The sequence below is a fragment of the Furfurilactobacillus sp. W61-4 genome (assembly GCF_057545565.1).
Genome location: NZ_BAAJNZ010000004.1, coordinates 230,005 through 287,675 on the forward strand (window position 1 = coordinate 230,005; position 57,671 = coordinate 287,675).

Annotated in this window: 52 protein-coding genes, 2 pseudogenes and 1 riboswitch (2 of these 55 only partly in view); of the genes and pseudogenes, 5 read left to right on the top strand and 49 right to left on the bottom strand. The window is 45.0% G+C overall.

Annotated elements, in window-relative coordinates; genetic code table 11:
* The 30 genes and pseudogenes from whiA to AC27FN_RS06960 form a co-directional block, all read right to left on the bottom strand.
* Positions 1-104, bottom strand: partial view of a DNA-binding protein WhiA gene (gene whiA / locus AC27FN_RS06815; protein ID WP_487167256.1) — the start only. Its footprint begins 841 nt before the window's first position; the window shows 104 of its 945 coding nt (coding positions 1-104); the start codon lies at positions 102-104; its stop codon lies off the left edge, out of view.
* Positions 105-126: 22 nt separating this feature from the next.
* Positions 127-1,128 (bottom strand): gluconeogenesis factor YvcK family protein, encoded by a 1,002-nt coding sequence (locus tag AC27FN_RS06820; RefSeq protein ID WP_487167257.1) that lies wholly within the window; start codon positions 1,126-1,128, stop codon positions 127-129.
* Positions 1,125-2,015 (bottom strand): RNase adapter RapZ, encoded by an 891-nt coding sequence (rapZ, locus tag AC27FN_RS06825; RefSeq protein ID WP_487167258.1) that lies wholly within the window; start codon positions 2,013-2,015, stop codon positions 1,125-1,127. The genes AC27FN_RS06820 and rapZ overlap by 4 nt, the downstream gene beginning before the upstream one ends.
* A 50-nt stretch (positions 2,016-2,065) precedes the next feature.
* Complete coding sequence (locus AC27FN_RS06830; protein WP_487167259.1) at positions 2,066-2,869, bottom strand: YibE/F family protein; 804 nt, start codon at positions 2,867-2,869, stop codon at positions 2,066-2,068.
* Complete coding sequence (locus AC27FN_RS06835) at positions 2,856-3,572, bottom strand: YibE/F family protein (RefSeq protein ID WP_487167310.1); 717 nt, start codon at positions 3,570-3,572, stop codon at positions 2,856-2,858. Before AC27FN_RS06835 ends, AC27FN_RS06830 begins: the two co-directional genes overlap by 14 nt.
* Positions 3,573-4,306: 734 nt before the next feature.
* Positions 4,307-5,647, bottom strand: coding sequence for an APC family permease (locus tag AC27FN_RS06840; protein WP_487167260.1), 1,341 nt, complete (start codon positions 5,645-5,647; stop codon positions 4,307-4,309).
* A 331-nt stretch (positions 5,648-5,978) separates the two neighbouring features.
* Entirely contained in the window at positions 5,979-8,846 is a 2,868-nt protein-coding gene (gene uvrA, locus AC27FN_RS06845) for an excinuclease ABC subunit UvrA (RefSeq protein WP_487167261.1), read from the bottom strand.
* 43 nt (positions 8,847-8,889) lie between these two features.
* Positions 8,890-10,890, bottom strand: coding sequence for an excinuclease ABC subunit UvrB (gene uvrB / locus AC27FN_RS06850; protein ID WP_487167262.1), 2,001 nt, complete (start codon positions 10,888-10,890; stop codon positions 8,890-8,892).
* 217 nt (positions 10,891-11,107) lie between these two features.
* On the bottom strand, positions 11,108-12,835 hold the full coding sequence (locus tag AC27FN_RS06855; protein WP_487167311.1) for a phospho-sugar mutase: 1,728 nt from the start codon (positions 12,833-12,835) through the stop codon (positions 11,108-11,110).
* 441 nt (positions 12,836-13,276) lie between these two features.
* The gene (trxB, locus tag AC27FN_RS06860) at positions 13,277-14,218 is read right to left on the bottom strand and encodes a thioredoxin-disulfide reductase (RefSeq protein WP_487167263.1); all 942 of its coding nucleotides are present in this window, start codon (positions 14,216-14,218) and stop codon (positions 13,277-13,279) included.
* A gap of 391 nt (positions 14,219-14,609) precedes the next feature.
* Positions 14,610-15,497 (bottom strand): UTP--glucose-1-phosphate uridylyltransferase GalU, encoded by an 888-nt coding sequence (gene galU, locus AC27FN_RS06865; RefSeq protein ID WP_487167264.1) that lies wholly within the window; start codon positions 15,495-15,497, stop codon positions 14,610-14,612.
* Positions 15,498-15,553: 56 nt separating this feature from the next.
* Positions 15,554-16,570, bottom strand: coding sequence for an NAD(P)H-dependent glycerol-3-phosphate dehydrogenase (locus tag AC27FN_RS06870; RefSeq protein WP_487167265.1), 1,017 nt, complete (start codon positions 16,568-16,570; stop codon positions 15,554-15,556).
* Between the two features lie 48 nt (positions 16,571-16,618).
* The gene (lgt, locus tag AC27FN_RS06875; protein ID WP_487167266.1) at positions 16,619-17,449 is read right to left on the bottom strand and encodes a prolipoprotein diacylglyceryl transferase; all 831 of its coding nucleotides are present in this window, start codon (positions 17,447-17,449) and stop codon (positions 16,619-16,621) included.
* Positions 17,450-17,451: 2 nt separating this feature from the next.
* Entirely contained in the window at positions 17,452-18,456 is a 1,005-nt protein-coding gene (hprK, locus tag AC27FN_RS06880) for an HPr(Ser) kinase/phosphatase (protein WP_487167267.1), read from the bottom strand.
* A gap of 14 nt (positions 18,457-18,470) precedes the next feature.
* On the bottom strand, positions 18,471-18,821 hold the full coding sequence (locus tag AC27FN_RS06885; protein ID WP_407883937.1) for a phage holin family protein: 351 nt from the start codon (positions 18,819-18,821) through the stop codon (positions 18,471-18,473).
* A gap of 7 nt (positions 18,822-18,828) precedes the next feature.
* A complete protein-coding gene (locus AC27FN_RS06890; protein ID WP_487167268.1) occupies positions 18,829-19,176 on the bottom strand; it encodes a PspC domain-containing protein in 348 nt (115 codons plus the stop codon).
* 309 nt (positions 19,177-19,485) lie between these two features.
* On the bottom strand, positions 19,486-20,172 hold the full coding sequence (phoU, locus tag AC27FN_RS06895) for a phosphate signaling complex protein PhoU (RefSeq protein ID WP_487167269.1): 687 nt from the start codon (positions 20,170-20,172) through the stop codon (positions 19,486-19,488).
* Positions 20,173-20,207: 35 nt separating this feature from the next.
* Entirely contained in the window at positions 20,208-20,966 is a 759-nt protein-coding gene (gene pstB / locus AC27FN_RS06900; RefSeq protein ID WP_487167270.1) for a phosphate ABC transporter ATP-binding protein PstB, read from the bottom strand.
* A 49-nt stretch (positions 20,967-21,015) separates the two neighbouring features.
* On the bottom strand, positions 21,016-21,834 hold the full coding sequence (gene pstB, locus AC27FN_RS06905; protein ID WP_487167312.1) for a phosphate ABC transporter ATP-binding protein PstB: 819 nt from the start codon (positions 21,832-21,834) through the stop codon (positions 21,016-21,018).
* A 21-nt stretch (positions 21,835-21,855) separates the two neighbouring features.
* On the bottom strand, positions 21,856-22,743 hold the full coding sequence (pstA, locus tag AC27FN_RS06910) for a phosphate ABC transporter permease PstA (RefSeq protein ID WP_487167271.1): 888 nt from the start codon (positions 22,741-22,743) through the stop codon (positions 21,856-21,858).
* On the bottom strand, positions 22,743-23,660 hold the full coding sequence (gene pstC, locus AC27FN_RS06915; RefSeq protein ID WP_487167272.1) for a phosphate ABC transporter permease subunit PstC: 918 nt from the start codon (positions 23,658-23,660) through the stop codon (positions 22,743-22,745). Before pstC ends, pstA begins: the two co-directional genes overlap by 1 nt.
* Positions 23,661-23,683: 23 nt before the next feature.
* Positions 23,684-24,559, bottom strand: a complete 876-nt coding sequence (locus tag AC27FN_RS06920; RefSeq protein WP_487167273.1) for a phosphate ABC transporter substrate-binding protein PstS family protein — start codon at positions 24,557-24,559, stop codon at positions 23,684-23,686.
* A gap of 203 nt (positions 24,560-24,762) precedes the next feature.
* Entirely contained in the window at positions 24,763-26,142 is a 1,380-nt protein-coding gene (locus AC27FN_RS06925; RefSeq protein ID WP_487167274.1) for a sensor histidine kinase, read from the bottom strand.
* 3 nt (positions 26,143-26,145) lie between these two features.
* Positions 26,146-26,838, bottom strand: coding sequence for a response regulator transcription factor (locus tag AC27FN_RS06930; RefSeq protein ID WP_487167275.1), 693 nt, complete (start codon positions 26,836-26,838; stop codon positions 26,146-26,148).
* Positions 26,839-27,361: 523 nt separating this feature from the next.
* Positions 27,362-28,478 (bottom strand): peptide chain release factor 2 gene (gene prfB, locus AC27FN_RS06935; RefSeq protein ID WP_487167276.1). Its coding sequence is split into 2 segments (ribosomal slippage): positions 27,362-28,405 and positions 28,407-28,478, totalling 1,116 coding nucleotides; the frame shifts between segments, so codons are not numbered across the junction.
* Between the two features lie 96 nt (positions 28,479-28,574).
* Entirely contained in the window at positions 28,575-30,938 is a 2,364-nt protein-coding gene (gene secA, locus AC27FN_RS06940; protein ID WP_487167277.1) for a preprotein translocase subunit SecA, read from the bottom strand.
* Positions 30,939-31,141: 203 nt separating this feature from the next.
* Positions 31,142-31,702: a ribosome hibernation-promoting factor, HPF/YfiA family gene (hpf, locus tag AC27FN_RS06945; protein WP_487167278.1), complete on the bottom strand. Its 561-nt coding sequence runs from the start codon at positions 31,700-31,702 to the stop codon at positions 31,142-31,144.
* Positions 31,703-32,135: 433 nt separating this feature from the next.
* Positions 32,136-32,606: a ComF family protein gene (locus AC27FN_RS06950; protein WP_487167313.1), complete on the bottom strand. Its 471-nt coding sequence runs from the start codon at positions 32,604-32,606 to the stop codon at positions 32,136-32,138.
* A gap of 39 nt (positions 32,607-32,645) precedes the next feature.
* Positions 32,646-32,828 (bottom strand): annotated as a pseudogene (locus tag AC27FN_RS06955) (double zinc ribbon domain-containing protein); the annotation flags it as partial.
* Positions 32,825-34,147, bottom strand: coding sequence for an ATP-dependent helicase ComFA (locus AC27FN_RS06960; protein WP_487167279.1), 1,323 nt, complete (start codon positions 34,145-34,147; stop codon positions 32,825-32,827). The gene AC27FN_RS06960 and the pseudogene AC27FN_RS06955, both read right to left, overlap by 4 nt.
* Before the next feature lie 82 nt (positions 34,148-34,229).
* Here AC27FN_RS06960 and AC27FN_RS06965 point away from each other — a divergent pair, with 82 nt between their 5' ends.
* Positions 34,230-34,865 carry a YigZ family protein gene (locus AC27FN_RS06965; RefSeq protein ID WP_487167280.1) on the top strand — a complete coding sequence of 212 codons (636 nt, stop codon included), beginning with the start codon at positions 34,230-34,232 and terminating at the stop codon, positions 34,863-34,865.
* A gap of 64 nt (positions 34,866-34,929) precedes the next feature.
* On the opposite strand, the gene AC27FN_RS06970 is transcribed toward AC27FN_RS06965, so the two are convergent.
* From AC27FN_RS06970 to AC27FN_RS06990, 5 genes are all read right to left on the bottom strand, one after another.
* Positions 34,930-35,820, bottom strand: a complete 891-nt coding sequence (locus tag AC27FN_RS06970; protein WP_487167281.1) for a phosphate ABC transporter substrate-binding protein PstS family protein — start codon at positions 35,818-35,820, stop codon at positions 34,930-34,932.
* 305 nt (positions 35,821-36,125) lie between these two features.
* Positions 36,126-37,961 (bottom strand): APC family permease, encoded by a 1,836-nt coding sequence (locus AC27FN_RS06975; RefSeq protein WP_487167282.1) that lies wholly within the window; start codon positions 37,959-37,961, stop codon positions 36,126-36,128.
* A gap of 396 nt (positions 37,962-38,357) precedes the next feature.
* The gene (gene groL, locus AC27FN_RS06980; RefSeq protein ID WP_487167283.1) at positions 38,358-39,989 is read right to left on the bottom strand and encodes a chaperonin GroEL; all 1,632 of its coding nucleotides are present in this window, start codon (positions 39,987-39,989) and stop codon (positions 38,358-38,360) included.
* 59 nt (positions 39,990-40,048) lie between these two features.
* Positions 40,049-40,333, bottom strand: a complete 285-nt coding sequence (groES, locus tag AC27FN_RS06985; protein ID WP_487167284.1) for a co-chaperone GroES — start codon at positions 40,331-40,333, stop codon at positions 40,049-40,051.
* 265 nt (positions 40,334-40,598) lie between these two features.
* Positions 40,599-41,258 carry a redox-sensing transcriptional repressor Rex gene (locus AC27FN_RS06990; protein WP_487167285.1) on the bottom strand — a complete coding sequence of 220 codons (660 nt, stop codon included), beginning with the start codon at positions 41,256-41,258 and terminating at the stop codon, positions 40,599-40,601.
* 464 nt (positions 41,259-41,722) lie between these two features.
* Here AC27FN_RS06990 and AC27FN_RS06995 point away from each other — a divergent pair.
* Both AC27FN_RS06995 and AC27FN_RS07000 read left to right on the top strand, forming a co-directional pair.
* Positions 41,723-42,163 (top strand): annotated as a pseudogene (locus tag AC27FN_RS06995) (ATP-binding cassette domain-containing protein); the annotation flags it as partial.
* Positions 42,164-42,343: 180 nt separating this feature from the next.
* On the top strand, positions 42,344-43,579 hold the full coding sequence (locus AC27FN_RS07000; RefSeq protein ID WP_487167314.1) for an ABC-F family ATP-binding cassette domain-containing protein: 1,236 nt from the start codon (positions 42,344-42,346) through the stop codon (positions 43,577-43,579).
* Positions 43,580-43,719: 140 nt separating this feature from the next.
* Here the strand turns inward: AC27FN_RS07000 and tsaD are convergent, their stop codons facing one another.
* From tsaD to tmk, 11 genes are all read right to left on the bottom strand, one after another.
* Entirely contained in the window at positions 43,720-44,766 is a 1,047-nt protein-coding gene (gene tsaD / locus AC27FN_RS07005) for a tRNA (adenosine(37)-N6)-threonylcarbamoyltransferase complex transferase subunit TsaD (protein WP_487167286.1), read from the bottom strand.
* Positions 44,750-45,235, bottom strand: a complete 486-nt coding sequence (gene rimI, locus AC27FN_RS07010) for a ribosomal protein S18-alanine N-acetyltransferase (protein ID WP_487167287.1) — start codon at positions 45,233-45,235, stop codon at positions 44,750-44,752. The genes tsaD and rimI (AC27FN_RS07010) overlap by 17 nt, the downstream gene beginning before the upstream one ends.
* A complete protein-coding gene (rimI, locus tag AC27FN_RS07015) occupies positions 45,222-45,827 on the bottom strand; it encodes a ribosomal protein S18-alanine N-acetyltransferase (RefSeq protein ID WP_487167288.1) in 606 nt (201 codons plus the stop codon). The genes rimI (AC27FN_RS07010) and rimI (AC27FN_RS07015) overlap by 14 nt, the downstream gene beginning before the upstream one ends.
* Positions 45,811-46,533: a tRNA (adenosine(37)-N6)-threonylcarbamoyltransferase complex dimerization subunit type 1 TsaB gene (gene tsaB, locus AC27FN_RS07020; protein ID WP_487167289.1), complete on the bottom strand. Its 723-nt coding sequence runs from the start codon at positions 46,531-46,533 to the stop codon at positions 45,811-45,813. Before tsaB ends, rimI (AC27FN_RS07015) begins: the two co-directional genes overlap by 17 nt.
* Before the next feature lie 258 nt (positions 46,534-46,791).
* A complete protein-coding gene (galE, locus tag AC27FN_RS07025; RefSeq protein WP_487167290.1) occupies positions 46,792-47,784 on the bottom strand; it encodes a UDP-glucose 4-epimerase GalE in 993 nt (330 codons plus the stop codon).
* A gap of 70 nt (positions 47,785-47,854) precedes the next feature.
* A complete protein-coding gene (locus tag AC27FN_RS07030; protein WP_487167291.1) occupies positions 47,855-48,643 on the bottom strand; it encodes an acyl-[acyl-carrier-protein] thioesterase in 789 nt (262 codons plus the stop codon).
* Positions 48,643-49,533 carry a 16S rRNA (cytidine(1402)-2'-O)-methyltransferase gene (gene rsmI, locus AC27FN_RS07035; protein ID WP_487167292.1) on the bottom strand — a complete coding sequence of 297 codons (891 nt, stop codon included), beginning with the start codon at positions 49,531-49,533 and terminating at the stop codon, positions 48,643-48,645. The genes AC27FN_RS07030 and rsmI overlap by 1 nt, the downstream gene beginning before the upstream one ends.
* A 15-nt stretch (positions 49,534-49,548) precedes the next feature.
* Positions 49,549-49,899 (bottom strand): DNA replication initiation control protein YabA, encoded by a 351-nt coding sequence (locus tag AC27FN_RS07040; RefSeq protein WP_407883988.1) that lies wholly within the window; start codon positions 49,897-49,899, stop codon positions 49,549-49,551.
* Between the two features lie 30 nt (positions 49,900-49,929).
* On the bottom strand, positions 49,930-50,952 hold the full coding sequence (holB, locus tag AC27FN_RS07045; RefSeq protein ID WP_487167293.1) for a DNA polymerase III subunit delta': 1,023 nt from the start codon (positions 50,950-50,952) through the stop codon (positions 49,930-49,932).
* A gap of 32 nt (positions 50,953-50,984) precedes the next feature.
* A complete protein-coding gene (locus AC27FN_RS07050) occupies positions 50,985-51,314 on the bottom strand; it encodes a cyclic-di-AMP receptor (RefSeq protein WP_407883992.1) in 330 nt (109 codons plus the stop codon).
* A gap of 35 nt (positions 51,315-51,349) precedes the next feature.
* Positions 51,350-51,994, bottom strand: a complete 645-nt coding sequence (gene tmk / locus AC27FN_RS07055; RefSeq protein WP_487167294.1) for a dTMP kinase — start codon at positions 51,992-51,994, stop codon at positions 51,350-51,352.
* Positions 51,995-52,250: 256 nt separating this feature from the next.
* On the opposite strand from tmk, the gene AC27FN_RS07060 reads away from it, so the two are divergent.
* Complete coding sequence (locus AC27FN_RS07060) at positions 52,251-53,834, top strand: hypothetical protein (RefSeq protein WP_487167295.1); 1,584 nt, start codon at positions 52,251-52,253, stop codon at positions 53,832-53,834.
* 473 nt (positions 53,835-54,307) lie between these two features.
* Here AC27FN_RS07060 and AC27FN_RS07065 read toward each other — a convergent pair whose 3' ends face one another.
* Together AC27FN_RS07065 and AC27FN_RS07070 are read right to left on the bottom strand one after the other, a co-directional pair.
* Positions 54,308-54,907: an ECF transporter S component gene (locus AC27FN_RS07065; RefSeq protein WP_487167296.1), complete on the bottom strand. Its 600-nt coding sequence runs from the start codon at positions 54,905-54,907 to the stop codon at positions 54,308-54,310.
* Between the two features lie 117 nt (positions 54,908-55,024).
* Positions 55,025-55,143: riboswitch (FMN riboswitch) on the bottom strand.
* 75 nt (positions 55,144-55,218) lie between these two features.
* Positions 55,219-56,247, bottom strand: coding sequence for a hypothetical protein (locus AC27FN_RS07070; RefSeq protein WP_487167297.1), 1,029 nt, complete (start codon positions 56,245-56,247; stop codon positions 55,219-55,221).
* 173 nt (positions 56,248-56,420) lie between these two features.
* Between AC27FN_RS07070 and msrA the strand changes: the two genes are divergently transcribed.
* Positions 56,421-57,242, top strand: coding sequence for a peptide-methionine (S)-S-oxide reductase MsrA (gene msrA / locus AC27FN_RS07075; protein WP_487167298.1), 822 nt, complete (start codon positions 56,421-56,423; stop codon positions 57,240-57,242).
* An 86-nt stretch (positions 57,243-57,328) separates the two neighbouring features.
* Here the strand turns inward: msrA and AC27FN_RS07080 are convergent, their stop codons facing one another.
* On the bottom strand, positions 57,329-57,671 hold the 3' end of the coding sequence (locus AC27FN_RS07080; protein WP_487167299.1) for an FAD-dependent oxidoreductase. The gene runs 1,274 nt beyond the window's last position; the window shows 343 of its 1,617 coding nt (coding positions 1,275-1,617); its start codon lies off the right edge, out of view; the stop codon is at positions 57,329-57,331.

Sequence of the window (57,671 nt, forward strand, 5' to 3'; positions counted from 1 at the left end):
ACGGCACCGTTCACGCGAATTAACGCCATTAACTCCGCCTTGCCATTAGCCGCATGCACGGTTAATCCAGTCAATTCCTTTTTGACGTCACTTGCGTACGACATTTGGTCACCACCGCTCCTAAATTTAACTCAGATCTTTATGATTCAATAATTTCATTAATTCAGCCACAACTTTGGCACCGTCGTGAAAAGCTCCCGCATCACGCAGCTTCAACAGGTTAGCTCGAATCGCTTTGGTTCCCATCTTTTCAAGTGCCTCCGGATCAGACGTTACTTGCGTTGAAACCTCGTTCCATCGTTTCCAATCCATGTAATCTTCCGGCACCTTAGCCGTGTTCACCAATACTGTATCCACAAAATTGGCGCCGACGTGTTCATTTAACACCCGCACATGATCAGCGTCGGTAAAGTGATCCGTTTCACCCTTTTGGGTCATGATATTACAAATATAGACAACTTCCGCCGACGTCGTTTTAATCGCTTGACCAACATTACTGACCATCAAATTCGGCAATATACTCGTAAACAAACTACCCGGTCCTAGGACAATTAAATCCGCCGCCAGAATGGCATCAACGACTGCTGGCATTGCTGTTGCCACACTCGTCCCAGCTTCAGGCTGTGGTGTCACCCAGACCCGTTTAATTTGACGATGTGCCGCCGTAATTTCCGCCTCACCAGCAACCGTCGTCCCATCGGCAAACTCAGCATGCAGTACTAATGGCTCATTGGCGACTGGATAAACGTGGCCATCCACGGCCATCATCTGTGACAACTCTTGAACTGCCCCAAATACCCCGTGCTCCATTTCTGTTAGTGCCGCAATGATTAAGTTGCCAATCGCGTGGCCAGAGAAAAAGTTATCGTTAGCTTCAAAACGATACTGAAAAACCCGCAAAGCTAATGGAGATAGACTCGACAAGGAAACCATCACATTACGAATGTCACCAGGTGGCACAACGTTGATATAATTACGGATTATTCCTGAAGAACCCCCGTCATCGGCGACCGTCACCACCGCCGTTACATCAACATCTTGCTTGTGTAAGGAATCCAGCACCACCGGTAAACCCGTACCGCCACCAATGACAACGACGCGCGGTCGGCGTTGATTAGCTTGCGTCATGAGCGATTCACCGTTTCCTTTCGTTTATTAATATCTCGATGACTGACGTGAACACGATAGTCAGCCGCCAAGTCTTTACCGAGCCGAGTGGCAATCGCGACCGATCGATGTTGGCCTCCCGTACATCCGATTGCAATGGTTAAACTCGTCTTACCTTCCCGTTGGTAGTCCGGCATGACCAGCTGTAACAAACTTAACCATTGCTGGTAAAACGGCGTGGTCGCTGGTTGAGCCATTACATAATCATAGACTGGCTGATCTAAGCCAGTTAGTGGCTTCAATGCATCCACATAATACGGATTCGGCAAAAAACGAACATCCATGACAATATCGGCGTCGATTGGTAACCCATACTTATAACCAAAAGACAGAATTTCGATATGAAATTCATTGGCGGGGCCCTGTTCATCAGCGTATTGACTAAAAATCTCTTCGCGTAGTTGCCGAGGGGTCAGGTCATCGGTATTGATTACCAGATCAGCACGTTCCTTTAATTCTGACAATAGTGCCCGTTCTTGACGAATACCATCGAGCACACGACCTTCCATCGCCAGTGGATGTGCGCGCCGAGTTTCTTTATATCGGGCCACTAATTCGCCATCGGATGCGTCCAGAAATAAAACTGAAGTCCGCACCGAACCGGTGCTGGCTGAAATCGCTAACATTTCTTGTAGGTCATCAAAGAATTCACGCGAACGTAAATCAACAACTAATGCGACTTTGTTAACTTTGCCAGATTGCCGCACTAATTCCCAAAATTTTGGCAACAATTTCGGTGGCATATTATCCATTACAAAGTAATCTAAATCTTCAAAGCTTTGCATGGCAACCGTTTTACCAGCACCACTCATTCCTGTAATAATCACTAAGTCTAGCTGTTGGGCCATGCGACATCCTTCCTTTTTCAGGTTTCTAATATTATAACATACCGGGTGTGTCATTTTTCTTTTTCTTGATTAGGCTGGCCATCAGAAGCTGGCTTTACCGCCGGGCGGCGATGCTCCCAGCGCCACCCCGCAACCGCGGCAGTCACGGGAACAGTCGCCAATACACCAACAAACGACAATAAGATTGTTGATAGTTGAGCAACGAACACTTTATCATTAAGCATCATGCCCCACGAATAGTGCAGACCAGCAAACCAGATGAACAGTGCTAGAAAGCCGCCAAAAAAACCAAAGAATAACGTGTTGAAGGTTGTGCCAATGATTTGCTTACCCACGTTAATGCCGTCATTGAATAGACGCCGACCCGTAATCGTCGGTTGTTGCTCTTCAATTTCTGATAGCCCAGATGAAATCGCCATTGCAGCTTCAGCAATGGCTCCTAGTGTACTGAGAATCACGGTGGCAATGCTGACTTTGACGAACGAAATCCCAATCAACAAGGACATTCCCTCTAAATCATCACTATCTTCTTCGCCAAAACCAGCCACGCTGGCCCAGTGCTCAACTGGAATAATGAGTAGCATCAGTAATACCATCACCACCACGGCAGCATAAAAGGCAGTTGTTGTGCTGTAATCATCTTCATTACCAAAGAAAATCGTAACCGCTAAAATAATCACCCCCATCACGAGCGTAACTGGCAATGGCGGCAGATGAAATTGGATGAGCACGATGGTCATAAATAGCAACGCAAAGTTGAAGCCTAAACTGATAAATGCTAAAAATCCTTGTTTACCGCCCACCAGCCACATCGCTAAGAGTAAGATCAAAGCTAATCCACTAAACGTTGTCATCATGCGTCCCCCTGTCTTTAACCGGCGTTGTCCGAGACATTAATCGGCTGGCCACCAAGCTCGCCACCGGAATCGCTAAGACAATCCCTAAACCACTGATCAGGGTTTGAATAACACCTAATGACATATTCATCATGTACGTATAGCCCCAATTATTACCATTCTTTAAAAACAATAAAGTCATGGGAAATGTTTCGGCGACAAAAATCAGTAACAAGACGTTAATCAGCGGACCCATGATTGATCGACCAACATTACGACCTGAAATAAATAACTGTCGTGCAGAAATATTAGGGCGCTCACGACGTAATTCAAAGAGGGTCGCGACAATATCAGTTGATTCATCCATCACTGCCCCTAACGAACCTAGCAAGGTCTCCGCTAAGAACAGGGGCCTTGGTAGCGTCGTCACATACTGTAACCCTTCGTAATGCATACCACGCTCATGAGTCAAAGCAAAAACAATCAGGCTAATCAACATGGCTAACGCGGTGCCTGAACAGGTTGCAACAAAGGTAATCAACATTTGTCGGCGCCACCCCAAGACTAACCACAAGGTCAAAAAGGCAAAAGCGATAGCAACAAAACTAAAGATCACAAAGACATTACCATTCTTTAAAGTTAAATCCAGCTCAATTGCCCCAAAAAATAATCCGGCATTCAATAAGACAGACAGCACTGCCAACCCGCCAGCGCGGGGCATAAAGATCAATAACAAGCTGAAGATGATCCAAACTAAGAATGCCACCGTCGTATCGCGTTTAATTCCTTTAATCACACTCGGATTATGGTGAGTGGGTAAGGTTACAAAGACCTGATTACCAACATGATAGGCTTGATCCATCGCCGCTGATTGGCTGAATGTATTGGTTATGTGTAATTTTTGACCACGATGTCGCGTATTAATCAGCACCGCAGTTAATTGCTGATTAGTTTGACGATCCTGATTTTCAAATTCATCGGTTTGTTTAACCGGCCGATGATTCGTCACCTGTGTAATTCGCGCCAAGGGTTGCTGATATAGTGACGCATCAAAATGCACCGCAATCACGCCAATGCCACCAATTAGGATCACTAGGCCGACCAGCCACCAACGCCGCCAATTAAAATGAACCTGCTCTTCTTTCATTATTCCGGCCTCACCTCGCTTAAGATGGCTCCCATTCTACCACCAACGTAAACGACGATTATCCATGCGACCGCTTTTGTTACCAAAATTAAAAGCCTTCAGCAAACAATCAATTGGTCAGTGTAAATTTTAAAATCCCGCCGTTACCCAAAACAAAACCAGCTGTGACATAACTCTGTTTTGTCAACGAGGACCACCGAAAATAGCACTGTTTCCCGAACTTTGGGAAGCAATGCTATTTATGTTGGATGAAAATGGCAGGAGTTTGGCGCGTTATTGAGGCAATGTTCGTCTCACATAGACTTATGTCACAAGGTTGAATCAAACGTTTTCCCTTGATAATGACGTTTCAGCCAATAGTATAGTGGTATACCCAAAGCGATAAAACCCATCGAGGTCACGGTACCGACGATATCAAAAACCAGTTCGCTGATCACGACAAAACCGGTCCCAATAATCGCTAGGACTGGCACCACTGGATACCAAGGGACACTGAATCCAGTTGGCCGGCCACCTTGCCGATGCCGCAACACAAAGACCCCTATAAAGGCAGCAATATAGAAACTATACATCACAAAAATGCAGAGTTCTGATAATCGATCCGTATCGACCAATAGAATCATTGCGCTAGTCATCACCCATAATGTTGCCGTCGCAAACACCGGTGTCTGGGTGGCTCGATTCAAATGGCTAAGTTGTTTAGCAAATGGTAATTGCCGTTTGTTTGCCATCGCATAGTAAATCCGAGGAAAGGACATCATCTTACCATTCAGAGCACCAATAATAGAGATCATAATGCCAATATTGACCAAGCGCCCGCCAAGTGAACCAAAGGCATTTAAAGCAAAATACGCGGTCGCGTTTTGTCCCAATGCATTAATCTTATTGGCTGCCAATGAGGAAAAAATCCCCCAGGTAACGCCTAAGTAAAGTACTATGATCATTAAAATTCCCAAAATAATGGCTAACGGCAGTAGCTTTTCAGGTCGTTTAAGCTCCCCGCCCAGATTAGTGATCAAAATCCACCCGTCATAGGCGAAAATTGTCCCTAAAACCGCCACACCAAAATTACCAACGCTATGGTGGATTCCGGTCACCGTGGCGCCGAAAGCTTGTTCATGACCAAAAAACAGTCCAAAAATGATAATCGCAATGATGGGGAGTAGCTTACAGATGGTGGTCACGATAGCAAAGGTGGCCCCATAACGATTAGCTAACATATTTAAGGCTGCAATCAAAGCAATCGTGCCAATCGCAATTGGCGCTTTCCAGCCGGCGGATAAACCAAAAAAGTTTACGGCCAACAGTCCCAGATAACCAGCAATTGAGCCAACGATGGCCGGCGCGTACACAATTACTTGCATCCATCCGGACAGGAAACCCCAAAACTCCCCATAAATGTGGGTCATATATTGATACAAGCCACCGGTCGTTGGAATCTGTGAACCGATTTCAGACAACGTTAACCCATCTGCTAGTGTGATTAATCCGCCCAATAGCCAAGCTAACATAGCTAAATTAGTCGAACCCGTTAGTTGCAATACCGAGGCTTGTTTGAAAAAAATTCCAGATCCGATGACGGTGCCGATAACCAGTGCCAGGGCCGACCAAAGCCCCAACGAGCGTCGTAGTTGTGTAGATGATTGCATTTTATTAGTATTCTCTCCCCAAACGCTTATATAAACTTAATCAAAGTCAGTTTATCAGAGACCAAACGTCTGATGCAAGCACGCTAGCAAACCGGGTAAAGATAAAATCTAGCAATCGAGTCAATCAAAATCAGCGCGCAAGCCATCGCAGGTGAAGGTGCGCACGTTTCAAAGTGGGCGCCACGCACATGACAAACAACCCAAAAGAGCGAACTCCAGACGATGATCGGATCATCACCATTCAAAGTTCGCTCTTATTAGCTTCATCATTATCGATCGTTGCCAACGCCCTAATACCGCTTTTAGTTTAAATAACGCGATTAAGCGCCTACTAGTTTTTGGTTTTAGCCATGGCCGCACGCGTTCGTTCCAAATCACGCGTCAAGACTGGTTTTAAATACTGTCCAGTATAACTATTTGAAACCTCAGCCAATTCTTCTGGCGTCCCCGTAGCAATCACTGATCCACCACCAGCACCACCTTCTGGGCCTAAATCAATCAAGTGATCCGCTGTTTTAATCACATCCAAATTATGTTCAATGATTAAGACGGTGTTGCCATTATCAACTAGTCGATGAAGCACGCCTAATAAGCGTTTGATGTCGTCGGTGTGTAAACCAGTCGTCGGTTCGTCAAGAATATAAAAATTACGACCATTCGCCTTCTTGTGTAACTCTGACGCCAACTTCATCCGTTGTGCTTCACCACCAGATAATGTGGTTGCTGATTGACCAAGGTGAACGTAGCCTAAACCGACATCGACAATTGTTTGTAGCTTCCGGGTGATCTTAGGAATGGCTCCGAAAAAGGCCAATGCTTCGGAGACCGTCATGTTCAACACATCCGCAATATTTTTACCTTTATAAGTCACTTCAAGTGTTTCCGAGTTATAACGCGATCCATGACAAACTTCACATGGCACATAAACGTCAGGTAGGAAGTTCATTTCAATTTTCAAAATGCCGTCCCCGTGACACGCCTCACACCGACCACCTTTCGTATTAAACGAAAAACGCCCTTTCTGATACCCGCGAAGCTTGGCCTCGTTTGTCTGAGCAAATAAATCGCGAATATCGTCGAAGACCCCGGTATACGTAGCCGGATTAGATCGTGGTGTCCGTCCAATCGGTGACTGATCAATGTCGACAATTTTTTCAATATTGTTCACACCGGCGATACTCTTGTACTTCCCAGGCTTAGCCGAGTTATGATTCAACTTTTGCGCCAATACTTTTTCTAAAATAGAATTAACCAATGTCGATTTACCTGAACCAGAGACCCCAGTCACGACGGTTAATTCACCCAACGGAAAACGCACGTCAATATCGCGCAAATTATTCTCAGCCGCGCCTTTCAGGACAATTGCCTTCCCATTACCGGATCGACGCTTTAACGGAACAGGAATAAAGTCTTTGCCGGATAAGTATTTACCGGTTAAGGACTTACGACTGCGTTCAACCTGCTTGGGTGTCCCTGCGGCCATCACCTGACCACCATTCTCACCGGCGCCAGGACCAATATCAATCAAATAATCGGCGGCGCGCATCGTATCTTCGTCATGTTCAACGACGATTAGCGTGTTACCTAAATCGCGCATCTTCTTTAATGAGCTGATTAAGCGATCATTATCCCGTTGATGTAACCCGATCGACGGTTCATCAAGGATATACAAGACACCCGATAAATTAGATCCGATCTGGGTCGCTAAACGAATTCGCTGCGCTTCGCCCCCTGATAGCGTCCGTGCTGAGCGACTCATTGTTAGATAATCCAAACCGACATTTTCCAAAAATGATAAGCGATCACTGATCTCTTTGACAATCGGTTCAGCGATGACGCGATTCTGCTCGCTTAACTCAAGTTGTTTAAAAAATGGCACTTCGTCACCGATTGCCATGGCAGACACTTCGCCAATGTGTTGACCATTGACCTTAACTGACAAGGCTTGCCGGTTGAGCCGATAGCCATGACAGGTCTGACAAGTCAACTCCGTCATGTACTGGCGCATTTGGTCGCGGGTGAAATCAGAATTGGTTTCACGGTAACGCCGCGAAATATTGTTGATCACGCCTTCAAATTCTGCGTCCACATCGCGGACTCCACCGAAATCATTCTCATAGTGAAAATGAAAGGACTTTTTAGAACCGTAGAGCACTAAATCACGCTGCTTTTTAGGCAAATCCGCAAAAGGCGTTTCCATGTCAATCTGATTTTGTTCAGCAAACTGAGCCAGCATACTGGGATAATACATGGAACTAATTGGATTCCACGGTTCAATCGCCCCTTCTGCCAATGTCTTTGTTTTATCTGGGACAACTAAGTCCTCATCAACCTCAAGTTTCACCCCTAGCCCTTCACAATCAGGGCATGCGCCAACTGGAGCGTTAAATGAAAACAACCGTGGCTCTAATTCACCAACCGTGAAACCACAGACAGGACAAGAATAGTGTTCAGAAAATTGCAGCGGTTGACCATCAATGATGTCGGCCGTCGCATAGCCATCGCTTAGTCGCAAGGCCGCTTCGAATGAATCAAATAACCGACTGCGACTGTCACTATCAGGATGAACAATCACCCGATCGATCACAATATTGATATTGTGATACTTATTTTTATCTAACTCTGGTACCTCGTCAACGTCATAGGTTTCACCATCTACTTGAACACGAACAAAACCCTCACGTTTAATTTTTTCAAAGATTTTAGCGTGTTGCCCCTTTTTACGTCGTACCACCGGCGACAAAATTTGAAGCCGGGTTCGTTCAGGCAACGCCAACACTTGATCAACCATCTGTTCAACCGATTGACTAGTAATAATCGTCCCATCATTTGGACATACTGGTGTCCCAACTCGAGCCCATAACAAACGTAAATAATCGTTGATTTCGGTGACTGTACCAACCGTTGAGCGAGGGTTCTTACTCGTTGTTTTTTGGTCAATCGAAATTGCCGGACTCAATCCATCGATCGAATCAACATCAGGCTTGTCCATTTGACCTAAAAATTGCCGCGCATATGCAGATAAACTTTCAACGTACCGTCGTTGACCTTCCGCATATAACGTATCAAACGCTAATGAGCTCTTTCCCGATCCAGATAACCCGGTGATTACCACTAATTTGTCACGAGGAATAGTCACGTCAATATTTTTTAAGTTATGAGCTCGCGCTCCGTGAATCACAATTTTGTCATTTGCCATGTATTCGTGTCCTGCCTCGTTAAAAATTCGCTGTTGCTTACCACTATTGTTTAGCTTTCAGTTCCATGATGGTATCACGCAATGTCGCTGCTTCTTCAAAATCAAGCTTCTTAGCGGCTTCTTGCATCTGTTTATTTAACCCTGCCAACATTGCATTTTGATCAGCCTTACTCATGTTGTCAAAATCGTCTTCACTGAGTGAACTTTCCTTTTGCCCATCTCCACTTGGCGTAACAACTGTAATGTTATCACGGATGGCTTTCACAATCGTCGTTGGCGTGATGTGGTGTTCTTCGTTATAACGCTCTTGAATCGTTCGCCGCCGTTTGGTCTCGTCAATAGCCGCTTGCATCGATCCGGTAATCGAATCAGCATACATAATGACGCTACCATGAGCATTCCGGGCCGCCCGGCCAATTGTTTGGATCAACGACCGTTCATTGCGAAGAAAGCCTTCCTTGTCCGCGTCTAAGATTGCAACCAGCGAGACTTCAGGCACATCAATCCCTTCTCGCAACAAGTTGATCCCAACGAGCACATCAAATTTACCTAATCGCAAATCGCGAATAATCTGTGTCCGTTCAAGGGTTTTTACATCACTGTGAAGGTATCGTACCCGAATGCCGAGGTCTTTTAGATAATCGGTCAAATCTTCGGCCATTTTCTTGGTCATCGTGGTCACAAACGTCCGCTCATGTTGTTCGATCCGTTTGTTAATTTCGCCGACTAAATCGTCAATTTGACCCATAATCGGCCGAACTTCAATCGTTGGATCCAGCAACCCAGTTGGTCGAATAATTTGTTGAACAACTGTATCTGTTTGTTCATGTTCATAATCCCCTGGGGTGGCAGACATGTAGACAACTTGATTCACGTGTTGTTCAAATTCATCAATTTTAAGGGGTCGGTTATCCAAGGCGCTAGGCAGACGAAAACCATAATCGACTAACATTTGTTTCCGCGAGCGATCACCTTTATACATACCGCGCACTTGGGGCATGGTTACATGACTTTCATCAACGACTAATAAAAAGTCTTTCGGGAAGAAATCCAATAACGTAAAGGGCGGTTCGCCTGGTTGACGGCCATCCATATGCCGCGAATAGTTTTCGATCCCGCTGGTGTACCCCATTTCACGCATCATTTCCATATCATAGGTGGTCCGTTGTTCGAGACGCTGTGCCTCCAATAATTTGCCCTGGTCTTTAAGAACCTTTAACCGATCATCCAGTTCATGACCAATCGTCTCAATTGCATGATCCATAATGGCATCATTGGTCATGAAGTGAGTTGCGGGAAAAATCGTGACGTGATCCCGATCGCCCACTACTTCACCGGTCAAAGCGTCAACTTCGCGCATCCGATCAATTTCATCGCCGAAGAATTCAATCCGCAAAGCCCGTTGATCTTCTGACGCTGGGAATACTTCGACCACATCTCCATGCACCCGAAACCGACCACGTTGAAAGTCAATATCGTTACGTTCAAACTGAATATCCACCAATTTGCGCATAAAATCGTTACGTTCAATGGTCTGACCCACACGTAATGAAATGACATGATCCTTATACTGATGAGGGTCCCCTAAACCAAAGATCGAGGACACCGAGGCGACGACGATCGTATCGTTTCTTTCTAAGAGTGAACTAGTTGCCGCATTTCGTAATTTGTCGATTTCATCATTAATCGATGAATCCTTTTCAATGTACGTATCAGAGGACGGCACATAAGCTTCAGGCTGATAATAGTCATAATAGGAAACAAAATATTCCACTGCGTTGTTGGGGAAAAACTCCTTGAATTCGCCATAGAGTTGACCAGCCAACGTCTTATTATGCGACAAAACCAAGGTTGGCTTGTTCACATTAGCAATCACGTTGCTAATCGTAAATGTTTTCCCAGTTCCCGTCGCACCCAGTAAAATCTGAGCCTTTTTCCCTGATTCAATCCCGTCAGTCAATTGTTCAATCGCTTGTGGCTGATCACCTGTCGGCTGATATTTTGAAACAAGATCAAACTTTCGATCGGCTTGTCGTTCAATCATGGCTGTTCATCCCCCTTGCGTGAGTGGTTGTATTTCTTCTGCTTAATTGATAATTCACAATTAAGTTGTTCATGTTAACATAGCGAAACTATTCTAGCATACCGAACATACTTTCGCACGTGATCCGGATCTCAAATCAACGAAATTTTCATTCCATTGCTAAAAATAGCTTTGCGCCAGTCTTTCAACGACGCAAAGCTATTTTTAAATGATCGGCTTAATCGGCAACAAACGCATTAATTGCATCGACAAACTGTTGCAGCTTCTGATTAGCCGCTGATAATGTGGCGCCATTCGTACCAATATAGAACTTAATTTTAGGTTCCGTACCAGAAGGGCGAACAGCAATCCACGTGCCATCAACTAACCAATATTTCAAAACCTCAGCTTTGGGTAACGTCAACGCTTCAGTATGACCATCGGCATAGGTCTTGATTCCACTAGCAATATCGTCCGTCTCAGCAATGTCAATCCCCGCAAAGTGCTTAGGCGCTTGCGTGCGGAATTTATTGATAATTGCTTCGATCTTTTGTGGACCAGTAACGCCTTCAAAGGTTTGCTGCAACGTCTGCTCACGGAAATAACCATATTCGGCATAGAGCGCCTCTAAACCATCATAGAGGGTCTGTCCTTGTTGACGATAATAGGCAGCAATTTCAGCGAGTAACGTTAAGGCCTGAATGGCATCCTTGTCGCGAACGAATGGCTTAATTAAGTAACCATAGCTCTCTTCGAAGCCAAACATAAACGTGTGATCACCGGTATCTTCAAAGTGTTGAATTTGTTCGGCAATAAATTTAAAACCAGTCAATACGTTGATCGTATCGATGTTATAGCTAGCCGCGATTTTCGTGGCAAATTCAGTTGAAACGATCGATTTTACCGCCACTCCGTTAGCTGGTAGCGTATCAGCCTGTTGATTGGCCGCCAAAATGTAATGCAACATTAATGCAGCGATTTGATTACCGGTTAATAGTTGATAGTCGCCATTCGGTTGACGAACGGCGGTCCCCAACCGGTCAGCATCAGGATCGGTCGCAATTAGAATATCAGCCTGATGTTCCTTACCTAATTTGATGGCCTCATCAAAGGCTTCAGGAAATTCAGGATTAGGAAAATCAACTGTCGGAAAATCGCCATCTGGCTCTGCTTGACTTGGGACCGTGATAAAGTTTTGGAAACCAGCATTACGCAAAGCACGTTCCCCAGGCATTCGGCCAGTTCCATGGAGCGGCGTAAAGACAAACATCATATCTTTACCCTCTTCACGGGCCAAGTCGTGATTAATCGTGACCGTGGCAACATTATCCAAATAGGCCTGATCAACATCTTCACCAATCACTGTTTCTAAGCCAGCCGCGACTAGGTCGGTCTCATCAGCGGTCGCAATTTCAAATAAATCGGTCACCTGACGAATGTACCGGGTAATTAAGTCCGAATCCTTAGGTGGCATTTGCGCGCCATCTTCGCCGTAAATCTTGTAACCATTAAATTGCTTGGGATTGTGGCTAGCCGTAATCATAATGCCGGCAAACGTATGTAGATGTCGAACCGTAAAAGATAATTCGGGTGTCGGGCGCAAGCCTTCAAAGATGTAGGTTTTAATGCCATGCTGGCCTAAAACGCGTGCCGCTTCATGAGCAAATTCTGTGGAGTGATGCCGAGAATCGAAACTAATCGCCACCCCGCGCTTCTTGACCTCTTCACCCAAGGTATCCATGTAAGTGGCTAACCCTTCTGTTGCTTGCCGTACCGTGTAGATGTTCATCCGATTAATACCAGGTCCCATCACGCCACGCATGCCGGCCGTACCAAAACTCATTGGTTGGTAAAAGGCGTCTTCTAATTCCTCATCGTTGCCTGCTAAAGCAGTTAATTCTGTTTTTAAATGAGCTTCCAGATCGGTCTGAGCTGTCCAAGTCTGATAAGTTTCTTTCCAGTCCACAATCGCATCTCCATTCATGATGTTGTTTTCGTATGCGTTTTCAGTATACCGCATTAAGTCCTTCGCGCGAAACAAGCCAAACAATTCTATGCTAATCTGAGCTTTCAGTGATAAATGATGGTTAGTCAGGTATTTCTGAACACTTTCTTAAACGCGCTCACTGGTCAGCGCTGAGCATCTCGCCGATGGATCGCGGCGAATAAATCCTGCTCAACAAGTTTGGGACATAACTTATAAAAGGCACTGGAATTCATTTTTTGTGCACCCCGTCCCCATGGTCAAAACGTGCGACAAACGCCTGAGAACTGTGCCTAGCAATAAAGGGATCACCTTCCAAAGTGCGGAAGATGATCCCTTTTTCGCTAGTGCTCGCTCTCAATTCGGCGTTATATCCCACTCTCCGATCAAACTAAGCATTATCGTTTTGAACTCATTCAATCATTAAACAACAGCGTGCTTTGCTTTCAAGTCTTCCAAATATTTGAAGACTTGTTGGCCAGCCACCCCGCCGTCACCAACTGCTGTCGTAATCTGACGTAGATCCTTTTGCCGAACGTCACCGATCGCAAAAATTCCTGGTACTTTTGTGTGCATTTCGCCATCAGTTGGAATCCAACCAATTTCATCAGTGATACCTAGGCCACTAAATGGTGTCGTCATCGGTAAATTACCGACGTAGATAAAGACACCATCTGCAGACATGGTCGTCGTTTCACCCGTTTGATTGTTAATGAGTTCCACACCAGTTACCTTCATATCGTCACCGACAATCTTGGTCACTTCGGTGTTCCAGACAAATTCCATCTTTTCGTTCGCAAATGCCCGATCCTGAGCAACTTGTTGGGCGCGTAAGTGATCACGGCGATGAACCACCGTCACTTTATCAGCTAATTGTGTCAGATAGATGCCTTCTTCAATGGCACTATCACCACCGCCAACAACCACCACGTGCTTGTTGCGGAAAAATGCGCCATCACATACCGCACAGTAGGAAACACCACGTCCTGAAAATTCAGTTTCTCCAGGAATACCGAGTTTGCGATACTGTGAGCCTGTCCCAATGACAACCGCCTTAGCGGTGTACTCATCAGTATCCGTTTTGACAGTCTTGTTATCACCATGATCGATGATCGATTCAACCGCACCATAGCCATACTCGGCCCCAAATTGAGTAGCACCCTCATACATTGCACTCGCCAAATCTGGTCCTTGAATGGACTTAAAGCCCGGATAATTCTCAATCGCGGCCGTGTTATTCATTTGACCGCCATAAATCCCTCGATCAAGCAGTAAAACGGATAAATTTGCTCTTGAGGCATACAGCGCCGCCGTCATGCCGCCAGGGCCAGCGCCAATCACAATGACATCATAATTATTTGCCATACTGTGCTTCCTTTCCGCAGCTACCTGCTCGTCAATGCGTACATCTTACTATCTTTTTGTAAGTAACACAATCATTTTGTTTAGAGCGTGAGCCAGACCGGGTGATCCTGAGCACCAATGGACAAGCCCAAACGGGTGTTTTTGGCCCACTTGGGCTTGTTGATTGGGCACAAGGATCAGGGCTGGCGAACGCGTTTACATTAGAGCGTGAGCCAGACCGCTTGATTCCGAGCACCAACTGGAAATCACGGACGGGTGGGCTGCACCCGATAGTGATTGCTGGTTGGGCACAGGAAGCAGGGCTGGCGTGCGCGTTTACATCATTTTATGAAAAATACGTCTCTTCCTTTTCATAGAAGGGGCGTATTAATCAAATTAAGCTTCGCTTGAATTAACGTTTGTTCGCTTTAATGTCCTCGGCCAACTGTAAGACATAGTCCCGTAACTCATCCTTTACATCGGGATGGCGTAGGCCAAATTCAATGTTGGTCCGAATCAGACCGAATTTATAACCAACGTCAAAACGGTCACCCTTGAATTCATGCGCATACACGTGTTGTGTCTTGTTCAACAAGTCAATGGCATCCGTTAATTGTAACTCATCACCTTTACCATAAGGGGTTTGTTCCAACGCGTCGAAAATTTGTGGTGTTAACAAGTAACGACCAATAATAGCTAAGTCGGAAGGCGCATCCTCAGGCTTGGGCTTTTCAACGAAGTTCTTCACTTCAAACAAACCATCGCTAACTTCTTGGGCTGGGTTAATGACGCCATACTTATTGGTTTCTTCATGGGGCACGCGCATCACGGCCAAGGTTGATTCACCAGTTTCGTTATACCGATCAATCAATTGTTTAGTCAATGGTACTTGGTCTTCCATCAAGTCATCACCAAGCAACACGACGAAAGGTTCATCACCAATAAAGTTTTTGGCAGTCAGGACCGCATCTCCCAAACCGCGCATGTGGTTTTGTCGAATAAAGTAAAGATTGCTATCATTGCTGGACTGAACAGCGTCCAACATAGCATCTTTACCTTTGTTCGCCAAATCTGCTTCCAATTCAGGCGCAGAGTCGAAGTGGTCTTCGATCGAGCGTTTGCCTCGCCCAGTTACGACACAGATTTCCTCAATGCCAGCCTTGTGGGCCTCTTCAACGATGAATTGAATCGTAGGTTTATCAACAATTGGCAGCATTTCCTTAGCGATTGCCTTCGTCTCTGGTAAAAACCGCGTGCCGTAACCCGCTGCAGGGATGATGGCTTTCCTAACTTTTTGCATAACAACAAATTCCTTTCGTGTTTTGGTCGATGATCGACCGGTTTTGACTGGCGATATTAACCGAGTTCAGCGCGCCCTTCGCGTTGCATGAGACCCGTAATCACTGAACGAACCTCCGCACCATTATACAAAACGTCATAAATGGCATCCGTAATTGGCATTTCAACATGTCGCTTAATTGCCAATTCATGAGCGGCTTTCGTCGTTGCCACACCTTCAATGACCATGCCCATGGTCTCAATCACCTCGTCTAGCGTTTGTCCTTGACCTAACTCATTACCGGCTCGCCAATTACGTGAATTAACACTCGTCGCCGTAACAATCAGATCGCCAACTCCTGACAAGCCGATGAAGGTCAACGGATTGGCGCCAAATGTCTGCCCTAGACGGCTAATCTCTGCCAGTCCCCGGGTGATTAAAGCAGCTTTCGCATTATCACCGTAGCCAAGACCATGTAAGGCCCCTGCACCAATCGCGATAATGTTCTTCAACGCTGCCCCAAATTCAGCACCAATCACATCCGTATTAGTATAAACCCTGAAATATGCATTCATAAAGAGTTTTTGGATTTTTCTTGCCGCATCCTCATTTTCACAAGCCGCGGTAATCAATGTAATATCTTTTTTAGCCACATCTTCAGCATGGCTTGGTCCTGATAACACCACAATCGCGTTACGTTGCGCCGCCGGAATTTCTTCAGCTAACATCTCTGAAACACGTTTATACGTGTTTTGCTCAAGTCCTTTGGTCGCGTGAACGACGGTAACCGATTGCCCATTATTGACTAAGATTTTGGCAGCCTGAGCGCTAACCTCACGAATAGCCTTGGTTGGAACGGCAAACAAAACCACCTCAGCACCTGTTATCGCTTTCGCCATGTCAGTTGTCGCTTGCAATTGGTGTTGATATTCAAAGCCTGGCATGTAAGCTGCGTTCGTATGTAGCTCATTTAATTCTTGAACCTGCGCTGGTTTATGTGACCAAAGCGCGACAGTTTGCCCATTTTCAGTCAATAAGTTGGCCAGTACGCTCCCCCAAGAACCAGCGCCTAGCACTGCGATTCGTGATGCCATAGCTTCCTCCTTTTAGTGTGACCGCTTGCCACACGGTTCCTCAAAAACTTACTTTGTCATTGATTGCATACCCGCTAAGTACAGTGGAACTTGCCGGCGTCGGCGAATGATCAACCAACTCCACGCACCAACAAACAACGCCACTGACAGCCACTGGGATACACGAGCCGGACCTAGCATGAGGCTATCCGTCCGCATTCCTTCAACAAAGAAGCGACCAAACGAATACCAAATAACGTACATAAAGAAGACCTCTCCTTGGCGATACAAGCCCTTGCGGTGCCGGGTAGCCATCAGCAAAGCAAAACCAATTAAATCCCACAGAGATTCATACAAAAAAGTGGGGGTTCGATAAGCACCCTCAATATTCATTTGGGTAATAATAAATGCTGGTAGATGCAGTGCTTGTAAATGAGCCAGGGTGGTTATTTTACCAAACGCTTCCTGGTTCATGAAATTGCCCCAACGGCCGATCCCCTGGGCCATAATTACGGTAGGCGCCAGTACATCTAAAAATAGAAATGTCGGAATTCCACGGGAGTGGGTAAACCACACCACCACAATGGCGGCCCCAATCAGCGCACCATAAATCGCAATTCCGCCGTCCCAAATGGCAATAACTTCACTTAAATGGTTTTGATAGTAAGACCACTGAAACACCACATAGTAGGTCCTCGCCGCAATCAATGCGGCTGGCAAGGCCCATAGCAAAAAATCATAGAGGTCATCCGGATCAATACCGCGCCGCTTAGACTCACGCACAGAAAGCCACAGGGCAATAAACACACCGGTTGTAATAATGACGCCGTACCAATGAATCTGCAAAGGTCCTAATCGTAATGCAATCGGATTCAATGCTCCCATTATTAATCGCTGCATACTTAGTGACCTTGAGCTTTCTGATCATCCGAAGTCTGACCAGCTGTTGGCAAATCACCAGCGGCGGCTTCATCTCGTTTCGAGTTTTCCTGAATCAACTGATTTAAATTATGGTCAAACGTCTTAGTTGCGTCATAGCCCATCGAACGAGCCCGGAAATTCATCGCTGCCGATTCAATAATAATTGCCAAATTACGCCCTGTTTTAACAGGAATCGAGATCATTGGCACTTGCACATCGAAAATTTGTCGTTCATCTTCAGCGTTCCCAAGTCGATCAAATTGCGCATCCGTGGTCCAGTTTTGCAAGTGCACGATAAGCTGGATTTTCGCCGAACTCCTGACGGCACCAGCACCATAAAGATTCATGACATCAATAATCCCGATCCCACGAATTTCCATTAAGTGATTTAAAATCTTAGGTGCTTCCCCGACCAGCGTTTGTTCGTCTTGCTGGAAAACATCCACCCGGTCATCGGCAATTAACCGATGACCCCGACGAATCAATTCTAAGGCCGTTTCTGATTTACCGACGCCTGAGTCACCGGTAATCAAGACCCCTAAACCATAGATATCGATCAATACACCATGAATTGATTGACGTTTCGCCAACACACCGCTGAGGTAAATTGACATATTCGACAAAATTCGTGATGAAGTTTGCTTGCTACCAAGAACTGGAATATGCGCTTCAGCCGCCGCCTGGATGAGTTCTGCCGGCGGTTCAATGTTCGTTGATACGACAAAACACGGCGTTTTGGGATCAGCCATTTTTCGCATAATCATCAGCAATTCATCGTGGCTCATTTTTTTAGAAAACGAGGTTTCCGTGATGCCTAACAGCTGAATTCTTTCCGGTGGATAATAATTAAAATAGCCGGTCATCTCCAAGCCTGGACGTGAGATATCTGGTGTTGTAATTCGCCGTTCATCAAGATAATCGGCCCCGTCATAAACGGTGAGGCGGGCATTTTCGACCAATTCACGAACTGTCACACTATCTGCCATAACAAATCGCCTCCTTATTCTGCATTAAAGTAACTAGAAATGATTGCGTTACAGATCGACATAATCACTGCCGCCAACATCGCCATGCCAAAGTTCGCGATTTGAAAATTCTGCGCGCCAACAAAGAAGCTAGTCAATTCCAACATGGCGGCGTTGATCACAATCGAAAACAAACCCAATGTTAAAAACGTAATTGGTAGTGACAAAATCACTAAAAATGGTTTGATGGCGGCATTTAAAATTGCTAAAACAAGACTAGCCACTAAGGCATACCAGACACTAGAAACTTGAAAGCTGTTTCTAAAAAAGCCGGCAATCGCCAAGAATAGCAATGCATCAATTAAAATTCGTTGCCAAAATTTCATGCCGTTCCTACCTTTCTCGGTGATCGTGAACGTCGTGTTCTTCGGCATGGATCTCTTTACGGCCTCGTGGGCGTGAAGCTTCATCGGGCCGATTTTGCCCACTGAATAGATCGCCAAATAAGTTGAAGACGTTAGCATCACTCGTGTGTTGATCACTTGGCAACCACCAAAGTAAGACGGCGTAAAAAACAACCGCTAACAAGGTTACTAGGCCATGTGGAGGTAGGAATAAGGCCAGCAGCAAGTAGCCGACCCGCAAAATGGTTGGATTGATATGAAGAAAACGGCCTAAACCACCGAAAACACCGCCAATCCACCGATCAGTTGCTGACTTTGTTAATTTTTCCCGTGCCACGTTAATCACCTCAATGTTTCCGCTTAAATTTGAATGTCCTAATTTTATCGCATTAAAAGTCATCTGACCAATTTTTCAAAACCAGCACGTTTTGACAAGGCACAAGTCCTACTTAAAGTCCGCCGACTCATCCATCTGAATCGTCTCACATCAGCAGCGAACTTAATACGAAGGTCTGATCAAATTATCAAATATTTTAATTGATTGAAAAAAGTTCCTAACTCCAGCAGAACTTAATAAAAAGCCACCGTCAGAATTAATGGTCGGTAGCTTGTTAGTTGAAGCTCACTTAAATTTGGGCAAGATCGATTATTCATCAGTTTGCGTGTCAGTTGTATTACGTGGATTCAACTCCACAATCTTCCCGGTTTGCAAATAAACAATCCATTCACAAATATTGGTCACGTAATCACCAATCCGTTTCAAAAATTGGGCAACGGCCATGTAGTCTGTACTACCCACAACTACTTCGGGGTCTTGCCGCATTTGATCGATGCTCTCACGATAAATCAGTTGGTAATAATCGCTAGCTCTAGCATCCACTAAGGCGATTTGCCGTGCACGCTGATCATCATCTTTCACATAGGCATCTAAAACATCGGCGACCATCTGCTGAACAATCCGACCCATTTCAGAAATGTGTTGCTCGATGACAGCCACCCGTTTATTGCCTTTTACTCGAATCGTTGACTGAGCAACACTACGCGCATAATCACCCATCCGTTCCAGATCCGATACGGCCTTCAAAATGGTCACAATCTCCCGCAGATCTGTGGTCACCGGTTGATATAACGCAATCATTTCAAATGACTTTTTTTCTAGGCTAACCTCCCGATCATTAATTTGATGGTCATTATCGATGACGGCTTGGGCAATGGCACGATCGTGGTTAACAAACGCCGTCACTGATTTCCCAATCGCTTCTGAAACGAGCATCCCTAATTCTGTAAATCCAGCGTCTAGATCATTTAGTTCATCATCAAATAGTCGTCTCATCTTTTTGCACCTCTATTCCTTATTTAGGCTCCAATTTAACCAAACCGTCCTGAAATGTAATCTTGAGTCTCCTGCCGCGCTGGATCCATAAACATCGTTTTCGTGTCATTAACCTCAATGAGTTCCCCTTGTAAAAAGAAAGCGGTACGATCGGCAATTCGTGATGCTTGCTGCAGGTTATGCGTCACCATGATGATCGTGTAATCGTACCTTAACTTTAACAAAGTTTCTTCAATCACGTGGCTTGAAACTGGGTCTAACGCACTGGTCGGTTCGTCCAGTAGGAGGACATCTGGAGAAACAGCTAAGACGCGTGCAATACAGATGCGTTGTTGTTGCCCACCTGAAAGTGCCAACGCATTCTTGTGGAGGTCATCTTTAACTTCGTCCCAGACAGCCGCCTGCTTAAGACTATTTTCCACAGCTTCATCCAAAACTTGTTTGTCACGCACCCCGGCTAATCGTAATCCATAAACCACATTTTCATAAATCGAAAAGGGAAACGGATTGGGTTGTTGAAAGACCATACCGACCTGTTTTCGAAGAGCCACAATATCTTCACCAGGCGCATAAATGTTTTGATCTTTAAACAAGACATTGCCGGTAATCGTCACTCCATCGATGAGATCATTCATCCGGTTCAAGCTGCGCAAAAAGGTCGATTTGCCACAGCCTGATGGCCCAATCAAGGCCGAAATTCCCTTTTCTTGAAAAGATAAATTGATTCCCTTTAATGCCTCTTTTTGGCCATAAAATAAATGTAAGTTATCAGTCTCAATGATGGGTGTTGCCATGTCATTCTCCTCTCATGACCACCTGCAATTTGATCAACGCAATTTCGACTTAACCAAAGTTCCCTGAAATATAATCGTTAGTGATGGCAACCTTGGGGCGGGTAAAGATCTTGCGCGCTTCATCGTATTCCAAAACCTTCCCTAGGTGAAAGAAAGCGGTAAAATCACTGATTCTAGCGGCTTGCTGCATGTTATGTGTGACGATAATAATCGTATAATGTTCCTTTAGCTTCAGTAACGTATCTTCAATCTGTGAGGTCGCCACTGGATCTAGCGCGCTTGCCGGTTCGTCCAGTAATAAAATATCCGGCTTCATCGCAACTGCCCGGGCGATACATAAGCGTTGCTGTTGTCCACCTGATAAAGCAAGAGCGCTCTTATGCAGCTCATCTTTGACTTGATCCCACATGGCAGCCTGCCGCAAGGACGTTTCGACAATTTCATCAAGTTGCTGACGATCTCGCAAGCCACGTTGCTTTAACGCAAAAGTGATATTGTCATAAATTGACTTGGCAAAGGGATTAGGTCGTTGAAACACCATCCCGATATGTCGGCGCATCTCATAAACATCAATCTGGTTACTATTAATATCTAAGCCCCGATACATAATTTGTCCATCAACTCGGGCAACGCCGTCATTCATCCGATTAAGTGACCGCAAAAAAGTTGATTTCCCTGAACCCGACGCCCCTATTAACGCGGTGATCTTGTAGCGTTCAAACTGTAAGTCACCCTCGCTGAGCGCTTCATTGTCGCCATAATAAACATGCAAATTGTGGGTTGAGAGTGCAATTTCATGTTCCTGTTCATCAAATTGAAAAATATTCCGTTCAGGTGCCTGCGTTGTAGCTGCTGATGGTTCAGTCATCATAACCATTTCCTCCTCGAATCAATCCGCCGCCGTTAAATGTCGATAGACGCGTTGGCCAACCCAACGAGCCAAAATATTAAATAACAACACTGCCAACACTAGCACGGCTGAAGAACCAGCGGAAACAGCACTGGCGTCTGGCATGATACCTTCTGAGTTGATTTTCCAAATGTGGACGGCTAGGGTTTCGGCAGGACGCATTGGATTTAAGGGACTGGCAATATTAAACGGATTCCAATCCGCAAAATTCAAAGCCGGTGCTGATTGACCAGACGTATAAATCAAAGCTGCAGCTTCGCCAAAAACACGACCGGCGCTCAAGATAACACCAGTTAAAATACTGGGTACCGCTGCCGGCAAAATGACATGGGTGACCGTTTCCCATCGTGATAGGCCTAATGCTAGTCCTGCCTCTCGCTGCAAATTGGGAATTGCTGCCAAGGATCCCTCAATACTGCGAGTCAGCAGTGGTAAGTTGAAGAATGTTAGCGCCAAAGCACCGGAAAGAATTGAAAAGCCCATTTTGAATCGAACAACAAAAAGTAAGAAACCGAATAAACCGACGACAACGGATGGCAACGAGCTTAAAATTTCAATTGCGGAACGAATCAACGTCGTAACCCAATTTTTCTGCGCATATTCATTCAAATAAATGCCTGCGCCTAATGCGATCGGGAATGAAATAAGCATCGCTAAGATGAGTAAGTAAAATGAATTGAAGAGCTGAATCCCAATCCCCCCACCGGCACTAAAGGCCTTAGCTGGCGTGGTGAGAAATTGCCACGTGAGTTTAGGAAAACCGGCTAGTAAAATATAGCCCAACAAGAAAACCAAGATCAGAATCACGGCCCCCGCAATACCATAAAAAATGCCAGTTGCCACTTTATCTGCTGTCTTTGCGTTCATTAGCGAAGCGCCCCTTTCCGGCCAATCAAGCGGATCACGACATTAAATACCAGTGACATGACGAGTAAGACTAAAGCTAGTGACCATAAAGCGTTGTTTTGTAGGCTGCCCATCACCGTGTTACCAATCCCTTCCGTCAGCACAGACGTCAATGTCGATGATGGCGAAACAAGGTTGTGCGGTAATAACGTTGCATTGCCAACTACCATCTGAACTGCCAGTGCCTCACCGAAAGCTCTCGCCATGCCAAAGACAATGGCCGTTAAAATCCCTGGCGTGGCTGCCCGTAAAATGACCTTATAAATCGTTTGCCAGCGGGTCGCACCCAGCGCCAATGAGGCTTCACGATAGTAACGAGGAACTGATTTTAACGTATCGGCGGTCATTGAGGTCACCGTTGGGAGAATCATGACAAACAAGACAAACGTTCCTGACAGAATTCCAAAGCCACTACCACCAAATGTATGACGAACAAACGGAACCACCACGCTTAAGCCGATAAATCCATAAACGACCGATGGAATGCCAACCAACAATTCGGTGACTGGTTGGAGAATCTTAGCACCATTTTTAGGAGCTATCTCATTCATAAATACCGCTGTCCCAATTGCAAATGGGGTCGCAACGACAGCTGATAATAGCGTGATTAAAAATGAGCCAACAATCATCGGTAATGCACCAACTTGTGGTTTCCCGTGAACGGATATCGATGGATCCCAGGTTTTTCCAGTCAAAAAGTTCCACGGGTTAACATGGTTTTCAAAGAAAGTCGCTAATCCCTTGGCGGCCACGAACCAGAAAATAGCGACCACGACAACCAGAATTAACAATAGCGCTAAAAAGCTAATCACTCGTCCGCGACGCTCGGTTCGTGTCGCTTGGGAGGTCTGCTGTAAGGCAGCTTTGATTTTATCCATTTCTCTCTTACCCCTTATTTATCTCAGCGAACTGGTGTCACTTCACCACTAACACTGCGTTTGATTTGCATCTGGGACATACTAATATACCCGAGTTGCTGAACTAGCGTGGTTTGAATCCGTGGTGATTGGATATAGTTAAGAAATGATTTCGTCACACCGGTTGGTTGTCCTTTGGTGTACATATGCTCATAAGACCACACTGGCCACTTACCTGTAGTCACATTGTGATTCGTTGGCCTAACGCCATTTAAAGCGACCTTCTTCACTGATTTATCGGCGTAGGAAAAAGCGACATAACTAATGGCGCCTGGTGTCGAACTGACAATTGAGCGAACCATCCCCGAAGAATCTTGTGCTTGTGCTGTTTTAACCTGATGTCCAGCCAAGGCCCAACGCTCAAATGTCGCCCGGGTTCCAGACCCCTGTGCTCGGTTAATGATGGTAATGGGGATGTTGGCCCCACCAAGTTGACGCCAATTCGTATAGGTGCCATCAAAAATTCGTTGCAGTTGCGTCGTCGTCAAATTAGTCACACCAACTTTAGGATTAATAATAGGTACGATTCCCACCACCGCGACACGGTGGTCGACGAGTTGTTTTGACTGAATCCCACTTTGTTCTTCCGCGAAGACATCAGAATTCCCAATGGCTACTGCACCGGACTGAATCTGACTAAGTCCTGTTCCCGATCCACCACCTTGAACATTGATAAACACGCCTAAGTGATCACCTGCATATTGTTCACCGGCGGCTTCGACTAATGGCTGTAACGCGGTCGAACCGACGACGGTAATTGAGCCGTCGCGCATGGCACGCTGGCGTGTTTGGTAGCCGGCTGTTAAAAGTCCGGCGATGCCAACGACTAACACAACCAACCAAAACTGTCGTTTATTCATAGTAACCTCCTGAAATCAATGCGGAAATAAACACGTTTGGCGTCCACGTATTGCTCCCCATCAACTCTAACTAAGTTTAACGGCTCAATGTAAAGAAGCTAAGGATGTTATGTAAAGGTTTTGTAAATATGAAAAAGCGTCTGCCCTAGCCCTGCCATTGCTGACTAAATGCTAACGCAAACGCTATGATAACCGGGAAATTCTTACTCATTTTTTAGGGGAAATTGAAGCGTCATGGTGGTTCCCACCTCGGGTTGGCTACTAACGCTAATGTGTCCGCCTAATAACTCTGTCAACTCTTTGACAATCGCCAGTCCCAAGCCTGTACCAGGAATGCGTTGTTTATTGCGGGAAGGATCTCCTCGATAAAAACGCTCAAAGATCCGCTCTTGTTGTTCAACCGTCATACCTCGACCAGTGTCAGTAACCGTCAACTGCCAACCAGTCGGCGTGGCCGTGGCATCAATGGTAATCTGCCCGTCATCTCGATTGTACTTGATCGCGTTTGACAGCAAGTTATTGGCAATCTGATCAAATTTAGCTGCATCGGTCTGGACTTTAAACTGTGGTGAAATGGCGTTGACCACGGTTAATGAACAGCGGCGAATCGATTGGCTTTGTAACTGAATCTGTTGATCAATTAACGGCTTAACATCAACTTGTGTCATAATCAATGCTCGTTTGGTTGGATTCTGCAATCGCGACACAGACAAAACATCCTCGATCAATAGCATCAACTGGTGCGCTTGATCATTGATGATTGTCAAAAACTCTCGACGTTTTTGCGGATTCATATCTGCACCAGCCAATAGCGTCTCCGAAAAACCCGTAATGGCAGTAAGCGGCGTTTTTAATTCATGAGAAGCGTTCGCCACAAAGTCAACCTGCATCTGCTCAATTCGCGCCACTTCGGTTAAATCGTAAAGCAGCACCAATACCTGTGGATGATAAGGACGCGGTTCTGTATAAATCGTTGAAACCTCTAATGTCCGCTTGGTGGCTGGTAATGTGAGGGTCAACGTCTGACGACGATTAACTTGTTCTCGTAACGCTGCCTCAATTTGAGCGGTTAAGTCATATTGTTTTATATCTTGCGTATACAAGTGTGGTAATGGCAATTGCTCGGTTTCAAGTAATTGAACGGCCATTGGATTCATTAACTGAGTTTGTCGCCGTCGGTCAACGACCATGACCCCCACCGGTAAATATTTCAATAAATTATCTAGCTCATTTTCTTGACGCTGAAAGACATGACTTTGGTGACGCAAAGCTTCAGCAGCCATATTGATTGCTTGGCCCAAATCCGCGTAGGCATGATCGGCGGGCAGTAAAATGCGATGCGTTTGATCCGGTACGGTTAGTTGCATAACTTGGGTCGTTAGGTCGTGCACGACCCGTTCTTGAGCAGCCACTAACCGCCAAATAATCCCCAATTCGATTAACATGGCTCCGATAACCAAACCAGTGATGACCCAGCCGCGTTGACTGGCCTGCCCGTAATTACTAGTGACCAACAAACCTATCAGTAAGATAAAGTTCATCAGTCCGGCAATTACCAATAATCGTAATTTAAACGTTCGCATGCTTTAATCTCCAAATTGATACCCAAAACCCCGCACTGTTTTTAAATATCGCGGATGCTTAGGGTCCGTTTCGATTTTCTCCCGCAGATGACTGATGTGCATGTCTACCATGCGCGTGTCGCCGGCATAGTTAAATCCCCACACGCCGTTTAACAAAGTTTCCCGATCCAAGACGCGGCCTTGCCGATGGATTAAATAATCTAATAATTCAAATTCTTTTGGCGTTAAAACAACTGATTTTCCGGATCGCGTCACCCGCAAACGATCTTCATCAACCGACAAATCCCCGATTGTAATTTTTCGCACGGATTGCTGTTCTGTTGGTGCAACTCGTTCACCACGTCGCGTAACCGCCTTAATCCGTGCTAGAATCTCTCGTGGCGAAAATGGCTTGGTGACATAATCGTCGGCCCCAATTTCCAGCCCAAAAACGCGATCAAATTCTTCCCCTTTTGCTGTGACAATAATAATAGGTGTGTCATTACCAGCCTGTCGCACGCGCTTGGTAACTTCCATACCGTCTAACTCAGGGAGCATTAAATCGAGCAACACACAAAAATAAGCGTTGCTGCTGATTTTAGTTAAAGCATCCGTTCCCGTGGTAGCAGTGTCCACCGTATAACCAGCCTGTTCCAAGTTATATTGGAGCAATGTCACAATACTTGGCTCATCATCAACCACTAAAATTCGCTTCATGCTTTGATCCTCTCTTATCGGTGCCATCCATGCTTCTGCAGAGAGTATAGCAATAAACTCAGAGCGGAACCAGCTGAGTGATCCTAAGCATTAACTAGTCAACAATGATTGGCGCTTTCTGCCGATTATTGTTGACAGGTTAAGCACAAGGATCAGGCTGGTGGAGCTCGACAAGATCACTCAGAGCGGAACCAGCTGAGTGATCCTGAGGCGAACAACGCGTTGTTTAGGACGCCAAAAATACAGAGTTTGGGACGTAACTTATAAAAAGGGGTGCGATTCGTTGTTTTTGTGCACTACGTCTTCATGGTCAAACCGTGTGACAAATGCCTGCTAAGTATTCTACGACAATTTTTGCTTTAAATTCATAATTATCTTTGGTCATAGTAAAACCCCCATAGTTGGATTTTGTCCAACTATGGGGGTTCGCTTCAGGGGGGGGTCACTTCAAGATGCTCCCTTTTTGCTAGTGCTCGCGCTCAATTCAGCGTTATGTCCCACTCTCCTGCACTTCACAATCAAGCTATTCAGGATTCTTTTGCTTTAAATTCCACTGCAAATAAGCATCGATGAATGGATCAAGGTCACCATCAAGCACAGCCTGCGCATTGCCCGTTTCGTAATTAGTGCGATGGTCTTTCACCATGGTGTAGGGTTGGAAAACATACGACCGGATTTGCGATCCCCAGCCAATTTCCATCTGGGTTCCCTCAAGTTTGGCCTTTTCTTCGGCCTTCTTTTGCTCCTCACGTTCGTAAAGTTTTGCTTTCAACATCGCCATCGCCGTCGCCTTATTTTGAAATTGCGACCGCTGGGCCTGTGACGAAACCACGATCCCAGTCGGCTCATGAATTAGCCTCACCGCCGATGACGTCTTGTTAATGTGCTGACCACCGGCCCCACTGGAACGAAAGACCTCCATGCGGATATCATCTGGATTTAAATCAACTTCCACTGAATCGTCCAGCTCCGGCATCACGTCCACACTTACAAATGAGGTGTGACGGCGCCCGGCCGAATCAAAGGGTGAAATGCGGACAAATCGATGAACGCCTTTTTCGCTACGTAAATAGCCATAGGCATTCGTACCTGAAATCAATACTGTCGCACTATCCAAACCAGCAACATCGCCAGCTTGGTAGTCTTCAATATCCACGGTAAACCCATGCTGTTCAGCCCACCGCGTGTACATTCGTAGCAAATTTTGGCCCCAATCTTGAGATTCAGTTCCGCCGGCACCTGGATGAATTTCCAAAATTGCGTTGTTTGCGTCGTAAGGTTCATCAAGCAGTTGGGTTAACCGATACGCCTGCAGTCGTTTGGCAGTATCTGCCACATCAGTATCCAGTTGAGCAGCCATTTCAGGGTCATCATCTTCCTCTAATAACTCAATGGTCACCGCTAAATTTTCGACTGCATCTTGCAACTCCATAAATGTATCATGCTTCGCTTTTAATGCATTATTCGCATCAATCAATTTTTGGGCGGCCACATTGTCGTTCCAAAAATCTGGTTCGGCCATTTTAGTTTCGTTTTCTGCAATGCTTTCGTTCAGGGCTTCGAGGTCAAAGTGACCCCCTAAAGTTCGTGATTTGTTGTTGCATATCGGCTAATTTTTGCCGAGCTTCGGCTAATTCCATTTCAATCACTCCTTATTTCTGTGAATTTTTGACCCTTAATCGCACAACAACCGGAGCCTCAAGTGATCCAGTCTCCGGTTGCCACATATCCTTAAATTAACGTTCCATATTCTGGCGAATTTCACTCTTCATGAACAGACGCGTCGCATCATATTCAATATCAAAGATCATTTCCCCAAACATCGTAAATGCGTTACTTTGATACTCAATTAACGGGTTCAGCTGACCATAACCACGTAGCTGAATCGACTGACGCAATTGATCCAGGGTGTCGATATGATCAGTCCAATGCGAGTCCACACAACGTAAAATGACCACTTTTTCAAATTCAAGCATCTGATTAGGATCGTAAAGTTGCTGTTGTTTTTCTTCAAAGACCCGGTTGGCCTGGTCCATCAAGAGCGCCTTAATCTCGTCGGCACTCTTTCCAGCTAACATTTCTGTCGTAATGACATCTTCGTTAACCATCGCCGCTGTGGCAAAATCGACAATATTGTCCAGTTCCCAGTTCTTTTGGTCCCCGTTGGTATGCATATCGACGATCCGGTTGACAGTTCGCTCAATCATCGGCATCATGACCCATTTCAGGTCGTTGGCTTCAGTAATGATTAATTGCCGTTGCTTATAGATGACTTCCCGTTGTTCGCGCATAACATCGTCATATTGCAGGACGTTTTTCCGCGAATCGTAGTTATTCCCTTCGACTCGTTTTTGCGCTGACTCAACTTGTCGGGTGATCAAACGACTCTTAATCACTGCATCGTCATCTTCTACATTCATTCGCTGCAAAATGGCCTTAACCCGTTCAGATCCAAATCGCAACATCAAGTCGTCTTCTAATGACAAATAAAATTGTGAAAAACCCGGGTCTCCTTGACGACCAGAACGGCCTCGCAATTGATTGTCAATCCGTCGTGACTCATGTCGTTCGGTCCCAATGACCGCTAAACCACCCAATTCTTTGACGCCGGGTCCTAATTTAATATCGGTCCCACGTCCGGCCATGTTCGTCGCAATGGTAACTGCGCCCTTTTGACCGGCGTTCATAATGATTTCGGCTTCACGAGCATGGTTCTTCGCGTTTAGCACACTGTGAGGAATCTTTAACCCATCCAATTGATGAGATAGATATTCAGATGTTTCCACGGCCACGGTCCCAATTAACATGGGTTGACCCTTTTCATGCAGGCGTTGAATTTCTTCAACCACCGCTTTGAACTTACTCTTCAAACTTGGATAAAGTAAATCAGGCTCATCTTTACGCGCAACTGGTCGATTCGTCGGAATCGTGACAACTTCCATGTTGTAAATTTCGCGGAATTCTTCTTGTTCGGTTTTCGCTGTCCCGGTCATTCCTGAAAGTTTACTGTACATCCGGAACAAGTTTTGATACGTAATGTTGGCCATCGTCTTCGACTCTTCTTGAATCTCGACGTGCTCTTTTGCCTCTAAGGCTTGGTGTAATCCATCGGAGAAGCGACGACCTTCCATGATCCGCCCAGTAAATGAGTCCACGATCATGACTTCGCCTTCCTGCACCACATAATCAATATTATTGAACATGATATAGTTAGCCCGTAAAGCCTGGTCAATATGGTGCGTTAAGGCGGTATTTTCCGTGTCATACAGGTTATCCAAGCCAAAGTATTCTTCAGCTTTTCGATTCCCTTCATCTGTCAAAGACACTGTCTTGGATTCCAAGTCGACCTTAAAATCGCTCTTTTCTCGCAGTGTTTTGGCAAAACGATCCGCCCGTTCATACAAACTAGAGCTTGTCGTGGCGCCCCCGGAGATAATCAGTGGGGTCCGCGATTCATCAATTAAAATTGAGTCAACTTCATCAATGATGGCAAAGTTAAGCCCACGCTGAACTTGATCCTCTTTGTAGACAACCATATTGTCACGCAGATAATCAAAACCAATTTCCCCATTGGTGGAATAGGTAATATCAGCATTGTAAGCCGCGCGTTTTTCTTCAGACGATTTCTCTGATGAATTGATCCCCACTGTCAGGCCAAGCCAATTATAAAGCTCACCCATTTCTGTAGCATCACGAGCCGACAAATATTCATTAACTGTCACCACGTGAACACCCTTGCCACCCAATGCATTGAGGTATACGGGCATCGTCGCTGTTAATGTTTTCCCTTCACCAGTCTTCATTTCGGCAATATCACCACGGTGGAGAACAATCCCCCCCATAATTTGAACCCGGAATGGGAATAAGCCCAAGACCCGCTTGGCCCCTTCACGAGCAACGGCAAAGGCTTCTGGCAATAAATCATCTAAAGATTCACCATTTTTAATGCGTTCTTGAAACGCTGGTGTTTTAGCTTGTAATTCTTCATCGCTTAATTTTGCGTACTCATCTTCATAGGCCATCACTTGATCAGCCACATGACCGAGCCGTCGAATTTTACGGGCGTCAGATTCAACCCATCTCTGTAAGACATTTGGCATGTTGTAACTTTTCCTTCCCTCATTAAACGTTACAAATAATGCAGTATATCAAATTCTAAGTTTATCATTTTCGTCGGCGAATGAAAAGTGACACAATTTAAAATTAGAGGTAAATATGACAAGCGCCACAAGTGATTTATTCTTATCCAGCAACATAAAAAGCCACGGTGGTTAACCGCAGCTTCTAATTGATTTTAATTGAATTATTCGTTAGCGCCGGCTTGCAGCAAACCATACCGACCATCATTACGCCGATAAACAACATTGACATCATTTGTCTCTGCGTCTTCGTAAATAAAGAAGTCATGACCTAACAGATCCATTTGTAAAATAGCTTCTTCATTATCCATTGGCTTTAATTGCAAGCTCTTGGTCCGGACGACGTCAAATCTAGTCTCTGGTTGCGCCGTCATCGCAGCTTCTTCTTCTGGACGGAAGTCTAAGCCCTTGTAACCCTTCTCACGGGACTTACGGTTCACCTTAGTCTTGTACTTTCTAATCTGTCGTTCAAGCCGATCGGACATCGTATCAATACTCTTGTATAGATCGTCCGATGTTTCTTCAGCGCGTAGCGTCAAATATGGAAGTGGGATGGTAACTTCAGCTTTCGCTGTTTTATCTGGGTACACCCGCAAATTTGCATGGGCAACCGCATTTACGTTAGGATCCAAGTACCGTTCCAACTTGGTGACCTTTTTTTCAACATAGTCTCTGAGTGCATCGGTTACTGAGATGTTTTCTCCACGAGTCTGTACATCTAACATAAAACTTCGCTCCCTTCCGAACTAAGTTCCCGCTTTCGCGGAGGCTTAAACGCGAATGTCGCGTCGCCAATTCAATTGTCTTTTTATGGCAATTGATCCGATAACGTTAGGACCACTCTATCGCTATCTGTAACCCTATTATACCCAACCAAAGATGAACTCTCAATTAATATCGTTCTCAGGGAATGTGTGAACTAGGCCGCTTTGAATTCGAGCACTAACAGATCATTGCAATTGGGCGGTCCTTGCCCTGTTGTAATGCTTAGTTGGGCACAGAACTCAGGTCTAGTTCACGCGTTTACACCAGAATGTGAGCCACGGGTGAGTTTGAACAACAACTGGAAATCACAGACAGGGAGGGGGAGCTTCTCCTAGTAGTGACATTGGTTGGACACAGGGATCCGGTCTAGCGAGCGTGTTTCGATGAACAATTTCATCGAGCCAGCGTCAAACTTGTGATTGATGTGGGTTGAGCAGATCGGATTGCTTGGGCGGCAAATTGCATGGTCCGACCAGTTGTGTACACGTCGTCAAAGATCAGCACACGCTGATTATGTAATTGTGCACGAAGATCATCCACTAATCCAAATGGTTGAGACACGCTCATTCGATTTTTCCGATCGCGCCTAACCTGATGGCCTTTGTCCTGGTCAATCACGGCCAAAGCTGAAACGACATTAGGACATTGAGCGAGCAATGCTGTCGTCTGATTGAAGCCACGTTGCGCAAAAGTTGTCTCAGCAACTGGCATTGGCACCACGATATCCACCGCTTGTTGCGCAATCGTTTGGGCAATTGTCGCTGTAAAAATGGTGGCTAAGTGTAAAGCACTACGAAATTTATACTGCACCATAAAATCATGCATCGCTGTATCATAAATAAATAATCCTTGGTTTTTAATCATCGGATCCACTAACACTCGCTGCCAACGTTGACAATCATAACAAATCGCTGACGAATCCTGCACACGCCCACATTGTGGACAGCGTGGTTGGTGATTAATTTGTGTGAATTGCTGCCAGCAGGTCGCGCAGATAGTCGGTTGAACTAATTTTTGCCAGTGCAGCAGCATTTTTAACGAAAATAAGGTTTGAATCGGACGCTGACACATCAAGCAGACTGTCATTCTGGTAATCGCCGTCCTTTTCGGTTCACAAGCCGAATCTGTTGCCGGGCTCGTTTCAGTGCAAGTGTTTGCTCGGCAATCCAGAAGATAACGCGCCCAGTCGGATCTTTGGCGCTGCGACCGGCGCGCCCAGCCATTTGAACCAGCGCCGCGCTGGAAAACACATCATCATCAGCGCCTAAAACAAAAACATCAATTTCCGGCAAGGTTACCCCACGTTCTAAAATCGTGGTGGTAATCAAAAAATCCAGCTTTTGCTCGCGCATTTGCACCACTTTGGCCGATCGTTGTTCATCACTGGCATGAACGGTTGTAAACTTAGCCGATGGTAATCTTTGCCGAATAATGGTTGCTATCGGTGCCAATTGACTCACATGAGGGACAAATAGTAAAAAACGCCGCTGCTGTTCACAACACTGCTTAATCATCAGCAACAACTGTCTAGGCAATTTGCCCCGTTTTAAATTGGCACGCCAACGTAAGGCCAATCGCAACTGAATCTCTGGTAATAGATGTCCATGAAATCGTAACGGTAAATAACTAATCGACAGTTTTCCTCGACGAACTTCCCACAAGAGCTCCCGACTAGGCGTAGCTGTTAAATAGAGTAACGCTGATTGTGATTTAACGGCCTGCTGAACCGCAAAGCCCAAGCGAGGATTTTGTGCAAACGGAAACGCATCCACCTCATCCACAATCAATACGTCAAAGGCGTGGTAAAATCGCAGTAGTTGATGAGTCGTACAGATTGTGACTTGTCGATATTGATACGGTTTCGTTTGATGACCATACAATAATGCAATAGGCACCTCGGCAAAAGCCGCCTGCAAGCGCGGGTATAGCTCTAAGCAAACATCCACTCGCGGTGAAGCGATCGCAACTCGCTTACCCAAACGGATCGCATCAGCCAGACCAAAAAAAAGCATTTCTGTCTTCCCCGCGCCAGTTACCGCCCATAACAGATGGCGTCGATTTTGCTCAAACACATGGCTAACTTCAGTCGCGCATTGTTTTTGTAACCGGGTCAAGGTGCCACGCCATGTTAGTGGCTGGGCCACCGGTGTGAAATGATTTGGCTCAGGCAACGAAAACAATGGTTGCTGGCTATGAACTGTGCCCAGCATGAAACAAGCCGGACAATAATAACCGCCTGCCGGTAAACGAACTTGTTGTTTCAGTGAACGTTCATGGCAACGTTGACAAATAATCCAACGACCACGTTCGATCATACTGGGACGTTGGTTAACGCTTGTCACATCAGCATCCTTAGGTAAATCAGTGATGGTCAATTGACGGCCATATAACAACTCAGCTTGCATATCGCGTTCCCCTTCCAATTTCGAACCATTAGCTACCTAATAACATACGGAAGACCGACTTAAATTAATGGAGAAAATCTCAATGGATCAGCCAGCTTTAATTACCGTTGCTCAACAAACCGCTGCCGAACAAACGATTAAGAAATCACGGTTCGTAGCTACCATTGCGCCAATTACTTCTGAAGTTGCTGCCAATCAAGTCATTGACAAGGTTAAGGCATCGCTGCCTAAAGCCACCCATCATGTATACGCTTATGTCTTAGGCGATCATAATGAAATCACCCGGCAAAGCGATGATGGTGAGCCAAGTGGCACAGCTGCGTCCCCAATGCTAAATGTTATAACGAATGACAATTTACACAACGTTATTATCATCGTCACACGCTTTTTTGGCGGCATCAAACTAGGCGCTGGTGGCCTGATTCGTGCATACGGCAGCTCGGCAAGTCTCGTAGTCAATCAAGCTCCGCGTTTGCAACGACAATCATTAATCGCGTATCAAATCTCCCTCAGCTATGATCAAGCTGAACCGCTAATGAATTGGATCAGTGAGCGAGTTGTCAACATTGATCATATCGATTATGGCGCGGCGGTTACCTTAACGCTTTTACTCGAATCGTCAGATGAAACTTTTGAAACTGATTTAATGAATCAAACCAACGGCCGGGCAAAAATTCTCGAGACAACGCCAACTATCGCGTGGATTCCTTATCAATAAAAAATGATCATGTGACTTCAGTGAAGAAATCACATGATCGTTTTTGATTTGAAATTAGCGCAGCTTATTTACGATCCTGAACTGCACCATCAACCGTTCGATTGACTTGCATACTCGTCAATGGAATATAGCCCAATTTTTTCACTAACCCTTTTTGAACTGACGAACTCGTCATGTAGGTCAAGAAAGCCTTAGTTGTCGCACTTTCTTTACCTTTGGTATACATGTGTTCATACGACCAAATATGCCATTTGTTTGTCGAAACGTTGGCGTCAATTGGGGCGACATGGTCAATCGATAACGGTTGTAATGTGTCTTTGACATAGGAGAAGGCTAAGTAGCTAACGGCCCCAGGCGTCGTCGCCACGATTTTTTGAACAGTCCCATTTGAATCCTGCTCCTGACTCTGCATTGTTTGTGCGCCACCAAGCCCATATTTTTCAAATGTTGCTCGGGTCCCTGACCCTTTGGCGCGGTTAATAACCACAATCTTTTGGTCAGTCCCCCCAACCTCTTTCCAGTTCGTGATTTTACCGGTAAAAATATCGATCAACTGTTGTTTGCTAATATCTTTCACAGCGGCGTCTTTATTAACAACTGGTGCCATCCCAACAACTGCAACCTTATGATCTTTCATACCAGTATGATCAAGTCCTTTTTGTTCTTCGGCAAACAAATCTGAATTGCCAATATTGACCGCCCCTTTTTCAACCTGACCGAGGCCCGCACCAGAACCTCCACCTTGAACGTTAATGGTCACACCGTTATTTTTTTCTTGAAAGGTTTGACCAGCTTGCTCCACTAATGGTTGTAAAGCAGTTGAGCCAACGGCAACTACTTTCCCCGACAGCTTTTGATCAGCTTGCGCAGCGCTACTTTTTTTATCTGATCCGCATCCTGCCAACGTCATAACTAAGCTCAACCCCAGTACACTTGCTAAAACTGCTTTTTTCATGGTTCAACCTCTTCTCTCTTATTGCCGGAATCAGCAACAACTGACTCGGTACTTTAAGCATACGGAGGCAATGTAAAACGACCATGATGAAGTGGTATCGTTTACGTAAACAATGTGTAAATATCGCTAAACTACCAAAAAAACGGAACAAAGGTCACTTGTCGACCTTTGTCCCGTTCACTTCTTTTTCAAGCGACACAAGCCCGATTCTTGTGGCTTAGCTAATCCTGAGCATCGCCCTGATTTTCTTTTTATAAGCTTCGTCATGCACTAAACTCATTGTCTGACTTCAATGAAACAAATGCTTATTGTTTCAAATGATAATTGTAGGTTGAAACGATGATGTTTTCTCGTGAATTCAATACGGACCTTAACCGTAGACTTGTTTGGTTATGCAAAATATTTTGCCATGGTCGTCGCGGTACAAACTGTGGGACCAAAACGGTCGTCGTATAATTACGCTCAGCTGCGCGTTTGGCGATAACGTCACAGAAACGCAAAACCGGCCCTGAAACGGAACGATACGATGAGTGAATATCAACGAACCGAACATTAGGAAAATCACGTTTAAATTCGGTGACCGTTTCTTTTTCCTTATTTGGATTTTGATCAAAGGACACGTGCATCGCAATGACATAGTCCCCAATTGATTCCGCATAGTCAATCGCATTTTTGGTGACTCGAGTCACGTTAGAAACCAAAACAATCACGGTCGCACCATCATAGTGATGAGGCGCAGTTTCAATGTTTTCGGCAACCCTTAATTGTTCAGCAACCGTCTTATAATGTTGGTGAATCTTATGGAAAACCCACATAAGTAAGGCCATCACAAGCGGGTAAGGCCAGACATTGCCAAAACGAGTGACAAACAAGAAAATCGCAATGGCCGCGGAGATAAAGGCCCCCACAAAGTTAATAAAGGCTTTTCCTTGCCAAAAACCAGTCTGCTCTCGACGCCAATGGATAATCATCCCTGATTGCGATAAAGCAAATGGGACAAAGACCCCAACCGCATACAGCGGAATCAGCAACGTCGTCTGAGCATTGAAAATCACGATTAGTGCAATTGCACCGGCGGCTAAGGTGATAATTCCATTGGAATACCCTAATCGATCACCGCGGTCCATGTATGCATGAGGCAGGTTCTTATCCTTAGCTAAGTTAAAAGCCAGAATAGGGAACGCCGAGAAACCTGTATTGGCCGCAACGGCTAAAATCATCGCAGTGGCTGTTTGCAACAAGTAATACATCAACCCGTGACCAAAAATGCCGACACCAATTTGTGAAAGCACGGTTTGAGTCGCCATCGGTTTAATCCCCAACCAATAGTTGATAAAGGTGATCCCACCGAAGAAGAACGCAAGAATCGTGGCCATGATGGCTAAGGTTGCCGCCGCGTTATTCGTCTTTGGCTTTTTGAAGTTTGGCACCGCGTTACTGATTGCTTCCACCCCAGTCAATGAAGATGAACCTGAACTGAAGGCTTTAATAAAGAGCAATGCCGTCATTCCTTGGACGGGAGCCCTAACTGCCGCCGTGGCATGATAGGTGATCTGACCAGTCACAATATTGTAGATTCCCACGATAATCATGATTGAAATCATGACCACGAAGAAATAAACCGGGATCGTCAAGAAGTTGGCTGATTCACTCATGCCGCGCAAATTCAGTGTCATCACGAATAAGACGATGACAATCGAGATTGCAACTTGATGATGATACAGAGCTGGAATCGCGGAGGTGATCGCTTCGGTACCTGATGTCACTGAAACGGCCACCGTCAGCATGTAGTCCACCAATAAGGATCCCCCGGCCACTAGTCCTGCTGGACGGCCCCAATTAGTTGTCGCAACCACATAAGCCCCCCCGCCTGATGGGTAGGCGTGAATGATCTGTTGATAAGACAACGTGATCGCCAGCAACAAAATGAGGACAATACCTGCAATTGGTAAGGAAAACCAAATGGCAGCTGCTGACAACGTGACCAACACCGTGGTGATTTGTTCAGTCCCATATGCAACAGAGGATAATGCGTCTGATGAAAGCAAAGCCAAAGCTTTAAATTTAGTCAGTGCTTGACCGCCTTCATCCAAAGTTTTTAGCGGTTTACCAATGAGCAACCGCTTTAAATACCGCCACATTTCGAAACTCCCTTTGGCAGGTACAAGGCCGCACCTGCCTTCTATAAATTATAGTTACCGACAACGCGTTTGCGCCACGAATTTCTCGTCCACAAACGTCAAAAAAGCCAGCAATATTCTGCGGCTTTCAGCTAACTTATCTTACACTAGATTTTGAATAAAGGCCATGTGAAAAAATAGTCTCAAACAAGTCATTGTTGTCGAACACCAATTGACAACAAAAATAAGCAGTATCACATCCGTTATTTTGACCAACCTAAGCGGTGTTAGATAAAACCAAGATCGCATTAAATCGATGAAATAATTATATACAAACAAGGTGCTCAACCAACTAAGATTGGTGAGCACCTTGTCCATTTAACTCATTTGAATCGACCATGCTGGTTGATGTGTTGTCTACATCATGCCGCCCATTTGAGCAGCTTGAGCAGCAGCGGCTGCGTCAGCACCATTATCCTGCTTTGGTTCTTCAGCCACAACAGCTTCAGTTGTTAACAGCAAGGAGGAAACAGAAGCAGCGTTTTGTAAAGCTGAACGGGTTACTTTGGTTGGGTCAACAATCCCGGCGTCAACCATGTCCACCCAGTCATCAGTTGCAGCATTGTAACCAATCCCTGGTTTCTGTGACTTCAGCTTTTCAACGATCACTGAGCCTTCTTTACCGGCATTTTCAGCAATCTGACGAACTGGTTCTTCAAGTGCACGTAGCACAATGTTGATCCCAGTTTGTACGTCGCCTTCTTCGTTCAGGGCAGCAACTGCTTCGATAACGTTAACCAATGCAGTACCACCGCCTGAAACGAAACCTTCTTCAACTGCGGCACGAGTAGCATTCAGCGCATCTTCAATCCGGTAACGACGTTCTTTCAACTCCGTTTCAGTTGCAGCACCGACATTAATCCGTGCGACCCCACCAGATAATTTAGCCAAACGTTCTTGTAGCTTTTCTTTGTCAAAGTCAGAAGTCGTTGCTTCTAACTCCGTGCGAATGTTGGCAACTCGTTCGTCAACGTCGGCTTTGTTACCAGCGCCTTCAACGATCGTCGTGTTATCTTTAGTAACGGTGACTTTGCCAGCCTGGCCCAACTGCTCGACCGTGGTGTCTTTCAAATTCAAACCGAGGTCATCAGTAATCACGGTACCCCCAGTCAAAGCGGCAATATCTTCCAATTGTGCTTTGCGCCGGTCGCCAAAGCCTGGCGCCTTAACAGCAACGACGTTAAACGTCCCACGCATTTTGTTCAAGACTAACGTTGGTAAGGCTTCGCCAGTAATATCATCGGCGATAATCAGTAAGGCACGGCCTTGTTCAACAACTGATTGCAGTAGTGGCAAAATGTCTTGGATGTTAGCAATCTTCTTATCCGTAATCAAGATGTATGGGTTGTCCAAGTCAGCTTCCATCTTGTCGTTATCAGTAACCATGTATTGACTCATGTAGCCACGGTCAAACTGCATCCCTTCAACGACATCAGAAGTGGTTTCAATCCCCTTAGACTCTTCAATGGTGATAACACCATCATTGCCAACCTTTTCCATTGCGTCAGCAATTAATTCACCAACTTCTGGATCCGCAGCGGAAATCGAAGCAATCTGAGCAATATCTGACTTAGTCTTAACGTCGTGGCTCATCTTGTGTAAAGCATCAACGGCTGCATTGGTTGCTTTTTCAATCCCAGTCCGAATACCAACAGGGTTGGCGCCGGCGGTCACATTCTTCATACCCTCGTTAACAATGGATTGTGTGAGCACCGTCGCGGTGGTCGTCCCATCACCGGCGATGTCATTGGTCTTAGAAGCAACTTCAGCAACCAATTTCGCACCCATGTTTTCAAAATGGTCAGCCAATTCAACCGCTTTCGCAATTGTTACACCATCATTGGTGATGGTTGGTGAACCATAACTTTGTTCAAGCACCACGTTACGACCCTTTGGCCCAAGTGTGGTCTTAACCGTGTTCGCTAATTTATCAACCCCTGCAAGCATTGAACTGCGGGCATCTTCAGAAAACTTTAGATCTTTAGCCATGTGAATTTCCACCTCAACTATTTTTTATTTCGTCTTTACTTACGCAATTTAGGTCGAAATTATTCAACGATTGCGACAATATCTTTTTCATGGAGAACTAGGTAGTCTGCACCGTCATAAGTCACTTGAGTGCCGGCATACTTGTCAAACATCACTGTGTCGCCTTCCTTAACGGATGGTGCAACTGTGTCACCGCTGTCCAACACTCGGCCAGCACCGACAGAGATAACTTTTCCAGTCGTTGGTTTTTCTTGCGCATTACTTGCTAAGACAATACCGCCAACGGTTTGTTCTTCTTCTTCAGAAGCTTGTAAAATAACGCGATCTCCTAATGGTTTTAACACGTTAATCCCTCCAATAATTTTCGTTGAAATAAACGCTTTTAGCACTCTTGATGTCTAAGTGCTAACAACAAGGTCTATAATAACCATCCCTGATTCTGAATGCAAGACTTTTGGTCAAAGTTAGTCAAAAAAATTAGCAGCTCATCGTCCACACTGCTAATTGATGATTGATCGCTACTGGTAAACCCAATAATTAAGTCGAAAAAAACGTCTGTCGCTCTGCACACAGCGAGCAACCGACGTTCATCATTTTATATTTAACTAACTATTCTGGTTCACTTTCAGTTGGCACAATCTCTGCATAATGATCAATGAAATAGATGAGTGTCTGTAATTCATTAGTCAAATCAACGTTTTGAACCCGGACCGAATCAGGTACCGACAAGCGACGTGGTGTAAAGTTCAAAATTCCTTTGATACCGGCTTTTACCAATTGTTCGGTCACATCCTGCGCAGTACGTTCTGGAACCGTTACAATCGCAATCGAGATTTGTTGATCCTGCAATTGACGACCCATTTCTGATAATGGATAAATTGGCACACCACTTTGAACTGTGTTCACGATATTGTCATTAACATCAAAAGCTGCACTGATACGAACATTGCTATTTTGATGGAAATTAAAATTCAATAACGCATGGCCCAAGTTCCCCACCCCAACTAACGCAACATTGGTTAATTGGTCTTGATTCAGGATTTTTTTAAAGAACTCGATGAGCTTGGCAACATCATAACCGTAGCCTCTTTTACCGAGGGCACCAAAGTATGAAAAGTCGCGACGAATAGTAGCTGAGTCGACTTTAACAGCTTCCGATAACTGAGTTGAAGAAACGCGGGTCTTATCCGCGTCCAATAAAATGTTTAAATAGCGGTAATAGATCGGCAGCCGTTTTGCTGTCGCACGTGGGATTCGTTGTTCGGCCACGGCGGTTCACTCCTTTTTGTTCAATTAGTATCGTTTGTGAAACTAATGTGTAGACCAATTATAGCATAGGGCCACTTATTGTGAAGTAGAATTCATTCTTTTATCCGTTTTTTTCACAAAGTTTCTTATCAAATGCCCTGAGGAAACCCTAGTATACCCTGAGGCAACAGCATTAAAATTGATTATCCTTTTTCTAAAACTTTATGTCGCTGATATTAATTAAAATCACGAACTTTGATCACCATCGTTATTAATTTTTTACCAGCCCTTTGTTTCACAAGCTAAATCAGTGCACCCCTTGGTAATCCATGCCGCTTCCTTGCTCAACATGCTAGAATGGTAGTTATGAAATCGTTTGATAAATAAAGGAGTTTTCGACCATGTATGTTCTCCAGGTACAAGCAGTCGCGCGTCGTTTCGGCGCCGAGACCTTATTTGAAAATGTCTCCATGACGGTTGAAGATCACGCACGCGTTGGCTTAGTTGGTCGCAATGGTGCTGGCAAATCAACCTTGTTAAAAATGATTGCGGGCTTAAATGAACCGGACGCCGGCACCATCGCCACTGGTAAAGCAGTTACCATCGGATACCTGCCCCAAGACGCCGGGTTAACTTCAAATAATACGGTCTGGAACGAGATGCTCACTGTCTTTAATTTGCAACGACAACAAGAGCAGCGATTGCGCGAATTAGAGACACTAATTGCGGACCCCTCAGCAGACCATCAAAGTCCAGCTTATCAGCGCTTTTTAAACGAATACGATCAACTACAGCAAGATTTCAGCGACCACAATGGCTATGGCTATCAAGCGCTGATCCGTGGTGTTCTACATGCCTTTCACTTTGATGAAGACACGTATGATCGCAACGTCATGCAATTTTCTGGTGGTCAAAAAACCCAGCTAGCCTTAGCAAAGTACTTATTGCAGCAACCAGACTTGCTGATTCTAGATGAACCAACTAACCATTTAGACATTCAAACGCTGTCTTGGCTGGAAGATTATCTTAAGAGTTACCCTGGAGCTGTCCTTGTTGTCTCTCATGATCGGTACTTTTTGGATCATGTGGTGACAAATATTTATGACATGAACCAAGGTACGCTCACTCATTATAAAGGAAATTACTCCGCTTATTTACAACAAAAGGCAGCGCGCATCAAAACACAGCAACGGGCATTTGACAAACAGCAAGCCCAAATTAGTGCGTTGGAAGACTTCGTCAATAAAAACATCGTGCGCGCTTCCACAACAAAACGAGCGCAGGCCCGTCGCAAACAATTAGCCAAAATGGATCGTTTAGAAGCGCCCAAAGATGATGATCGTTCGATTCGCATTCGATTCCAGCCTGAGCATGACAGTGGCAAAGAAGTCTTGAAAGTTGCTGACTTGCAAATTGGCTATGCTCCGGGGGCACCTTTAGCAAGCCATATTGATCTTAATGTTATTAAACAGCACGCGGTCGGTATTGTCGGCCCAAACGGGGTCGGCAAATCGACGCTTTTAAAAACCATTTTATCGCAACGCCCAGCTTTAGCGGGCACGGTTAAAATTGGGGCCAATGTCACTGTTGGCTATTATGATCAGGAACAAGCGGTTCTCCACGATGAAAAGACCGTTTTAAATGAAATTTGGGATGAACATCCCACCATGGCAGAGCGCGAAATTCGGACGCTGCTAGGCAGTTTTCTGTTCACTGGTGATGACGTCGCTAAACCCGTTAGCGCATTGAGTGGCGGCGAACGCGCTCGTTTATCCTTAACCAAGCTGTCGCTTGACCACGACAATTTCCTAATTTTAGATGAGCCGACCAATCACTTAGATATTGATTCACGAGAAGTACTTGAAGAAGCGCTTAACGATTTTATGGGGACTGTCTTGTTCGTCTCGCATGATCGTTACTTTATTAATCAAGTCGCAACTGAAGTCGTTGAACTATCTGCTAATGGTACCCGCTGGTTTGAGGGCGATTATGATGACTATCAAACTGCCTTGAGTCAGCAAACGCCCAGTGAGCCTAATCAACAGGCCACGACTAACGCCGCTAGCACAGCCTACCAAGCTAGCAAGGCCGACCTACGTGATCAGCGCAAGCATCAGCGCTTAGTCGACGCATTGGAAGAGCAGATTGACCAGCTAGATGTCAAAATCCATCAAGTCACGACCACCATGCAAGCGCCTGAAAACGCTGCTGATATCGGCAAATTGACCGATTTACAGCATGAACTAGATACTCTTAATAAAGAAAATGACACAATCGAACAACAGTGGACAGCGGCCAGTGAGGCGTTGGAGCAATTCAACCAGAGCCATCATTTAGATTAAAAGTCCGGTCACTAGTGAGCTGGTGATTCGCCAACTTTACTAGCTGCACAGTTTTTAAACTCAAATAATCTGATCAAAAAAGGGATGAAATCTCGGAACGAGTCCGCGATTTCATCCTTTTTTGCCGAGAGCGGCGACGATTATGCTTCCACACCAGCCGCCCAAGTGAATTCTAGACTTGGATCGGCGTTCAAGGTCATGTCTGCGCGAACGCCTTGTGTCAACGCCACATGCGCCGCAGCGCCAATCATAGCAGCGTTATCGCCACACAGAGCCAATGGAGCTGCCACTAATCGGGTGTCGGGCACCACTTTAGGCAATTGCTCACTCAACGCTTCGCGAAGGCCGTGATTAGCAGCCACCCCGCCGGCTAAAACTAATTGGCGCACAGGATAACGTTGTACAGCCGCAAGCACCTTGCCTACCAACACATCCACCACGCTGGCCTGAAAACTTGCCGCTAAGTCTTCTCGATTGAGCGTTTCGCCGCGTTGATCTGCATTGTGAACTGTGTTAATAAACGCACTTTTAAGACCGCTAAAGCTAAAATCATAGTTAGCTTCATGAATCATCGCTCGGGGAAATTTAAATGTATCTTGACCTAAATGAGCCAGACGATCCAACTCTTTACCAGCCGGATACTCAATCCCAAGCACGCGACCAACTTTGTCGTAAGCTTCACCAGCTGCGTCATCTCTAGTATCCCCAATGATTTCAAATTCATTGGCCGCTTTCATAAACACAATTTGGGTATGACCGCCGGAAACAAGTAAGGCTAATAAAGGAAACACCAATGGTTCCACATAGCGAGCCGCATAAATATGCCCAGCCATATGATTAACTGGAATCAACGGTAATTCATGAGCGAAAGCAAAGGTTTTCGCAGCAGTCACCCCAATTAGCAGTGACCCCACTAGTCCCGGGCCGTAAGTGACGGCAACCGCCGTCAGCTCAGCTGGTGTAACTTGTGCTTCAGTAAGTGCTTTTTGAATGCCGATCGTGATTTCCTCAATGTGGTGGCGACTAGCCACCTCAGGAACAACGCCACCAAAACGTTGGTGACTCTTAATTTGGGTGGCCACAAAATTGCTTAAAATCCGGTTGCCATTCTCGACAACCGCCACGCTAGTTTCGTCACAACTAGTTTCAAAAGCCAAAATTAATTCACGTTCATTTGTCTCCGACATGATGATCCTTTCGTATAAGTTGCATGATCTGGGCATCTTCAACCGGTCGGTTATAGTAGCGCTTTCGCGTGGCAATTTTAGCGAAGCCCAAACTTTGATACAAGCCAATTGCCGCGCGATTGTGCGTACGCACCTCTAGGGTAACAATCGTATTTTCAGGTAGCGTCGCCAACCACTGCAAAATGAGTTGCCGACCAATTCCATGACCTTGCCAATCCCGAACTACGCCAACATTAGTCAGCTCAGCTTCGTCAATCACAAGCCCGCCGCTGAGAAATCCCACCGGCTGATTGGCTACTTGGGCGAGCCAATATTGACTCGTCGGCGCCACAAGATTTTCGGCAATCACGGCCAGTGGCCATGGTGCCCCCGTTGCATAGGCCGCCTGAGCGAGCTCAAAAATTATTTTTGCACCAGCTAATGGATCAGTTGGTTTAAATACAGTCAATTGTGCCCTAGCTTTGGTCATGATTCTCAACCGATGGACTCAGCGATAATCGCATGTCTAAGGCATCCTCATGGTCGCCAAAGTAATAACCGCGTTTAATTCCGGTCTGTTTAAAACCTAATTTTTGATAAAGCTGTTGGGCACGCAAATTACTCTTACGAACTTCAAGGGTCACTTGTCGCATCCCCATATGGCGCGCTTTACGAACTAGAGTACGCATTAAAAATTCGCCCAGACCATTGCCTTGCCAATCAGGTAAGACCGCAATATTAGTAATATGTGCATCTTGCCGCTGTAAATCAAAAGAGCAACCCGCAAAAGCTAATAAATGATCATTTTTGCGAATAACCAAATACAAACGGTCTTGTTTTCGTTTTAATTCATTGGCAAACGCCTGAGCATCCCAGGGCGTCTTGCCGTCATATACCGCCCGCTCCACTTCAACAATTTCCGGCACATCAGGAAACTGAGCGCGCCCTAAAAAATACTGGGTGTCACGAATCGTCAAATGATGGTTCTTGATATCCAGATCTTCGGCTTGCTGTTCCCGCACTTCTCGGGCAAAGTGATGCCGATACCATTGTTCCAATGCAGTTTTACACTTCTTCAACATAATCCGTGTGCTTTTCTCCTGGATGAGCAGCGGCCCACTGGGCTTCAGCAGGCGATAACCGCAAATAATTGGGAATGAATTGATCCACGTCTTGCACTGGTGGCAAGTGCCGCGCTAACAAACCGAGGCGCCCAGCATCAGGTAAATTGGCGTCACCAGTCACATAAGTTACTTGATTGCCTAATGCCTCATCGAAAGTTGCTTGATAACGGCTGGTTTCACCAATGAGGGTAATTGGCTCACCTAACTGACGCAGCGTCGTCTGCCAACTGGCAATATCCGTATGTTGATCATCAATCACTGAAGTCAATTGCCCCTCAACGAATCGATAAACGCCGGCGTATAACTGCGTGTTCCGTGCATCAAAAATCGGACTAATCAGTTGCTTTGTGGTTGGTGCACCAGCAGCAATTACTGCTAAACTCGAAACGCCCACCAGTTCAAGGTTTAACGTGGCTGCCAGCGTCTTAGCGGTTGTCACCGCGATTCGTAATCCCGTATAAGAGCCGGGACCATCCGCGACAACCACCCGATCCAAATCTTGTGGGCGCCAACCTTGTTCAGTCATTAACGCCGAGATCGTTGGCATCAGCTGAACACTATGGTTAAGTTGTGTGGCCGTCGTTTGCTTTGCCACCACCTGATCGTCATTTAATAAAGCCACGCTCATTGGCCGGTTGGACGTATCAAATGCTAATACCTTCATGGATCTCCTTCATCAATTAACTTTCCATTTACATAGTTTCTTAAACAGCCATTATCTTAACACAAAACCAGCATTTGCCCTAGTTAGACACAATCGGCGAAAAACATCTACTTTTACTAGGTTAGTCACTTAGACGATTGATAGGTTAAACTTTTGCAGTGTGATTCACGGTCGACCAAAAACGCCTGCCCCAGCAGCGTACCGCTTGGTCAGACGTTTCCTGTTAAAACTCAACTAACAATTTCGTTGTATTAAGGGCTACTTATCTTCATAACCACGAGGGTGCTTTTGGATCCATGCCCAAGCTGTCTTAATGATTTCATGAACATCATCATATTGAGGCTGCCAACCTAAAATGTTCCGAGCATCCGCTGAATCGGCAACTAAGGAATCTGGATCCCCAGAACGCCGTGGACCAATCTTGGCCGGAATCTCACGACCGGTAACATCGCGTGCTGCCTCAACCATTTGTTTAACTGAAAAACCAGTCGATGAACCTAGGTTAAAGGCGCGGCTCTCATTATCTTCGGCCAAATATTGGAGCGCTAAAATGTGCGCATCAGCCAAATCAAAGACATGAACATAGTCGCGGACGTTCGTACCATCAGGCGTGTCGTAATCATCACCAAACATATCAATATGATCCCGGTCGCCAAGTGCAGTATGCAGAATAATTGGCAATAAATGGGTTTCTGGATGGTGATCTTCTCCAATTGAACCATCTGGTTTGGCGCCAGCGGCATTGAAGTATCGCAAAGCGACCCACTTGATTCCGTAAGCCACATCACACCAGTGAATCATGTGTTCCATGATCAGCTTACTTTCACCATATGGGTTGATTGGTTCCTTACGATCATCTTCATGAATTGGAATTCGTTCAGGTACACCATATGTCGCGGCTGTCGATGAAAAGACCATCCGTTTAACGCCTTGTTCATGCATGACTTCCAAGAGTGTGATCATGCCATAAACATTATTATCAAAATACTTGAGCGGGTCTTTCATGGACTCAGGAACAATTGAGAATGCATCCATGTGAATGACACCATCAATATTTTCCTTCGTGAATACCTCGGTCAAAAAGTCCCGATCGCGCGTGTCCCCTTCATAAAAATGAGCCGCTGGATTAACAGCTGCCCGATGACCCGTAGATAGGTTATCAATCACGACAACATCGGTTCCTTTTTCAATTAACCGATCAACCATGTGTGAGCCAACATAACCAGCCCCACCTGCGACTAAAATGGACATTAATTTTTCCTCCCGACATTGAATTAACAATTCTATCTTAGCACACCAAATTATTGACGAAAACGGTTTCTCAATTAGGTTCATCCATTGCTTCCGCAACAAGCCATGTTAATTCAGCTTCGGCGTAAGTCTGACCCTGTGCTTCGCCGGTGCCCACAATTTGATGTTTAGTGACAATTGCCCCATCAACCGTTAATGGCGTGGTCACAACACTAGTAATCGTATGCCCGTAGCGGACTTCATTTTCAAACCGAATTGTCACATGCTGTAGACGATGCTTGGTCAAAAATTCTTCCCCCAATGGATCGAGTAGCCAATCAAAGTAGCGAGCATTGTTCACGTGATGGTTAGTGTCCAAATCAAAATAGCGGACATGATAGTCGTTGGTGATGAACGTTTCATCCTCAGTAATTTTGCTTGGTCGGGGTAATCGTGGAATGCGTTTAACGTTGGGCGCATGATAAGGTGCAATCAGTGCATCAGGAATCGCAATCATCCGCCGCGCAACCAAGTCCATAACGACATAGACTGCTTTAATATGTACTAATAGATTGCCATCGTCATCACGCACGAAAAACTGCCGATTAGCAAAATACCGATCATTCGAAGTAGCTTCAGTTGTAATCTCCAACTGTTCGCGATCTTTCGGCAATCGAATGACCTGTATTTCATACTGGGTGATCACCCAGCCTAATCCCTGCTTAAGCATTGCTTGCGTGCCAACGCCCAATGCTTCTGCCTGATCATAAGAAGCTAACACGGCCATATCAACCAACATGGCTAACGTCACTTGTCCTGTTAAGTCGGTTTCATAATAGGTGACTTGATGCGTTTCAGTAAATTGATTTTCCTTGGTCATTAATTATCCTCATTCAAATGGTGATATACCGCATAAACGTCCTGCTTTTTAAGTTCCCGTGCTTTGGCAACTTGTTTAATGGCCTCGTTGGGCCTTAATCCCTGTTCAATCAATGCTTCAACGTGATCAACGACGGACAATGCCAGTAGCGGATCCGTCACCTCGCTGGCCTCCGGATGTGGGTCTCCACCCACTAAAATCACGAACTCACCGCGTGGCTGATGATCGTCTAGCCAAGCCAAGATTTCACCAACCGTTCCACGAATGAACTCCTCATATCGTTTAGTTAACTCCCGACACAATACCAACTGCCGATCATCACCAACCGCCACTTGAATGGCGGTTATCGTCTTCTTCAACCGATGTGGTGCTTCATACAAAATGATTGTTTCCGGATGTTGGGCTAACTCAGCCAGTTCCTCGGCCTGCGTTGTTGCTTTTCGATCTAAGAAGCCATAAAAATAAAATGGCTGTGGTACCAAGCCACTGGCAATTAAGGCCGTTAAACCAGCGTTAGCCCCAGGCAGTGGCACCACTGGAATACCACTATCGATCGCAGCAGCTACCAATTTTTCCCCTGGATCGCTAATTGATGGCATTCCCGCATCGCTGACCTGAGCAATATCTTGCCCCTGTGAAAGCCAGCCAAGTAGCTCTGGAATGCGTTCATTTGTATTGTGCTCATGAAAACTAATCTGCTTTGTGTCAATTTCAAAATTATTTAATAATTTTTGTGTATTGCGCGTATCTTCCGCGGCGATCAAGTCGACTTGTTTCAATATTTCAACCGCGCGAAATGTCATATCCTGTAAATTGCCGATCGGTGTGGGCACCAAGTACAGTGTCCCAACAGAATGAACGCTAAAACTTTGTTGGCTAGTTGCCGTCATAAATCTTTTAGTCCCCTAACTCGCCTTGTTGGCTCGCTCACGTTCGCCATAAATCAGTTCCAAACAAAATGCGCAAGATTCCGTTGCTTCTCGCCGCTGACCATAAAACTCACGACAAACATGAAATCCGGCCTCATACAAGCGTTCCAAGTTCCGCAAAGACTTGGATAGCCGCTGTTGTTCGTCGTGGGTGTCATCTTCTTCATTTAATAATTCACGTAAATGTTGGTTTTCTACCGTTAATTCCGCGTTTTCTTCTGAAAGAGCCGTCACTTGTGCCTTTAACGCGGCTAGCTGTCCTAAAATGGCATCTGCCTGTTCTTCTAGATGATCGAAATCACTCAGCATTGATTGTCGCTTGTCCACAAAGATACCTCCATCAAAATGATTGTTCTGCTAGGTAATTGCTTCTGTCAGGCGGTCAACAACCTGTAACGTCAACGATTCAGCGATGTTTTGAAAGCTAACGTTGCGTTCAAGCAGTTGCTTTGATTGTAACCCTAAATCGGTTATTTCCAGAAGATTAGTTTCGTTATATTGACTTGCAAGTGTGACTAATTCCTTGTCGTGCTTGGTAAAACGTGGCGTAAATTTTTTGATCGCCACCTTAGTCATTAATAAGTCGCGAAAACCACTTAGCATCATATCCAACAGTAGCCGTTGATGTGGCCGATCCTTAGCTAAAGGCACTAAGGTCGTACTAACCAGCACAAAAGCATTTAAATCTGGCTTGGCCACCAAACTAAACCACTGCCAAACCGCAGCAACTGCTTGTTGGAGCCAGTCATCAATTAACCAGTCAGCTACCTCGTTAGGATCGTTTGTCAATCGTAACGTGAGCTCCGTCAAATCAGCTGGTAAACCAACCGCTTTGAATTGAACTCGTAGTTCAGCTTCGCCTAATGGCTTCATTTCAATGACCTGTGTACGAGAAATCACCGTTGGTAAAACCAGTTGCGCATTGGTCGTCAGTAATAAGGCGGTCATATCACCAGCCGGTTCCTCTAGAAACTTCAATAAACTGTTAGCTGCACTGGCCGTCATCGTCTCAGTACCAGCCACGATAAACACCTTTCGATTACCCTCAACACCACTCTTTGAAAATTCGGCTTTAAGAAAACGGACTTGATCAACCTTGATTGCATTGCCATCCGGCTCAACAATCACAACATCCGGATGTTCATGTGCTGTAATGCGTTGACATTCTTCGCAAACACCGCAAGGCTGACCATCCTTAACATTGATACAAAAAAGCCGCATGGCAATCCACATGGCTAATTCGACTTTGCCACTACCACTTGGTCCGGCAAATAAATAAGCATGTGCCAATTCCCGATGTTCAATTACATTTTGAAAATGCTGAACCAGGACGGGTTGTCGCTGTTCAGCATTCTGCAAGATTTCATTTTTAGTTTGCATAAGACCTCATCGCAATTTCTAAGGTGATTGCTTTAAAACTGTTGAAATGCTTCTACTGGTAGCACGAAGCAAGTTGCGCCGCCGACTGTCACTTCAACCGGATAAGAGGCTGTCTGATCCATGGAGACATCCATGTTAACGGGTGGCGTCATAAACTGATCGCGCGTATGCGATGTCTCCTTAATTAAGTTCAACACCTCGTCAACACGATCGTCTTCAATCCCAATTAGAAAAGTCGTATTACCAGATCGTAAAAAACCACCTGTCGAAGATAACTTGGTCGCTCGGATGTTTTGTTCGATAAATTGATTGCTTAGTCGGTTACTATCTTTGTCTTGCACAATTGCAACGATCATTTTCATAACCACACACTCCTTAGTTTTACTAACTTTACATCTTAACCAAATACGGTTGGAAATCGTTCAGCCAGCACGTGTTCTGCTTGAATGACCACTTGATCAAATGGCTGGTTTGCATCAACTAAAATAATCCGTTCTGGTTGTGCCTCAACCATCTGCAGAAAAGCATGCCGTACTCGTTGATGAAAGGCCAATGCTTCATTATCCAAGCGATTCACCTGATCCGCCCGATACTGATGAATCCGTGCCAAACCAACTTCTGATGGAATGTCAAAGTAGATGGTCAAATCTGGTGTCAAACCTTCCGTGGCAAAGCGGTTCATTTCTGCAACCGCCGCTTCACCAATTTCTCGCCCAGCTCCCTGATAGGCAATGGAACTATCCACATAACGATCAGAAAAAACAATCCTGCCAGCTTTCAATGCCGGCCGCACAGTCTGCATCAAATGTTGACGCCGCGCCGCCGCAAACAATAACGCCTCGGTCCGTGCGTCCATTTCGAGATTAGCTTTATCCATAATAATGGCACGAATCGCTTCAGAAATTTTGTTGCCACCCGGTTCTCGCGTACTTAGCAAACGATCGCCTAGTTTAACTACATAATGCTCAATCAGCGCATTCAAAACACTGGTTTTACCGGCCCCATCTGGCCCCTCAAAAGTAATAAATGCGCTTGTATCCACTATTAATCTACTCCATTCTCATAACTTCAATACTGACATTGTACTTTAGATATGAAGACCTGTCTAACCAGAATCAATGTGAGTTGACATAATTTAATTAGCTCCAAGAACCTGAATTTGGTCTAAAAATTTCACAACAAATATCAATAATGGTTTATGGGAACGATCCATACTGGCTTTAGTCAAAGTTATGCTAGGCTAAAAGTAAGCAAGCTTACCTAAATTGTTTCAAACTTTGGATTGGAGAAAATACCTCATGACCCAACAATCACGACAAAAATCACGGCTAAGCTCGTTTTTAATATCCATTAGCAGCCTAACCGTATTTTGTCTGCTCTTTCTCGGAAGCAGCCCATTACGCCAAGGAAATTGGTGGCCCGATACTAATGCAATGTTAACAATCGGCCAGGGTTTTTTAGAAGGAAAGATACCATTTAAAGACTTGTTCGAGCAACGCGGCCCAGTCCTGTATCTTTATTATTTATTAGCCAATATCATAAATGATCAAGGTTATCTTGGCTTGTTTATCATTGAACTACTCAATCTAATCGGACTTTGGGCCGTCGAAAAATCCATCATACGCCTCTACTATCCAACGATTTCAAACTGGAAATCAGCTGGTCTATCCTTGCTATTACCTTTTTTACTCGTTGGATCAACCTCATTTGAGACGGGCGGTAGTCCAGAAGAATTTGCCGCTTTTTGGTTATTATTGAGTTTGTATAGTGTTCTCTGTTTACTTAAACAACAGCGGATGTCTATTGGACAAGCCATGATGATCGGAGTAAGCGGTGGCATTGTTTTTTGGATTAAGTATACGTTAATTGCACCATGGTTAGCATTGGGGATTACAACGTTGACCATTTATTATCGGCGGCATCAAGTTCACCAATTTTGGGTCTCTACCAGCTTGGGACTCCTGGGAGGACTATTAATTTCAACAGGAATGTTAGTCTATTTCCAACTACAGCATGGGTTAGCACAACTCTGGCAGATCTACTTTTTAACCAATATTACAGCCTATTCGAATTCTGGTACCATCACCTTATTGACACATGTGATCCTTATTCTCAGATTGATTAGCATTGCTTTAATTAATCAGCCGATAACCTTGGTAATGGGCATCATAACGCTCGTTACACTCGCAAGAACATCACAAGCGCGTGACTTATTTTTTATCATTAGCCTGACATTAACCACAAATTTATTGCTCAGTTACTGGTCTATGCGTGACTACCCATATATGTTCTTAACCACAGCTGTTTTGGCAATATGTGGTTTTCCAATCGTATTCAACAATTGGTCAAACTCTAATCATTATCCGAATCAGGTGCCCTTAACTTTAATCGTGTTAGCCAGCCTTGCACCCTCCGTCACCAACAAAATTGCGATGAGCGTGCCATGGGTAACCAGTAAGGCGCCATACGCACCACAAGATTTTGGTCGCTACATCGCCCAACATACCCAACGATCGCCCAGCCTAATTTACTTCAACACTATAGATATCGGTGTAGGTCGATACACGAAACTAACCCCTCAAATTAAATATTTTGAAGAGACCAACCTAAGTCCACGACATTTTCCGATACAACGTGCCAATCTGAATCGGTCGGTCACAACTGGCCAAAGTCAATATATTGTTTACGATTTCGGTTGGTCTAATTCTTCAGTCGATCTGAAACAACCACGAATGGTAACTGAAATCCGCCACCAACTGCCCCGATTAATTTTGCGGCGCTACCATGTCGTCAAAATTAGTAAAACTCGACCTGTTCAAAACAGGGGTTCTATCGTTGGACAGAAAAAAAACAGGATTTTCGTCCTGCTCGAAATAACTTAGCAATTAGAAACAAACATAAATCATCATAATCCAATTAATGTTGATAAGTGGAAAGTGGCGTATCTAATGATTAAAAAACAGCAAATAAACTAAAATCTAATTTTTCTAGTTTCTACTACATTGCGTCAACTGTATCCCTTTTAAACCTACTATCGATTTACCTTCGCCAAAACTGTAAAAAATCATATTTCTCACATCCAAATTTTAAACACGAAGGTATTGCTTATAGCTATAAAAGCAATATTACGATTAAAGGACATTTCTGATTAAGGATATCGAGAGCCATTTAAGCGGGAACATCATAAATTTATATTTTCAATTATGACCCAGCAATCGACTTGTTCTAAGTTGAAATAAACAAGAAATATCGAACACAGAAATATCATAATTTTCTGTGTTCGATATTTGATTTAAATCGATTGTTTTAAAACCACCTGCGATACACAATCAACCACTTAATTAGCCACTAAGATTTAACGAATGTGTTTCGACTTAAGGGGCACATTAGGTTGTTGGCGATTCAGCCATGGTTCCAATCGCCAATAAACTAACCAGAAAGACAAACCGATGATCACACCCTTAATCAAGTTGAATGGTACAACGACACTAGTGATCAATGCCATGATATTCGTTGATTGTGGCAGCCCGCCAGCTTGGATATAAATTGGAAACATCACCCATCCATTGAACATTGCCATAACGAGCGTCAAGGACACCGTTGCTAGCACGATACCAATCACCACGCGCCATGACTTCTTTAACGAGTTCACGCGCAACATTCCGTACAGTGGTAACACATAAGCTAAACTAGCCACAAACGCGATTGAATCGCCAATCACATATAATGGGTTCATCCCCCGTACAAACATGTGAATCAGGACGGCAATCAACGAAATTACCGCTCCGTCACGAGCGCCAAACAAGATTGATCCTAACATGATTATCAGTAAGCTCAAGTCAAGCTGCATGTATGGCGCAGCCGGCAAGATCGGAAACTGTAAAAACATTAAAATGGCAGACAACGCACCGAGAATTGCAACGCTAATCGACCGCTGTAAACGAGTACTTCCCATGAAAAAGGCCTCCTAAAAACAAATGAGTTTTGGCCATTTTCAGAGCGTCATAAACAAAAAATCTGCCCACATTTCACTTCAGAAACGCAGACAGAATGGCCCGATGTGCCCACCGCGCCTAATCTTCTTTATACCAGACTGTACTGTCGGTTTCGGAGTTACACCGAATCTATCCCAAATGGGAGTCGCGGACTTTTACCGCCGGTCAGGAATTTCACCTCGCCCTGAAGACTAACCATATTAAATTGACTTTTTTATATCACTTCGAATAAAAAAAATCCACTGTTTTCACTTGCACAAAATCTCGACTACTAACGATTAGCAGTTTGTGCAATAGAGTTCAAATAATTCTTAGTATCAACTAGAGTAGCACCGGATACAACATCGCTTTTTTTATCTTTATTTTCAGTAACAGTATTTAATAGGTCGCTAGCAGTTTTCCCGGCAGCAAATTTATTAATTGCTGTAATAGATTTCATCCGAGACTGCTTCGATTTTGCCTCTTTCTTCATCAGAGCAGAGTATGCCTTGTCATTCACTTGCTTAGAAATTAGCATTTGGCCACTCTTATAACCTTCGTTACCAAACTTAGAGTTACTGTTTGGAACTCCTTTGAATCCTTTACTATTTTTAGCAACAAATTGGAACTCGTCAATAGATGATGCAACAATTTTATCACCGTTCATCGCCACAGTAGTTACCCCAAATGATTGTTTACCATGCGGCGCCGTATCTAATTGTTTCAACACAACATCGTCACTATTTAATGCAATCCCCTTGGAGACATACCCCTTTTGCGCTGCATTAGCAATTGATTTAACATAGCCATTGGTACTGGCTAAAGTAGCCCCAGAGATAATTTTTTTCTGCATGGCTTTATTCTGCCTAGCCGTTTTTAAAAGCTCTGTCGCCGTTTTTCCTTTAACATAGCTCTCAATATCATTTAACGATTCCTCTCTGCTTTTAGTAGATTTCGCTACTTTCTTCATCAGGTCAGAATAAGCCTGATCGTTATTAGCTTTAGAAATCAACATTTGACCCTTCTTGTAGCCCTTTTTGCCAAAATCACTATTGCTATTTGGAACCGCTGTAAAACCTTTTGTTCCTTTTTTTACAAATTGAAACTCATCAATATTTGCTGCTAGAATCTTATCACCCTTCATAGCAACTGTTGTCACAGCAAAGGATTCATTGTTATGTGGTGATGTATCAAGTTGCTTTATAACAATTTGATTGTCATCAGCTTTGACAGCCTGACTAGGCAACATGGCAAATAAAGCACCGCCTAATAAAAGTGAAGTAAGTAGACTAGTAATTCCAAAATGTGATTTTTGCATCATGAATAACTCTCCTTGTGATTTTTTGTGCAATCGCTTACTTTTTGTAGTTTACCACTACTTTATAATCTTGTATATAACGGTCATAACCTTAAACATCTGGAATCAGTTATCTAAAGTTAGGTGTTATACTGCACATTAAAAGTTGCTACACAATCCAAGGAGGTGAGCAATCCATGTCCGATCAAGCATCATTAACCAACTTGTATAACCTGATATTAACGCCTGGAACCCGTGATTTTGAACGTCAACAATTAGTGGTCGCAAAAAATGCAATTGAGCAAGGTCAATCAATTAAGCAGGCGCTCGCCAATTTGGAAGTCGCCCTCCGACCATTAGCCGTTCGCAATAATTTATCACCAGATGTCACCGATTTCTATCAGCAACTCGTCGAACCCACGCATCCCATTGCAACGTTTGATCTATCCGTGCATCAAGCCGATGATCTTCCTTACCAGCAACGCGCCATCTTTGCTGGTGGCTGCTTTTGGTGCATGGTCTCACCATTCGATCAACGGCCTGGCATTATTTCGGTCATCTCTGGTTATACCGGCGGTCATGTTGATCATCCGACCTATGAGCAAGTGATGAGCCAAACAACGGGACACGTTGAAGCGGTAGAAATCATCTTCGATACCCGCCAAATCACGTATCCCCAGTTAGTCGACATTTATTGGCAACTCATTGATCCAACTGATGCCGGCGGACAAGTCAATGACCGCGGGAACAGCTATCGACCAATTATTTTCGTGCAAAATGATCAGCAACGTGCCATTGCTGAGGCCAGCAAACAATGTGTCATCGACAGTGGTCAGTACCATCGCCCGATTGTCGTGGAAATTCAAGCTGCTCAAACGTTCTGGCCGGCAGAAAACTTTCATCAAGACTTCTATCGAAAGCAACATCAGCGTTACCGTGCCATTGAACGTGAACGAAAGCGCTTCTTGGCCTTTCAACGGCTTCAAAACAAAACCTACCGGCTCACGCATCGCGTGTGAAACCGACAATCAACAAGCTAAAACGCGCCGCAATCTAGCATAAACTAGGCTGTGACGCGTCTTTACTGTCTATTCAAATCTTGAGCTTATTCGCCTAATTCATCGATGATGCTAGCTTCAATCCCCGCCGCGGCCAAAATTCTCGCTGCGTTGTAATTACTGAGCCCTGGTCGATAGGTCAAATAGACTGGTTGATTGGCCGGCAACTCAGCAAGACGATCCCGTAACTGGCTCAACGGAATCCATACCGTTGCCGGAACGTGGCCCATTGTTTGCCTGCCAGCTTCTCGCACATCTAGTATCGTCGCTTGCGCTAACTGCGCCGCGGATAAGGCTGATAACTTAACGGTTCGGCCAATGTTCGCCATTTGATTCAAAGCGACGTAGCCAGCAATGTTCAAGGCATCGCGAGTCGATGAAAACGGTGGT

Excerpts from the sequence above, each read along its gene's own strand:
- AC27FN_RS07060 (WP_487167295.1), top strand. The coding sequence starts at position 52,251 with ATGACCCAACAATCACGACAAAAATCACGGCTAAGCTCGTTTTTAATA.
- rapZ (WP_487167258.1), bottom strand. The coding sequence starts at position 2,015 with ATGGCCCAACAGCTAGACTTAGTGATTATTACAGGAATGAGTGGTGCT.
- groL (WP_487167283.1), bottom strand. The coding sequence starts at position 39,989 with ATGGCTAAAGATCTAAAGTTTTCTGAAGATGCCCGCAGTTCAATGCTT.
- galE (WP_487167290.1), bottom strand. The coding sequence starts at position 47,784 with ATGTCCATTTTAGTCGCAGGTGGGGCTGGTTATGTTGGCTCACACATG.
- rimI (WP_487167288.1), bottom strand. The coding sequence starts at position 45,827 with ATGTTGAAGAAGTGTAAAACTGCATTGGAACAATGGTATCGGCATCAC.
- galU (WP_487167264.1), bottom strand. The coding sequence starts at position 15,497 with ATGCAAAAAGTTAGGAAAGCCATCATCCCTGCAGCGGGTTACGGCACG.
- AC27FN_RS06925 (WP_487167274.1), bottom strand. The coding sequence starts at position 26,142 with ATGCGAACGTTTAAATTACGATTATTGGTAATTGCCGGACTGATGAAC.
- phoU (WP_487167269.1), bottom strand. The coding sequence starts at position 20,172 with ATGAGACGACTATTTGATGATGAACTAAATGATCTAGACGCTGGATTT.
- AC27FN_RS06835 (WP_487167310.1), bottom strand. The coding sequence starts at position 3,572 with ATGCCCCGCGCTGGCGGGTTGGCAGTGCTGTCTGTCTTATTGAATGCC.
- AC27FN_RS06820 (WP_487167257.1), bottom strand. The coding sequence starts at position 1,128 with ATGACGCAAGCTAATCAACGCCGACCGCGCGTCGTTGTCATTGGTGGC.
- AC27FN_RS06970 (WP_487167281.1), bottom strand. The coding sequence starts at position 35,820 with ATGAAAAAAGCAGTTTTAGCAAGTGTACTGGGGTTGAGCTTAGTTATG.
- pstB (WP_487167312.1), bottom strand. The coding sequence starts at position 21,834 with ATGACTGAACCATCAGCAGCTACAACGCAGGCACCTGAACGGAATATT.
- rimI (WP_487167287.1), bottom strand. The coding sequence starts at position 45,235 with ATGACCAAAGCTAGGGCACAATTGACTGTATTTAAACCAACTGATCCA.
- uvrB (WP_487167262.1), bottom strand. The coding sequence starts at position 10,890 with ATGATTGAACGACAAGCCGATCGAAAGTTTGATCTTGTTTCAAAATAT.
- AC27FN_RS07065 (WP_487167296.1), bottom strand. The coding sequence starts at position 54,907 with ATGGGAAGTACTCGTTTACAGCGGTCGATTAGCGTTGCAATTCTCGGT.
- AC27FN_RS06930 (WP_487167275.1), bottom strand. The coding sequence starts at position 26,838 with ATGAAGCGAATTTTAGTGGTTGATGATGAGCCAAGTATTGTGACATTG.
- AC27FN_RS07050 (WP_407883992.1), bottom strand. The coding sequence starts at position 51,314 with ATGAAAATGATCGTTGCAATTGTGCAAGACAAAGATAGTAACCGACTA.
- tsaD (WP_487167286.1), bottom strand. The coding sequence starts at position 44,766 with ATGTCGGAGACAAATGAACGTGAATTAATTTTGGCTTTTGAAACTAGT.
- AC27FN_RS07030 (WP_487167291.1), bottom strand. The coding sequence starts at position 48,643 with ATGACCAAGGAAAATCAATTTACTGAAACGCATCAAGTCACCTATTAT.
- AC27FN_RS06885 (WP_407883937.1), bottom strand. The coding sequence starts at position 18,821 with ATGAAATTTTGGCAACGAATTTTAATTGATGCATTGCTATTCTTGGCG.
- rsmI (WP_487167292.1), bottom strand. The coding sequence starts at position 49,533 with ATGACGGCAACTAGCCAACAAAGTTTTAGCGTTCATTCTGTTGGGACA.
- AC27FN_RS06830 (WP_487167259.1), bottom strand. The coding sequence starts at position 2,869 with ATGACAACGTTTAGTGGATTAGCTTTGATCTTACTCTTAGCGATGTGG.
- trxB (WP_487167263.1), bottom strand. The coding sequence starts at position 14,218 with ATGGCAAATAATTATGATGTCATTGTGATTGGCGCTGGCCCTGGCGGC.
- AC27FN_RS06975 (WP_487167282.1), bottom strand. The coding sequence starts at position 37,961 with ATGTGGCGGTATTTAAAGCGGTTGCTCATTGGTAAACCGCTAAAAACT.
- lgt (WP_487167266.1), bottom strand. The coding sequence starts at position 17,449 with ATGCAGCGATTAATAATGGGAGCATTGAATCCGATTGCATTACGATTA.
- AC27FN_RS06960 (WP_487167279.1), bottom strand. The coding sequence starts at position 34,147 with ATGCAAGCTGAGTTGTTATATGGCCGTCAATTGACCATCACTGATTTA.
- AC27FN_RS06950 (WP_487167313.1), bottom strand. The coding sequence starts at position 32,606 with ATGATTAAAAACCAAGGATTATTTATTTATGATACAGCGATGCATGAT.
- AC27FN_RS06840 (WP_487167260.1), bottom strand. The coding sequence starts at position 5,647 with ATGCAATCATCTACACAACTACGACGCTCGTTGGGGCTTTGGTCGGCC.
- AC27FN_RS07000 (WP_487167314.1), top strand. The coding sequence starts at position 42,344 with ATGAACCAAGGTACGCTCACTCATTATAAAGGAAATTACTCCGCTTAT.
- secA (WP_487167277.1), bottom strand. The coding sequence starts at position 30,938 with ATGCCAAATGTCTTACAGAGATGGGTTGAATCTGACGCCCGTAAAATT.
- AC27FN_RS06965 (WP_487167280.1), top strand. The coding sequence starts at position 34,230 with ATGGATCAGCCAGCTTTAATTACCGTTGCTCAACAAACCGCTGCCGAA.
- AC27FN_RS06920 (WP_487167273.1), bottom strand. The coding sequence starts at position 24,559 with ATGAATAAACGACAGTTTTGGTTGGTTGTGTTAGTCGTTGGCATCGCC.
- AC27FN_RS07070 (WP_487167297.1), bottom strand. The coding sequence starts at position 56,247 with ATGATGCAAAAATCACATTTTGGAATTACTAGTCTACTTACTTCACTT.
- hprK (WP_487167267.1), bottom strand. The coding sequence starts at position 18,456 with ATGGCAGATAGTGTGACAGTTCGTGAATTGGTCGAAAATGCCCGCCTC.
- holB (WP_487167293.1), bottom strand. The coding sequence starts at position 50,952 with ATGCAAACTAAAAATGAAATCTTGCAGAATGCTGAACAGCGACAACCC.
- AC27FN_RS06870 (WP_487167265.1), bottom strand. The coding sequence starts at position 16,570 with ATGGCATCACGAATCGCAGTGCTAGGCGCTGGTTCTTGGGGGAGCGTA.
- hpf (WP_487167278.1), bottom strand. The coding sequence starts at position 31,702 with ATGTTAGATGTACAGACTCGTGGAGAAAACATCTCAGTAACCGATGCA.
- uvrA (WP_487167261.1), bottom strand. The coding sequence starts at position 8,846 with ATGGCAAATGACAAAATTGTGATTCACGGAGCGCGAGCTCATAACTTA.
- pstC (WP_487167272.1), bottom strand. The coding sequence starts at position 23,660 with ATGGATAAAATCAAAGCTGCCTTACAGCAGACCTCCCAAGCGACACGA.
- pstA (WP_487167271.1), bottom strand. The coding sequence starts at position 22,743 with ATGAACGCAAAGACAGCAGATAAAGTGGCAACTGGCATTTTTTATGGT.
- msrA (WP_487167298.1), top strand. The coding sequence starts at position 56,421 with ATGTCCGATCAAGCATCATTAACCAACTTGTATAACCTGATATTAACG.
- pstB (WP_487167270.1), bottom strand. The coding sequence starts at position 20,966 with ATGGCAACACCCATCATTGAGACTGATAACTTACATTTATTTTATGGC.
- tsaB (WP_487167289.1), bottom strand. The coding sequence starts at position 46,533 with ATGAAGGTATTAGCATTTGATACGTCCAACCGGCCAATGAGCGTGGCT.